The sequence below is a fragment of the Streptomyces humi genome (assembly GCF_001005085.2).
Lineage (GTDB): Bacteria > Actinomycetota > Actinomycetes > Streptomycetales > Streptomycetaceae > Streptomyces > Streptomyces humi.
The window spans coordinates 1-56,196 of record NZ_LBMU02000082.1; the positions used below are offsets into that span (position 1 = coordinate 1).

Annotated in this window: 54 protein-coding genes and 1 pseudogene (1 of these 55 only partly in view); 35 read left to right on the forward strand and 20 right to left on the reverse strand. The window is 72.0% G+C overall.

What is annotated here, in order from left to right; all coding sequences use genetic code 11:
• Positions 1-191: 191 nt before the first annotated feature.
• The 8 genes from AAW13_RS32405 to AAW13_RS32445 all read left to right on the forward strand — a co-directional run bounded on the left by AAW13_RS32405 (position 192) and on the right by AAW13_RS32445 (position 12,204).
• Positions 192-977, forward strand: coding sequence for an adenosylcobinamide-GDP ribazoletransferase (locus AAW13_RS32405; protein ID WP_046734798.1), 786 nt, complete (start codon positions 192-194; stop codon positions 975-977).
• Between the two features lie 260 nt (positions 978-1,237).
• Complete coding sequence (locus AAW13_RS32410; RefSeq protein WP_046734799.1) at positions 1,238-2,776, forward strand: leucyl aminopeptidase; 1,539 nt, start codon at positions 1,238-1,240, stop codon at positions 2,774-2,776.
• 331 nt (positions 2,777-3,107) lie between these two features.
• Positions 3,108-4,496 carry a dihydrolipoyl dehydrogenase gene (gene lpdA, locus AAW13_RS32415; RefSeq protein ID WP_046734800.1) on the forward strand — a complete coding sequence of 463 codons (1,389 nt, stop codon included), beginning with the start codon at positions 3,108-3,110 and terminating at the stop codon, positions 4,494-4,496.
• A gap of 68 nt (positions 4,497-4,564) precedes the next feature.
• Complete coding sequence (sucB, locus tag AAW13_RS32420; RefSeq protein ID WP_071659752.1) at positions 4,565-6,376, forward strand: 2-oxoglutarate dehydrogenase, E2 component, dihydrolipoamide succinyltransferase; 1,812 nt, start codon at positions 4,565-4,567, stop codon at positions 6,374-6,376.
• Positions 6,377-6,535: 159 nt separating this feature from the next.
• The gene (locus AAW13_RS32425) at positions 6,536-7,159 is read left to right on the forward strand and encodes a GntR family transcriptional regulator (RefSeq protein ID WP_046728230.1); all 624 of its coding nucleotides are present in this window, start codon (positions 6,536-6,538) and stop codon (positions 7,157-7,159) included.
• A 305-nt stretch (positions 7,160-7,464) separates the two neighbouring features.
• On the forward strand, positions 7,465-10,176 hold the full coding sequence (gene aceE, locus AAW13_RS32430; protein WP_046728231.1) for a pyruvate dehydrogenase (acetyl-transferring), homodimeric type: 2,712 nt from the start codon (positions 7,465-7,467) through the stop codon (positions 10,174-10,176).
• A 463-nt stretch (positions 10,177-10,639) separates the two neighbouring features.
• On the forward strand, positions 10,640-11,629 hold the full coding sequence (locus AAW13_RS32440) for a helix-turn-helix transcriptional regulator (protein ID WP_046728232.1): 990 nt from the start codon (positions 10,640-10,642) through the stop codon (positions 11,627-11,629).
• A 56-nt stretch (positions 11,630-11,685) separates the two neighbouring features.
• Positions 11,686-12,204 carry a DUF4240 domain-containing protein gene (locus tag AAW13_RS32445; protein ID WP_046728233.1) on the forward strand — a complete coding sequence of 173 codons (519 nt, stop codon included), beginning with the start codon at positions 11,686-11,688 and terminating at the stop codon, positions 12,202-12,204.
• A gap of 3 nt (positions 12,205-12,207) precedes the next feature.
• On the opposite strand, the gene AAW13_RS32450 is transcribed toward AAW13_RS32445, so the two are convergent.
• Together AAW13_RS32450 and AAW13_RS32455 are read right to left on the reverse strand one after the other, a co-directional pair.
• Positions 12,208-12,456, reverse strand: coding sequence for a hypothetical protein (locus AAW13_RS32450; RefSeq protein ID WP_046728234.1), 249 nt, complete (start codon positions 12,454-12,456; stop codon positions 12,208-12,210).
• A gap of 72 nt (positions 12,457-12,528) precedes the next feature.
• Positions 12,529-13,491: a peptidoglycan recognition protein family protein gene (locus AAW13_RS32455; protein ID WP_079179051.1), complete on the reverse strand. Its 963-nt coding sequence runs from the start codon at positions 13,489-13,491 to the stop codon at positions 12,529-12,531.
• A 190-nt stretch (positions 13,492-13,681) separates the two neighbouring features.
• Between AAW13_RS32455 and AAW13_RS32460 the strand changes: the two genes are divergently transcribed.
• On the forward strand, positions 13,682-14,866 hold the full coding sequence (locus tag AAW13_RS32460; RefSeq protein ID WP_046728235.1) for a MarP family serine protease: 1,185 nt from the start codon (positions 13,682-13,684) through the stop codon (positions 14,864-14,866).
• A gap of 3 nt (positions 14,867-14,869) precedes the next feature.
• Here AAW13_RS32460 and AAW13_RS32465 read toward each other — a convergent pair whose 3' ends face one another.
• Positions 14,870-15,358, reverse strand: a complete 489-nt coding sequence (locus AAW13_RS32465; RefSeq protein ID WP_046728236.1) for a GNAT family N-acetyltransferase — start codon at positions 15,356-15,358, stop codon at positions 14,870-14,872.
• Positions 15,359-15,430: 72 nt separating this feature from the next.
• Here AAW13_RS32465 and AAW13_RS32470 point away from each other — a divergent pair, with 72 nt between their 5' ends.
• Together AAW13_RS32470 and AAW13_RS32475 are read left to right on the forward strand one after the other, a co-directional pair.
• Positions 15,431-16,324: a TIGR01777 family oxidoreductase gene (locus AAW13_RS32470; protein ID WP_046728237.1), complete on the forward strand. Its 894-nt coding sequence runs from the start codon at positions 15,431-15,433 to the stop codon at positions 16,322-16,324.
• Positions 16,325-16,484: 160 nt separating this feature from the next.
• The gene (locus AAW13_RS32475) at positions 16,485-17,840 is read left to right on the forward strand and encodes an NAD(P)/FAD-dependent oxidoreductase (protein WP_046728238.1); all 1,356 of its coding nucleotides are present in this window, start codon (positions 16,485-16,487) and stop codon (positions 17,838-17,840) included.
• 156 nt (positions 17,841-17,996) lie between these two features.
• Here the strand turns inward: AAW13_RS32475 and AAW13_RS32480 are convergent, their stop codons facing one another.
• Positions 17,997-19,469 carry an NsdA family TPR-like regulatory protein gene (locus tag AAW13_RS32480; protein WP_046728239.1) on the reverse strand — a complete coding sequence of 491 codons (1,473 nt, stop codon included), beginning with the start codon at positions 19,467-19,469 and terminating at the stop codon, positions 17,997-17,999.
• A gap of 247 nt (positions 19,470-19,716) precedes the next feature.
• Between AAW13_RS32480 and lipB the strand changes: the two genes are divergently transcribed.
• From lipB to AAW13_RS32510, 6 genes are all read left to right on the forward strand, one after another.
• Positions 19,717-20,517, forward strand: coding sequence for a lipoyl(octanoyl) transferase LipB (gene lipB / locus AAW13_RS32485; RefSeq protein WP_046728240.1), 801 nt, complete (start codon positions 19,717-19,719; stop codon positions 20,515-20,517).
• A gap of 75 nt (positions 20,518-20,592) precedes the next feature.
• A complete protein-coding gene (lipA, locus tag AAW13_RS32490) occupies positions 20,593-21,558 on the forward strand; it encodes a lipoyl synthase (protein WP_046728241.1) in 966 nt (321 codons plus the stop codon).
• Between the two features lie 239 nt (positions 21,559-21,797).
• On the forward strand, positions 21,798-21,995 hold the full coding sequence (locus tag AAW13_RS32495) for an SCO2195 family GlnR-regulated protein (protein ID WP_046728242.1): 198 nt from the start codon (positions 21,798-21,800) through the stop codon (positions 21,993-21,995).
• A gap of 70 nt (positions 21,996-22,065) precedes the next feature.
• The gene (locus AAW13_RS32500) at positions 22,066-22,767 is read left to right on the forward strand and encodes a DUF4191 domain-containing protein (protein ID WP_046728243.1); all 702 of its coding nucleotides are present in this window, start codon (positions 22,066-22,068) and stop codon (positions 22,765-22,767) included.
• Between the two features lie 196 nt (positions 22,768-22,963).
• On the forward strand, positions 22,964-24,067 hold the full coding sequence (locus AAW13_RS32505) for a right-handed parallel beta-helix repeat-containing protein (RefSeq protein ID WP_046728244.1): 1,104 nt from the start codon (positions 22,964-22,966) through the stop codon (positions 24,065-24,067).
• Positions 24,068-24,110: 43 nt separating this feature from the next.
• Complete coding sequence (locus AAW13_RS32510; RefSeq protein ID WP_420855505.1) at positions 24,111-25,187, forward strand: methyltransferase; 1,077 nt, start codon at positions 24,111-24,113, stop codon at positions 25,185-25,187.
• A gap of 69 nt (positions 25,188-25,256) precedes the next feature.
• On the opposite strand, the gene AAW13_RS32515 is transcribed toward AAW13_RS32510, so the two are convergent.
• The 7 genes from AAW13_RS32515 to AAW13_RS32545 all read right to left on the reverse strand — a co-directional run bounded on the left by AAW13_RS32515 (position 25,257) and on the right by AAW13_RS32545 (position 30,562).
• Positions 25,257-25,589, reverse strand: coding sequence for a TcmI family type II polyketide cyclase (locus tag AAW13_RS32515; RefSeq protein ID WP_046728245.1), 333 nt, complete (start codon positions 25,587-25,589; stop codon positions 25,257-25,259).
• A gap of 84 nt (positions 25,590-25,673) precedes the next feature.
• On the reverse strand, positions 25,674-26,153 hold the full coding sequence (locus tag AAW13_RS32520) for an SRPBCC family protein (RefSeq protein ID WP_046728246.1): 480 nt from the start codon (positions 26,151-26,153) through the stop codon (positions 25,674-25,676).
• A gap of 1 nt (position 26,154) precedes the next feature.
• Positions 26,155-26,406: an acyl carrier protein gene (locus tag AAW13_RS32525; RefSeq protein ID WP_046728247.1), complete on the reverse strand. Its 252-nt coding sequence runs from the start codon at positions 26,404-26,406 to the stop codon at positions 26,155-26,157.
• A gap of 46 nt (positions 26,407-26,452) precedes the next feature.
• Entirely contained in the window at positions 26,453-27,697 is a 1,245-nt protein-coding gene (locus tag AAW13_RS32530; protein ID WP_046728248.1) for a ketosynthase chain-length factor, read from the reverse strand.
• Entirely contained in the window at positions 27,694-28,962 is a 1,269-nt protein-coding gene (locus tag AAW13_RS32535; RefSeq protein WP_046728249.1) for a beta-ketoacyl-[acyl-carrier-protein] synthase family protein, read from the reverse strand. The genes AAW13_RS32530 and AAW13_RS32535 overlap by 4 nt, the downstream gene beginning before the upstream one ends.
• Entirely contained in the window at positions 28,959-29,372 is a 414-nt protein-coding gene (locus AAW13_RS32540) for a cupin domain-containing protein (protein WP_107483461.1), read from the reverse strand. Before AAW13_RS32540 ends, AAW13_RS32535 begins: the two co-directional genes overlap by 4 nt.
• Positions 29,373-29,491: 119 nt before the next feature.
• A complete protein-coding gene (locus tag AAW13_RS32545) occupies positions 29,492-30,562 on the reverse strand; it encodes a SchA/CurD-like domain-containing protein (RefSeq protein WP_046728251.1) in 1,071 nt (356 codons plus the stop codon).
• Between the two features lie 202 nt (positions 30,563-30,764).
• Here AAW13_RS32545 and AAW13_RS32550 point away from each other — a divergent pair, with 202 nt between their 5' ends.
• On the forward strand, positions 30,765-32,402 hold the full coding sequence (locus AAW13_RS32550; protein WP_046728252.1) for an FAD-dependent oxidoreductase: 1,638 nt from the start codon (positions 30,765-30,767) through the stop codon (positions 32,400-32,402).
• A gap of 59 nt (positions 32,403-32,461) precedes the next feature.
• On the opposite strand, the gene AAW13_RS32555 is transcribed toward AAW13_RS32550, so the two are convergent.
• Positions 32,462-32,929, reverse strand: coding sequence for an RDD family protein (locus AAW13_RS32555; protein ID WP_046728253.1), 468 nt, complete (start codon positions 32,927-32,929; stop codon positions 32,462-32,464).
• A gap of 211 nt (positions 32,930-33,140) precedes the next feature.
• On the opposite strand from AAW13_RS32555, the gene glnA reads away from it, so the two are divergent.
• Positions 33,141-34,550, forward strand: a complete 1,410-nt coding sequence (gene glnA, locus AAW13_RS32560; protein ID WP_046728254.1) for a type I glutamate--ammonia ligase — start codon at positions 33,141-33,143, stop codon at positions 34,548-34,550.
• A 352-nt stretch (positions 34,551-34,902) separates the two neighbouring features.
• On the opposite strand, the gene AAW13_RS32565 is transcribed toward glnA, so the two are convergent.
• Together AAW13_RS32565 and AAW13_RS32570 are read right to left on the reverse strand one after the other, a co-directional pair.
• Complete coding sequence (locus AAW13_RS32565; protein WP_046728255.1) at positions 34,903-35,367, reverse strand: RICIN domain-containing protein; 465 nt, start codon at positions 35,365-35,367, stop codon at positions 34,903-34,905.
• Positions 35,368-35,761: 394 nt separating this feature from the next.
• Positions 35,762-36,061, reverse strand: a pseudogene (locus AAW13_RS32570) (tyrosine-type recombinase/integrase); the annotation flags it as partial.
• 119 nt (positions 36,062-36,180) lie between these two features.
• Here AAW13_RS32570 and AAW13_RS32575 point away from each other — a divergent pair.
• The 3 genes from AAW13_RS32575 to pspAB all read left to right on the forward strand — a co-directional run bounded on the left by AAW13_RS32575 (position 36,181) and on the right by pspAB (position 38,166).
• Positions 36,181-36,438, forward strand: a complete 258-nt coding sequence (locus tag AAW13_RS32575; RefSeq protein WP_046728256.1) for an SCO2583/SCO2584 N-terminal domain-containing protein — start codon at positions 36,181-36,183, stop codon at positions 36,436-36,438.
• Between the two features lie 220 nt (positions 36,439-36,658).
• Complete coding sequence (gene htpX / locus AAW13_RS32580) at positions 36,659-37,579, forward strand: zinc metalloprotease HtpX (protein WP_046728292.1); 921 nt, start codon at positions 36,659-36,661, stop codon at positions 37,577-37,579.
• A gap of 2 nt (positions 37,580-37,581) precedes the next feature.
• A complete protein-coding gene (gene pspAB, locus AAW13_RS32585) occupies positions 37,582-38,166 on the forward strand; it encodes a PspA-associated protein PspAB (protein ID WP_046728257.1) in 585 nt (194 codons plus the stop codon).
• An 18-nt stretch (positions 38,167-38,184) separates the two neighbouring features.
• Here the strand turns inward: pspAB and AAW13_RS32590 are convergent, their stop codons facing one another.
• The 3 genes from AAW13_RS32590 to AAW13_RS32600 all read right to left on the reverse strand — a co-directional run bounded on the left by AAW13_RS32590 (position 38,185) and on the right by AAW13_RS32600 (position 40,719).
• The gene (locus AAW13_RS32590; protein ID WP_046728258.1) at positions 38,185-38,487 is read right to left on the reverse strand and encodes a hypothetical protein; all 303 of its coding nucleotides are present in this window, start codon (positions 38,485-38,487) and stop codon (positions 38,185-38,187) included.
• Positions 38,488-38,721: 234 nt separating this feature from the next.
• Positions 38,722-40,062: a DUF2252 domain-containing protein gene (locus tag AAW13_RS32595; RefSeq protein WP_046728259.1), complete on the reverse strand. Its 1,341-nt coding sequence runs from the start codon at positions 40,060-40,062 to the stop codon at positions 38,722-38,724.
• A 342-nt stretch (positions 40,063-40,404) separates the two neighbouring features.
• Positions 40,405-40,719, reverse strand: a complete 315-nt coding sequence (locus tag AAW13_RS32600; protein WP_046728293.1) for a hypothetical protein — start codon at positions 40,717-40,719, stop codon at positions 40,405-40,407.
• Between the two features lie 233 nt (positions 40,720-40,952).
• On the opposite strand from AAW13_RS32600, the gene AAW13_RS32605 reads away from it, so the two are divergent.
• The 9 genes from AAW13_RS32605 to AAW13_RS32650 all read left to right on the forward strand — a co-directional run bounded on the left by AAW13_RS32605 (position 40,953) and on the right by AAW13_RS32650 (position 49,938).
• On the forward strand, positions 40,953-41,321 hold the full coding sequence (locus AAW13_RS32605) for an arsenate reductase family protein (RefSeq protein ID WP_046728261.1): 369 nt from the start codon (positions 40,953-40,955) through the stop codon (positions 41,319-41,321).
• Positions 41,322-41,443: 122 nt separating this feature from the next.
• The gene (locus AAW13_RS32610; protein WP_046728262.1) at positions 41,444-42,184 is read left to right on the forward strand and encodes an RlpA-like double-psi beta-barrel domain-containing protein; all 741 of its coding nucleotides are present in this window, start codon (positions 41,444-41,446) and stop codon (positions 42,182-42,184) included.
• A 284-nt stretch (positions 42,185-42,468) separates the two neighbouring features.
• Positions 42,469-43,500: a glutamine synthetase gene (glnII, locus tag AAW13_RS32615; RefSeq protein WP_046728263.1), complete on the forward strand. Its 1,032-nt coding sequence runs from the start codon at positions 42,469-42,471 to the stop codon at positions 43,498-43,500.
• Positions 43,501-43,635: 135 nt separating this feature from the next.
• Positions 43,636-44,100 (forward strand): DUF6891 domain-containing protein, encoded by a 465-nt coding sequence (locus tag AAW13_RS32620; RefSeq protein ID WP_052768494.1) that lies wholly within the window; start codon positions 43,636-43,638, stop codon positions 44,098-44,100.
• Between the two features lie 329 nt (positions 44,101-44,429).
• Entirely contained in the window at positions 44,430-45,017 is a 588-nt protein-coding gene (locus tag AAW13_RS32630; protein WP_046728265.1) for a winged helix-turn-helix domain-containing protein, read from the forward strand.
• A 77-nt stretch (positions 45,018-45,094) separates the two neighbouring features.
• Positions 45,095-46,105, forward strand: a complete 1,011-nt coding sequence (locus tag AAW13_RS32635; RefSeq protein WP_107483462.1) for an NAD-dependent epimerase/dehydratase family protein — start codon at positions 45,095-45,097, stop codon at positions 46,103-46,105.
• Positions 46,106-46,267: 162 nt separating this feature from the next.
• A complete protein-coding gene (locus AAW13_RS32640; protein ID WP_046728267.1) occupies positions 46,268-47,548 on the forward strand; it encodes a sensor histidine kinase in 1,281 nt (426 codons plus the stop codon).
• Positions 47,533-48,183, forward strand: coding sequence for a response regulator transcription factor (locus tag AAW13_RS32645; RefSeq protein WP_046728268.1), 651 nt, complete (start codon positions 47,533-47,535; stop codon positions 48,181-48,183). The genes AAW13_RS32640 and AAW13_RS32645 overlap by 16 nt, the downstream gene beginning before the upstream one ends.
• 174 nt (positions 48,184-48,357) lie before the next feature.
• Positions 48,358-49,938, forward strand: coding sequence for a DUF1996 domain-containing protein (locus tag AAW13_RS32650; protein ID WP_046728269.1), 1,581 nt, complete (start codon positions 48,358-48,360; stop codon positions 49,936-49,938).
• Between the two features lie 92 nt (positions 49,939-50,030).
• Here AAW13_RS32650 and AAW13_RS32655 read toward each other — a convergent pair whose 3' ends face one another.
• On the reverse strand, positions 50,031-50,438 hold the full coding sequence (locus tag AAW13_RS32655) for a hypothetical protein (RefSeq protein ID WP_071659755.1): 408 nt from the start codon (positions 50,436-50,438) through the stop codon (positions 50,031-50,033).
• A 159-nt stretch (positions 50,439-50,597) separates the two neighbouring features.
• Between AAW13_RS32655 and AAW13_RS32660 the strand changes: the two genes are divergently transcribed.
• The 4 genes from AAW13_RS32660 (at position 50,598) to AAW13_RS32675 (ending at position 55,303) form a co-directional block, all read left to right on the forward strand.
• The gene (locus AAW13_RS32660) at positions 50,598-52,541 is read left to right on the forward strand and encodes a hypothetical protein (RefSeq protein ID WP_046728271.1); all 1,944 of its coding nucleotides are present in this window, start codon (positions 50,598-50,600) and stop codon (positions 52,539-52,541) included.
• 88 nt (positions 52,542-52,629) lie between these two features.
• The gene (locus AAW13_RS32665) at positions 52,630-53,526 is read left to right on the forward strand and encodes a metal-dependent hydrolase (protein WP_046728272.1); all 897 of its coding nucleotides are present in this window, start codon (positions 52,630-52,632) and stop codon (positions 53,524-53,526) included.
• Entirely contained in the window at positions 53,523-54,557 is a 1,035-nt protein-coding gene (locus AAW13_RS32670) for a PDR/VanB family oxidoreductase (RefSeq protein ID WP_046728273.1), read from the forward strand. The genes AAW13_RS32665 and AAW13_RS32670 overlap by 4 nt, the downstream gene beginning before the upstream one ends.
• Before the next feature lie 56 nt (positions 54,558-54,613).
• A complete protein-coding gene (locus tag AAW13_RS32675; protein WP_107483463.1) occupies positions 54,614-55,303 on the forward strand; it encodes a TetR/AcrR family transcriptional regulator in 690 nt (229 codons plus the stop codon).
• Between the two features lie 219 nt (positions 55,304-55,522).
• Here AAW13_RS32675 and AAW13_RS32680 read toward each other — a convergent pair whose 3' ends face one another.
• Complete coding sequence (locus tag AAW13_RS32680) at positions 55,523-55,879, reverse strand: 5-carboxymethyl-2-hydroxymuconate Delta-isomerase (protein ID WP_046728274.1); 357 nt, start codon at positions 55,877-55,879, stop codon at positions 55,523-55,525.
• A 68-nt stretch (positions 55,880-55,947) separates the two neighbouring features.
• On the reverse strand, positions 55,948-56,196 hold the 3' portion of the coding sequence (locus tag AAW13_RS32685) for an ABC transporter permease (RefSeq protein ID WP_079179053.1). It continues 651 nt past the right edge of the window; only the last 249 of its 900 coding nucleotides appear in the window; its start codon lies off the right edge, out of view; it ends in the stop codon at positions 55,948-55,950.

Here is a 56,196-nt window from a genome sequence, read left to right on the forward strand (position 1 = left end):
GGCTGGCCTGGGTCCGTGCCGGGGCAGGCCGGGTCCGTGCCGGGGCGGCCGGGAGGGTGCCCGAGGGGTGGTCGGGACGGTGCAGGGGGGCGGATGGGAGGGTGCCGGGGGGATGGTCGGGTGGGTGCCGGGGGGATGGTCGGGAGGGTGCCGGGGGGTGGCGGTTTCTGACCTCCGGGTAACCTGCGCCGGTGGTCAAGACCCCCTGGCCGGACGGCCTTCGCTTCGCCTTCGGCACGCTCACCGTGTTCCCCGTGAAGGTCACCCGCTGGGACCGCGAGGCGGCCCGCGGCGGCATGCTGCTCGCCCCGCTGGCGGGCCTCGCCGTGGGGGTCTGCGCGGCCGCGGTCGGCGCGCTGCTGGTGGTCGCCGGGGCGAGTGCGCTGCTGGCCGCGGTGGCCGCGGTCGCGGTGCCCGCCGTGCTGACCCGTGGGCTGCACCTGGACGGCCTCGCCGACACGGCCGACGGGCTGGGCAGCGGCAAGCCCGCCGAGGAGGCGCTGCGCATCATGAAGCAGTCGGACATCGGGCCGTTCGGCGTGATCACCCTGGTCTTCCTGCTGCTCGGTCAGGTCGCCGCGCTGGCACAGGCGTTCGGTGACGGCTGGGCGCGCGGGGCACTCGCCGCGGTGGTGTCGGCGACGGTGGCCCGGCTGGCGCTCACCCTCGCCGCGGTGGAGGGGGTGCCGGCGGCCCGGCCGGAGGGGCTGGGAGCGGCGGTGGCGGGGGTGGCGCCGAAGGTGGCGGCCGCCGTGGTGACGTTCGCGGTGATGGTGGCGGCGGCCGGCGCGGGGGCGCTGATCGGGGCGGGCGAGAGTCTGCGGGCGCTGCTCGCGGTGGTGGTGGCGGAGGGCGCCACCGACGGGCTGCTGCGGCACTGCCGGCGGCGGTTCGGAGGGGTGACGGGGGACGTGTTCGGGGCGCTGGCCGAAGTCGCCGCCACCGCCGCGCTGGTGGTGTTCTCCTTGGGGGGCTGACGGGCCGTGCGCCGTCCGCGGACCGGTGGGGGCTTGCCGCGCGGTTCCCGCGCGACCAACGGGACGCCACCCCAGGGTGAACACCCGCAGGAATGAGCGAACGCATACACACGCGTAGTCTCGTCCCGGGTGTTCGCCGACAGGGTGAAGGCCCCGGTCGCAACGCACCCCGGGTCAGCTCCCGGGGCTGCTTCCCGGGCCCGGTCGACCCACACCGCTCGGCCACTGCAACTCAACATCGGAAGCGAGATTTCACCACCGTGACTGCTCTCACTCTCAGCACCTCAGCGGCGCCCGGCCTCCGGGCCGACGCGATCGTGATCGGTGTCGCCAAGGGCACTGGCTCCAAGTCCGCGGGCCTGGTCGTAGCACCGGGCGCGGAGGCCGTGGACAAGGCCTACGACGGCAAGCTCGCCGCCGTCCTGGAGACCCTCGGTGCCTCGGGTGCCGAGGGCGAACTGACCAAGCTGCCCGCCCCGGCCGGCTTCAAGGCCCCGCTCGTCATCGCCGTGGGGCTGGGTGCCGTGCCCGCCGAGGACGCGGACTACGACGCCGAGGTGCTGCGCAAGGCGGCCGGTGTCGCCGGCCGTGCGCTCACCGGGGCGAAGAAGGCGGCCTTCGCGCTGCCCGTCCAGGACGCGGCCGCCGTCGGCGCGCTCGGCGAGGGCGTGCTGCTCGGCGCGTACTCCTTCGACACCTACAAGGACAACGGCAAGGACGCGAAGGCGCGCAACGGCAAGGCGCCGCTCGCCGAGGCCGTGCTGCTCGGCGGCAAGCCGCGGGACGCGGCCCACAAGGCGGCCGTGGCCCGCGCCACGGCCGTCTCCGAGGAGCTCAACCGCGCCCGCGACCTGGTCAACACCCCGCCGAACGACCTCACGCCGGCCATCTTCGCGGGCATCGCGCAGAACGCGGCCAAGGAGCACGGCCTCAAGATCCAGGTGCTCGACGACAAGGCGCTCACCAAGGGCGGCTACGGCGGCATCCTGGGCGTCGGCGGCGGCTCGGCGGCGACGCCGCGGCTGGTCAAGCTGTCGTACACGCACTCCAAGGCGGACAAGCACCTCGCCTTCGTCGGCAAGGGCATCACCTACGACTCGGGCGGCATCTCCCTCAAGCCGGCCGGCCACAACGAGACCATGAAGTGCGACATGAGCGGCGCGGCGGCGGTCCTCGCCGCCGTGGTCTCGGCGGCGCGCCTCGGTCTCGAGGTCAACGTGACCGGATGGCTGGCACTGGCCGAGAACATGCCGTCCGGGTCCGCGGTGCGCCCCGGCGACGTGCTGCGCATGTACAGCGGCAAGACGGTCGAGGTGCTCAACACGGACGCCGAGGGCCGGCTGGTGCTGGCCGACGCGCTGTGGGCGGCGTCGGCGGAGAAGCCGGACGCGATCGTGGACGTGGCGACGCTGACCGGCGCGATGATGCTGGCGCTGGGCAGCCGGACGTTCGGCGTCATGGGCAACGACGACGCGTTCCGCACGGCGGTGCACGAGGCCGCGGAGGAGGTCGGCGAGCCCGCCTGGCCGATGCCGCTGCCCGAGCACCTGCGCAAGGGGATGGACTCCGCCACCGCCGACATCGCGAACATGGGCGAGCGGATGGGCGGCGGGCTGGTCGCCGGGCTGTTCCTGCGGGAGTTCGTCGGTGAGGGGATCACCTGGGCGCACCTCGACATCGCCGGGCCGGCGTTCAACGAGGGTGGCCCCTTCGGGTACACGCCGAAGGGCGGCACGGGGTCCGCGGTGCGGACGCTGGTGCGGCTCGCGGAGCTGACCGCCGCCGGCGACCTGGGCTGACGTCGGATGATGTGGGCGGGGCCTCGCGCGCGGGTAGGGCGGGGCCCCGTCGCCCACTGACCGGGTCCGTACCGTCGTACGGCGGCCGCGGGTCGTGGGGGTTTCTCGCGCGGTTCCCCGCGCCCGCGGGTGGGACCGCGTGCCCCCTTCTCACAAGTGAGCGTGTGGTGTCTCACACTCCAGCCCGGCGTCTCGTTCACCTCCGACAAGTGCGAAGATGGGCTCGGCAGGACAGGGCCCCCACCACAGGGCCGAAGAAGAGCGGCCGGACACCAGCCGCCGCGCGGTCACTGGAGACCGGCGTACGGCGCACATGCATGGAGGACGTGACGTGGCGAACGACGCCAGCACCGTTTTCGACCTAGTGATCCTCGGCGGTGGTAGCGGTGGTTACGCCGCGGCCCTGCGCGGGGCTCAGCTGGGCCTGGACGTCGCCCTGATCGAGAAGGACAAGGTCGGCGGTACCTGCCTGCACCGGGGTTGCATCCCCACCAAGGCCCTGCTGCACGCGGGCGAGATCGCCGACCAGGCCCGCGAGAGCGAGCAGTTCGGTGTCAAGGCCACTTTCGAGGGCATCGACGTGCCGGCCGTCCACAAGTACAAGGACGGTGTCATCGCCGGCCTGTACAAGGGCTTGCAGGGTCTCATCGCCTCCCGCAAGGTGACGTACATCGAGGGCGAGGGCCGGCTGTCCTCCCCCACCTCCGTCGACGTGAACGGCCAGCGTGTCCAGGGCCGCCACGTGCTCCTCGCGACCGGCTCCGTGCCGAAGTCGCTGCCGGGCCTGGAGATCGACGGCAACCGGATCATCTCCTCCGACCACGCCCTCGTCCTGGACCGCGTGCCCAAGTCCGCGATCATCCTGGGCGGCGGTGTCATCGGCGTCGAGTTCGCCTCCGCCTGGAAGTCCTTCGGTGCCGACGTCACCGTCATCGAGGGCCTCAAGCACCTCGTCCCGGTCGAGGACGAGAACTCCTCCAAGCTTCTTGAGCGCGCCTTCCGCAAGCGCGGCATCAAGTTCAACCTGGGCACCTTCTTCTCGAAGGCCGAGTACACCGCCGACGGCGTCAAGGTCACCCTCGCCGACGGCAAGGAGTTCGAGGCCGAGGTCCTGCTCGTCGCCGTCGGCCGTGGCCCGGTCTCCGCCGGTCTCGGCTACGAGGAGCAGGGCGTCGCCATGGACCGCGGCTACGTCCTGGTCGACGAGTACATGCGGACCAACGTCCCGACCATCTCCGCCGTCGGCGACCTGGTCCCGACGCTCCAGCTGGCGCACGTCGGCTTCGCCGAGGGCATCCTGGTGGCGGAGCGGCTGGCCGGTCTGAAGACCGTCCCGATCGACTACGACGGCGTACCGCGGGTGACGTACTGCCACCCGGAGGTCGCCTCCGTGGGCATCACCGAGGCCAAGGCCAAGGAGATCTACGGCGCTGACAAGGTCGTCGCCATCAAGTTCCCGCTCGGCGGCAACGGCAAGAGCCGGATCCTCAACACCACGGGCGAGATCAAGCTCGTCCAGGTCAAGGACGGCGCCGTGGTCGGCGTCCACATGGTCGGCGACCGCATGGGCGAGCAGGTCGGCGAGGCCCAGCTGATCTACAACTGGGAGGCGCTGCCCTCCGAGGTCGCCCAGCTCATCCACGCCCACCCGACGCAGAACGAGGCGCTCGGCGAGGCCCACATGGCCCTGGCCGGCAAGCCCCTGCACGCGCACGACTGACCCTCGGTCGACACAAGCGACTCCGCTTGCACCCAGACTTCCGCAATTCGTAAGGAGCAACCGAAACCATGGCGGTTTCCGTAACCCTTCCGGCGCTCGGCGAGAGCGTCACCGAGGGCACTGTCACCCGCTGGCTGAAGGCCGAGGGCGAGCGCGTCGAGGCCGACGAGCCGCTGCTCGAGGTGTCAACCGACAAGGTCGACACCGAGATCCCGGCCCCCGCCGCGGGCATCCTGGCCTCCATCAAGGTCGCCGAGGACGAGACCGTCGAGGTGGGCGCCGAGCTGGCGATCATCGACGACGGCACCGGTGCCCCGGCCGCCGCTCCGGCCCCGGCCGCCGAGCCCGCCGCCGCCCCGGCGCCGGCCCCGGCCGAGCCCGCCCAGGCCGCCCCCTCCACCGAGCAGGCCGCCCCCGCCCCGGCGCCGACCGCCGAGGCCGCCGCCGGCGCCTCCGGCGCGCAGGGCACGGACGTGGTCCTGCCTGCGCTCGGCGAGTCCGTCACCGAGGGCACCGTCACCCGCTGGCTGAAGCAGGTCGGCGAAGAGGTCGCCGAGGACGAGCCGCTGCTCGAGGTCTCCACCGACAAGGTCGACACCGAGATCCCGGCGCCGGTCGCCGGCGTCCTGCTGGAGATCGTGGTCGGCGAGGACGAGACCGCCGAGGTCGGCGCCAAGCTCGCCGTCATCGGTGCCCCGGGTGCCGCTCCCGCGGCCGCCCCGGCCCCGGCCGCCCCGGCTCCGGCGCCCGCCGCCGCTGCCCCGGCTCCAGCCCCCGCGCCCGCCGCCCCGGCCCCCGCGCCCGCCGCTCCGGCCCCGGCTCCCGCCCCGGCCCCGGCTGCTCCGGCGCCCGCCCCGGCCGCCGCCGCGCCGGCCGCCCCGGCCCCGGCCCCGGTCACCCCGGCCGCCGCGCCCACCGCGCCGACCGCCACCCAGGCGACCGACGAGGGCGCCTACGTCACCCCCCTGGTGCGCAAGCTCGCCGCCGAGAACGGCGTCGACCTGGCCGCCGTCAAGGGCACCGGTGTCGGCGGCCGTATCCGCAAGCAGGACGTCATCGCCGCCGCCGAGGCCGCGAAGGCCGCCGCCGCCGCTCCGGCCCCGGCCGCCGCCGCTCCGGCCGCCGCCGCCAAGAAGGCCCCGGCGCTGGAGGCCTCCCCGCTGCGTGGCCAGACCGTGAAGATGCCCCGCATCCGCAAGGTCATCGGCGACAACATGGTCAAGGCGCTGCACGAGCAGGCGCAGCTGTCCTCGGTCGTCGAGGTCGACGTCACCCGCCTGATGCGGCTGCGCGCGCAGGCCAAGGACTCCTTCGCCGCGCGCGAGGGCGTCAAGCTCTCCCCGATGCCGTTCTTCGTGAAGGCGGCGGCCCAGGCGCTGAAGGCCCACCCGGCCATCAACGCCCGGATCAACGTCGAAGAGGGCACGATCACCTACTTCGACACCGAGAACGTCGGTATCGCGGTGGACTCGGAGAAGGGCCTGATGACCCCGGTCATCAAGCACGCCGGTGACCTCAACATCGCCGGTATCGCCAAGGCCACGGCCGACCTGGCCGGCAAGGTCCGCGCCAACAAGATCACCCCGGACGAGCTGTCCGGCGCGACCTTCACCATCTCCAACACCGGCTCGCGCGGCGCGCTGTTCGACACGATCATCGTGCCGCCGAACCAGGTCGCGATCCTCGGCATCGGTGCCACGGTCAAGCGTCCGGCCGTCATCGAGACGGAGGAGGGCACGGTCATCGGCGTCCGCGACATGACGTACCTGACCCTGTCCTACGACCACCGCCTGGTGGACGGCGCCGACGCGGCCCGCTACCTGACGGCCGTCAAGGCGATCCTGGAGGCCGGCGAGTTCGAGGTCGAGCTCGGCCTGTAGGTCTCAGCAGGTCCTGCACGGTGCCCCGTCCGGAGTTCCTCCGGGCGGGGCACCGTCGTGTAAGTCTCGTCTCACCTGCGCGAAAGCGCCGCCGCGCGCCCCTCCCGAAAGCCGGTCCGGCCTTATTGTCTAAACGTCAAACGCCCTTAAGGAGCTCTCATGACCGCGCCCGTCGTCCACTCGCTGCGCGAACAGATCCGCGAGCACATCGTGGAGGGAATCGTCAGCGGGCGCTGGAAGCCGGGCGAGCGGATCGTGGAGCGGCGGATCGCGACCGAGCTGGAGGTCAGCCAGACGCCGGTCAGGGAGGCGCTGCGGGAGCTGGAGTCCCTCCGCCTCATCGAGTCGGCGCCCAACAAGGGCGTGCGGGTGCGGAACCTGACAGCGGCCGACCTGGAGGAGAGCTACCCGGTGCGGGCCGGTCTGGAGGCGATCGCGGCGGAGCTGGCGGCGGAGCGGCTGGCCGGGGACTGCTCGGCGCTGGAACCGCATGTGGCGGCCCTCTACGACGCCGACCGGGACGCCGACGGCACGGCCCAGGTCCGGCACACCGTCGGCTTCCACCGCGAGCTGGTGCGGGCGGCCGGCAACTCGGTGCTGCTGCACACCTGGGAGGGGCTGGGCATCGAGGTGTTCACGGCCCTGTCGATCCGCTGGCTGGGGACGGTCCAGCAGTCGTACGCGGAGGAGCACCAGGAACTGGTCGCCGCCTTCCAGCGCCGGGACCCGAGGATCGCCGAGATCGTGAAGGCCCACGTCCTGGGATGCGCGCCGAGGGCGTGAGGCAGGCCCTGGGCCGCGTCCGCACGGGCCGCGTCCACACACGAGCGCACCCGCGCTCAAACACCGTCTCACCTGCGAAAACCCCGCCCTGAGAGCGTCACCCGGTGCCACTGCCGGAGGCACCCCGTGCCGACTTTCTCGGAATCGAGAAGTTTTGCCCCTCAACCCTTTGATCGATCATCGATCAGGGAGTTAAAGTCGCCGACGGACCCGCACCCGGGTCCATTGCCCTGTCCTGCCAAAGACCAAGGGCACCCGAACCCTTACCGATGAGGGAACCCCCTTCGACTGAGGAAGGCGGCGACATGACCGACCCCCAGGCCATCCAGCCGAGCGCGCTCGACCAGCTCCCCGACCGGGACCCGGAGGAGACCGCCGAATGGCAGGCCTCACTGGACGCCGTGGCCAGGGAGGCCGGGCCGCACCGCGCCGCATACCTGATGCGCCGCACGCTGGAACGCGCCGAGGCGGACGGCATCGCGCTGCCGAAGCTGCTGGAGACGGACTACGTCAACACCATCCCCACCACCGCCGAGACGGCCGTCCCCGGCGACGAGGAGATGGAGCGGCGGATCACCGCGTGGAACCGCTGGAACGCGGCCGCGATGGTCACCCGGGGCGCGAAGCACGGGGTGGGCGGGCACATCGCCACCTTCGCCTCCGCGGCCTGGCTCTACGAGACCGGCTTCAACCACTTCTTCAGGGGCAAGGACGCCCAGGACTCGCCCGGCTCCGGTGACCAGCTCTACATCCAGGGCCACGCCTCCCCCGGCATCTACGCCCGCGCCTTCCTCGACGGCCGGCTGACCGAGGCGCACCTCGACAACTTCCGCCAGGAGGCCGGCGGCAACGGCCTCCCGTCGTACCCGCACCCGCGCCGCCTGCCCTGGCTGTGGGAGTTCCCGACGGTGAGCATGGGCCTCGGCCCGCTCTCGGCGATCTACCAGGCCCGCTTCAACCGCTACCTGACCGCGCGCGGCATCAAGGACGTCTCGCAGTCCCACGTCTGGGCGTTCCTCGGCGACGGCGAGATGGACGAGCCGGAGTCGACGGCCGCGCTCGCACTCGCCTCCCGCGAGGGCCTGGACAACCTCACCTTCGTCATCAACTGCAACCTCCAGCGCCTCGACGGCCCGGTGCGCGCCAACTTCAAGATCGTGCAGGAGCTGGAGGCCCAGTTCCGCGGCGCCGGCTGGAACGTCGTCAAGACGCTGTGGGGCACCGCCTGGGACGAGCTGTTCCAGCTCGACACCACCGGTGCGCTGGTACGACGGCTGCGCGAGGTACCGGACGCGCAGGTGCAGACGTACCAGACCCGGGACGCCGCCTACATCCGCGCCGACTTCTTCGGCAAGGACCCGGCGCTCGCCGAGATGGCGAAGCTGCTGAGCGACGACAAGATCCTGGAGTGCTTCCACCTCTCCCGCGGTGGTCACGAGGCGCGCAAGGTGTACGCCGCGTACAAGGCCGCCGTCGAGTTCAAGGGCGCACCGACCGTGATCCTTGCCCAGACGGTCAAGGGCCACACCCTCGGCGAGGGCTTCGCGTCGAAGAACGCCAACCACCAGATGAAGAAGCTGACGGTGGACGAGTTCAAGGCGATGCGGGAGCTGCTGGAGCTGCCCATCCCGGACAGCGCCTTCACCGACGGGGTCGTGCCCTACGGCCACCCCGGCGCCGACTCCCCCGAGGTCCGTTACCTCCAGGAGCGCCGCGCGGCCCTCGGCGGTCCCGCCCCGGCCCGCCGCACCCACGCCCTGGCGCCCCTGCCGGCCCCCGCGGACAAGGCCTTCGCCTCCTTCGACAAGGGCTCCGGTTCGCAGAACGTGGCGACCACCATGGCCTTCGTCCGCCTCGTCAAGGACCTGGTCCGGGACAAGGAGACCGGGAAGCGCTGGGTGCCGATCGTGCCCGACGAGGCCCGTACCTTCGGCATGGAGAGCCTCTTCCCGTCCCTGGGGATCTACTCCCCCAAGGGCCAGACGTACGAGCCGGTCGACCGTGACCAGCTGATGTACTACAAGGAGGCCAAGAACGGCCAGATCCTCAACGAGGGGATCACCGAGGCCGGTTCGATGGCCGACTTCATCGCCGCGTCCACCGCGTACGCGACGCACGGCGAGGCGATGATCCCGTTCTACATCTTCTACTCGATGTTCGGCTGGCAGCGGACCGCCGACCAGATGTGGCAGCTCGGCGACCAGCTCGGCCGCGGCTTCCTCGTCGGCGCGACCGCCGGCCGTACCACCCTGACCGGTGAGGGCCTCCAGCACGCCGACGGCCACTCGCCGGTGATCGCCGCGACCAACCCGGCCGCGCTCTCGTACGACCCGGCGTTCGCCTACGAGATCGCGGCGATCGTCAAGGACGGTCTGCGCCGGATGTACGGCGAGGCGCTGCCCGGCGAGGACCCGAACGTCTTCTACTACCTGACGGTCTACAACGAGCCGCTCCCGCAGCCCGCGAAGCCGGCCGGGCTCGGTGTCGACGAGGGCATCGTCAAGGGCCTGTACCGCTTCAACACGGCGGAGTCGGCGGGGCTGTCGCTGCCGGCGAACGCGCCGCGCCTCCAGCTGCTCGGTTCCGGTACGGCGATCCACTGGGCGCTGAAGGCGCAGCGGCTGCTGGCCGAGGAGTGGGGCGTGGCGACGGACGTGTGGTCCGCGACGTCCTGGACCGAGCTGCGCCGCGACGCGATGGAGGCGGACGCGGCCCTGCTGCGCGGCGAGGAGCGGGTGCCGTACGTGCGCCAGGTCCTGCACGGCGCGGAGGGCCCGGTGCTCGCGGTCTCCGACTACATGCGTCAGGTCCCGGACCAGATCGCGCAGTGGGTCGAGCAGGACTACTCCTCGCTCGGTGCCGACGGTTTCGGCCTCTCCGACACCCGCGACGCGGCCCGCCGCCACTTCGGCGTCGACGCGGAGTCGATCGTCGTCGCGTCCCTGGCCCAGCTGGCCAAGCGCGGCGAGGTGAAGGCAACAGCGGTGAAGGAAGCCCGCGAGAAGTACGGCCTGTAGCAAGCCCGAAACCCCCTAGGCCCCAACCCTGAGCGCCGTCGCAGCGAACCTTCCCCGCCGCGACGGCGCTCAGCCACGACGGCGGCCTCCGGCGGTGCCGGGCCGGCCGCGGCGGCGGGTCCGGCACCGCCGGACCGGTTCGTCCCGGCTGAGCATCGTCGCGGCGGGGCCAGGTGGCCGACGGCGCCAGACCCGCAGACGCCGGTCAGTCTCTCCCCGCCGCGACGGCGCTCAGCCACGACGGCGGCCTCCGGCGGTGCCGGGCCGGCCGGGGTGGTGGGTCCGGTACCGCCGGACCGGTTCGTCCCGGCTGAGCATCGTCGCGGCGGAGCCAGGGTGGCCGACGGCGCCAGACCCGCAGACGCCGGTCAGTCTCTCCCCGCCGCGACGGCGCTCGGCCACGACGGCGGTTTCCGGCGGTGCCGGGCCGGCCGGGGTGGTGGGGCCCGGCATCATGGGGCGTATGCGTGCCGCTCGGCTCATCAAGATGGTGCTTCTGCTTCAGGCTCGGGCCGGTATGACGGCCGGGGAGCTGGCCGCCGAGCTGGAGGTGTCCGAGCGGACCGTGATGCGGGACGCACAGGCGCTGTCGGAGGCGGGCGTGCCGGTGTACGCGGACCGCGGGCGCGCCGGCGGGTACCGGCTGGTCGGCGGGTACCGGACGCGGCTGACGGGACTGGCCCGGAGCGAGGCCGAGGCGTTGTTCCTGAGCGGTGTCCCGGGCGCGCTGCGCGAGATGGGTCTCGAGGACGCCGCGAGTGCCGCCCGGCTGAAGGTGTCCGCCGCGCTGCTGCCGTCCCTGCGCGACGCGTCCCGTACCGTCGCGCAGCGGTTCCACCTGGACGCGCCGAACTGGTTCGCCGACCCCAAGACCCCCGCACTGCTGCCCGCCGTCGCCGACGCGGTGTGGGACGACCGTCGGGTGGTCGCGCACTACCGGCGCGGGGAGTCGGAGGTGCGGCGGGAGCTGGAGCCGTACGGGCTCGTGCTGAAGGCCGGGGTCTGGTACCTGTGCGCCCGGGTCGCCGACAGCGACTCCTACCGGGTCTACCGTATCGACCGGTTCACCTCCGTCGAGCCCGGTGCGGAACGGTTCGCGCGCGACGCGGAGTTCGACCTGCCGGGGTTCTGGGAGCAGCGGGCCGAGCAGTTCGCGCGGTCGGTGCTGCGCGCCGAGGTGGTGGTGCGGCTGTCGGCCACCGGCGTGCGGCGGCTGCCGTACGCCGTCGATCCGGTCACCGCCCGGCAGGCGGTCACGAACGCCGGCGGTCCGGACGCGCGGGGGTGGGTGAAGGTGACGCTGCCGGTGGAGAGCGAGGAGGTCGCGCACGGCCAGCTGACCGCGCTGGGACCGGAGGTGGAGGTGCTCGCGCCGGAGGGACTGCGGGCCCGGTTCGCGGCGGACGCGGTACGGCTCGCGGCGCTCTACGCGCGGCCGGGTGACGCCGGATAACAATCCGCACCACTCCGCGTGCGCCCCCGGCGCCCAGGCACGATGCTGGACCCGTGATGGACGAGACGGAGTTCTGGGAGCTGGTCGACGCGACCCGCGAGGCCGCCGAGGGCGACCCCGAGGACCAGGCGGACCTGCTCGTGGAACGGCTGCTCCAGCTGGAGCCGGACCTGGTACTGGACTTCGCCCGTCACTTCGAGGCCCGCTACAACCGCGCCTACCGCTGGGACCTGTGGGGTGCCGCCTGGGTGCTGCTCGACGGGGCCAGCGACGACGCGTTCGACTTCTTCCGGTGCTGGCTGATCGCCCAGGGCCGGGAGGTCTTCGAGGGCGCCCTGCACGACCCGGACGCGCTGGCGGAGCTGCTGGACGACTTCGACGAGGAGGTCGACGGCGACGGCGAGGAGCTGGGGTACGCGGCGGACGAGGCGTACGAGCAGCTCACCGGGACCGTGGCCCCGGACCTGGGCATCGCCCCCGCGCCCTCCGAACCGGAGGGCACCCCGGTGGACCTGGAGAGCGAGCGGGCGCTCGCCGAGCGGTTCCCGAGACTGTGGGACCGCTTCAAGGAGTGAGGTTCACGCGGCGGTACGGCGCCGGGTCACGTCCGACGGGAGGTACGCCTGCGTCTGCTCGGCCTTGACCGCGTGGTGCATCGGCGCCGCGTTGGCCTGGTCGAGGGCGGACGCGGTGACCGCGGCCGGTCCGAGGACGACGGTCGCGACGGCGCAGACCACGGCCCAGGGCCCCCGGGACGACCTGACCCAACCGGCCTTCTCGGCCTGCTCCGTGGTGTCGGCACGGGCTTCGGTACGGCTGCTGTTCATGATCCCCGCCTCCGGTCGGCTGCTGATGTCCTCGACGGTAGGGCGCGGGGATCTGAGCGGCCTGCGTGCCGCCTATGGCGTTCCTGTGGACGTCCGCGCGGAGGTCGGGCCGGGTGGGTCCGACCGGGCCGGCGTGGGCGCGGGCGTCGCCACGGGCGGGCGCACCGGCGTCGGCGCACGCACCGCCGTCGGTGACGGGGTCGATGTCGGCGTCGATGTCGGCGTCGGGGCGGCCGGGGGCGGGCTCGCCGGGATTCTGCCCTGGAGGCGGGCGGCGGCGGTCCTGATCTCGGGCAGGCGGGCGGCGAGGGCGGCGCCGGGGCAGGTGGTGCGGTAGCCGTCCTGGTGGCCGGCCACGGCGGGCAGTGTGACGGCGGTGCCCTCCCGGTAGCGGCTGAGCCCGTTGCTGGAGACCAGGTGGGCCCCGGCGCGCGGGTCGACGTCGGCCAGGCCGAGCTTCCAGGCGGCGAGGGCGGCGATCGCGTCGGTCATGGCACGGGGCACCGGCACCCCGGCGGTGAAGGTGCCGAGGGCGGCGATGCCGGCGGTGCGGTGGTTGAAGCCCTGGGTGTGGGCGCCGGTGACGGCCCGCTCGACACCGCCCGCCCGGCCCTCGTAGATGGTGCCGCAGCGGTCGACGAGGAAGTTGTAGCCGATGTCGTCCCAGTCTCGGTCGCCGGTCTGGCCGGTGTAGAGACGGCGGATGATCTCGGGTGCCTGGGCGCAGGAGTAGCCGTTGGGCGAGTCGGTGTGGTGCACGAAGACGGCGACGACCCGGTCGTCGTAGCGCGGCGGCGGCTGGGTGCGGCGGACGCCGGTGTCCAGCCAGGCCGTGCGCGGCACGATCCGGGGCCGGGGCGCCAGGTGGGCGGCGGGGCTCGCGGGCGCGGGCGCGGACAGGTGGATCGCCACGGGGCGGTCGGCGCCCTGGGCGGACAGCACCAGCGCGAGGACGGCGACGAGGCCCGGCAGACAGCCGAGCAGCGTCAGGGCGGTGACCCGGGTGCGCCGCCCTGCTCGGGGGAAGACACGCATGGCCCCCACTCTCGGGTCGATCGGCTCCGCCCGCGATGTGTGCTGTGCCACCTGGTGGAACCATCGTCCTGGTCCGAGGCGTTTCAGTGGGTACACGCACGCGTGGCCGGTTCCCGGGGTTCTCGCGGGCGTGAGCTGATCACTGGACCTGTCCCGAGCGTATTAAGGGCACCGAGAGAAAGGCGGCTCCGTGGACCTGCTCGACCTGGTGCTCGTACTGGTGGTGCTCCTGTACGCGGCGGCCGGTTACCGGCGCGGGCTGGTGGCCGGCTGCGTGTCGCTGGCCGGGTTCGTGGGCGGCGCGGTGGTCGGCGTGTGGGTGCTGCCCTGGGTGATGGAACTGGTCACCCGCGGCACGGCGACGGCGACGGTGGCCGCGGTGCTGACGGTGCTGGTGCCGGCGGTGGTGGTGCACGAGCTGGCGGGCCGGCTGGCGCTGCGGCTGCGCCGGGAACTGGACGAGGGGCCGCTGCGGGTGGCGGACGGGGTCGGCGGGGCGGCCGCGAACGCGGTGGCGGTGCTGATCGTGGCCTGGGTGGCGGCGAGCGTGCTGGGCGCGTCCTCGTCGCCCGCGGTGACGACGGCGATCCGGGACTCCAGGCTGCTCGGCGCGGTGCAGGACACCATGCCGGACACCACACCGGCGTGGTTCTCGCGGGCCACCTCGGCGCTCACCGAGGCGGGTTTCCCCCAGGTCTTCAACCCCTTCGAGAACGAGTCGACGGCCCAGGTCGCCAAGCCTTCCGGCGACAACGTGACGGCGGCGGCCACGGACGCGGCCAGGCGCAGCACGGTCAAGATCGAGGGTTCCGCCGGCACCCAGGGCCGCGAGGGCAGCGGGTTCGTGTTCGCGCCCGAGCACGTGATGACCAACGCGCACGTGGTGGCGGGCATCGACGACCCGAGCGTGCGGATAGGCGGGGTCGGGGCGTCGTACGACGCGCAGGTCGTGCTCTTCGACCCGGACCGGGACGTGGCGGTGCTGTACGTGCCGCAGCTGCGGGCGCCGGTGCTGAGGTTCGACACCACGGCGGCGCGCGGGAACTCCGCGGTGGTCGCCGGCTATCCGCAGGACGGCGACCTGAATTTGCAGGCGGCCACGGTGGCCAACAAGGTGCAGGCCACCGGGCAGAACATCTACAGCGACGCCACGGTGACCCGGGAGATCTACTCGATCCGCTCCACGGTCCGCCCCGGCAACTCCGGCGGCCCGCTGCTGACCACCGGGGGCAGGGTGTTCGGGGTGGTGTTCGCCCGTTCCACCTCCGACAGCGAGACGGGGTACGTGCTGACGGCCGACGAGGTGGCCGCGGACGCCGCGCGCGGGGCGCGGGCCACCTCGGCGGTGGACACCGGCGAGCTGATCACCCCCTGACCGTCACAGCGGCCGGCCCATGATCACGTCGTCGACGTACTCGCCGTCCAGGAGGAACTCCCCCGGCAGCACGCCCTCGACGGCGAAGCCCTCGGACGCGTAGAGCCGGCGTGCCGGGGCGTTGTGCCCGAGGACGGCGAGCCTGATCCGGCGGGCGCCGCGGCGGCGGGCCTCGTCCATGGCCGCCCGCAGCAGCGCCCGGGCGACGCCCTGTCCGCGGGCCTCCTCGGCGACCGCGAGGCCCTGGATCTGCCGGACGTGCGCGTTGGCCGCGAGCTTGTAGGCGAGGCCGAGGCGGATGTAGCCGACGATGCGCCGGTCGAGTTCGGCGACCAGGGTGTCCTCGGGGGCGTGGCGCTCACCGAAGAAGGGCTCGTACGGCGGTTCCGGCCGGGGCAGCACGGCGTGCAGGTGCGACCAGGTGGCGCGGTCGAGGACGGCGAGCTCCTCGTCGTCGTCGGGCAGGGCGGTGCGTATGTACGGCTCTGGCATGCGGTCACCCTAAAGTCGGCCGGAGTCGGGGCCCCACGGGTTTTCCGGCCCGGGTCCCGGCATGCTGGGGCCATGAAACGCTCTCGTATCGCGGTGGCCGGCGCGTCCGGCCTCATCGGCAGCGCCCTGGTGCGGTCCCTGCGGGCCGACGGGCACGAGGTGGTGCGGCTCGTGCGGCGCGGGGCGCACGGCACCGACGAGGTCTGCTGGGACCCCGGCGGGCAGTACGTGGACACGGCCGGGCTGGCCGGCTGCGACGCCGTGGTGAACCTCGCCGGGGCCGGGATCGGCGACCACCGCTGGACGCCCGCCTACAAGCGGGAGATCCGGGACAGCCGGGTCCTCGGCACGGCGGCGCTCGCGGAGGCGGTGGCCGCCCTGGAGGAGCCGCCGCGGGTGTTCGTCAGCGGCAGCGCGATGGGCTTCTACGGCGACACCGGTGACCGGGCCGTCGACGAGGACGCCCCGCCCGGGGACGGTTTCCTGCCGTCGGTGTGCGTGGCGTGGGAGGCGGCGGCGGCACCGGCGCGGGAGGCGGGGATCCGGACCGTGTTCGCCCGGACCGGCCTGGTGGTCGCCCGCGGCGGCGGGGCGTGGGGGCGGCTGTTCCCGCTGTTCAAGGCGGGCCTGGGTGGCCGGCTGGGCGACGGGCGCCAATACTGGTCGTACATCGCGCTGCACGACGAGGTGGCCGCGATCCGCTTCCTGATGGACACCGAGGGCCTTTCCGGCCCGTTCAACCTCACCGCGCCCGTCCCGCTGACGAACCGTGAGATCACCGAGGCGATGGCCCGGGTGCTGCGTCGCCCGGCGCTCTTCCCGGTGCCCGCGGCGGCCCTGCGGGCGGCGCTCGGTGAGATGGCCGGGGACGTGCTGGGGAGTCAACGGGTGGTGCCCAAGCGGCTGCTGGAGTCGGGGTTCACGTTCGCGTTCCCGGGCATCGAGGACGCGATCCGTGCGGCCTGACGGCCCGTGTGACCGAATGCGACCGCCGTGCGACCGTGCCCTGCTCATGCGCGACTGCCCTTGACCGATCACCGCCTTAACCTCGACCCGAACTCGGGTATCCCCGGAGCGGGTTGGGGGCATCACGTCTCCACCGGACGCGCAATCGAGGAGGGGCCTCGTGCATGAGCCCGCGTACCAGGCGGACGTCGTCATCGTGGGAGCCGGTATCGCCGGACTCTCCGCGGCTCATCGGCTGAACAGCGCAGGAGTAACGACCGCGGTCCTGGAGGCCGCCCCTTACGTCGGGGGACGCATGTCGACCGAGAAGGTCGACGGCTTCCGCCTCGACCGGATCGGCCAGCTCCTGTCCACGTCCTATCCGGAGCTACGGCTCACCCCGGGACTGGACGCCCTGGTACTGCGCCGGTTCGCGCCCGGCGTACTGCTGCATCGCGACGGGCGCAGGCACCGGGCGGGCGCTCCGGCGGGCGGCGGAAGCGCGAGGGGCGCACTGTATGCGGTGCGCGCCCTGGCAAGCGCCCCCAGGGGCGGCTCGGCCGCGTCCCCGGTGCGGGCCACCGCGCCGATGGGCGGGGCGGTCGACCAGGCCCGGCTCGGCGCCGCGCTGGGCCGGCTCGCCGGCACGCCCGTCGAGCGGATCCTGGCCCGGCCCGAACTCCCGGCCGCCCGCGCCCTCACCGAGCGCGGGGTGTCCACCCGCACGATCGACGGCTTCCTGCGCCCGCTGCTGGCGGCCCTGCTGTGCGACCCCGAGCTGACCACGTCCAGCCGCTGCGCCGACCTCGCCCTGCGCTCCTTCGCGAGCGGGCGGCTGTGCGTGCCGGAGGGCGGCGCGGACGTCCTCCCGGAACTCCTCGCCCGGGCCCTGCCGCCCGGCACCGTGCACACCGGGGTACGGGCCACCTCGGTCTCGACGACCTCGGTGCGCACGGCGGAGCACGGCGAGGTCCGCTGCCGGGCGGTGCTGCTGGCGACCGACGCGCGCGCGGCCGCCGAGCTGCTGCCGGGCCTGCGGGTACCGGACTTCCACGAGGTGACGGTGGTCCACCACACGACCGACGAACCGGCGACCCTGACCACCGGGGCGTCGCTCCTCCTCGACGCCGACCGGAGCGGCCCGGTCTCGCACACCTGCGTGGTCAGCAACGTCGACCCGAGCCGGGCGCCCCAGGGCCGCGCCCTGGTCTCCTCCACGGTCCTCGGCACCCCGCCCGCCGACATCGACACGGCGGTCCGCATGCACCTGGCGCGGCTGTACGGCACGTCGACGCGCCGCTGGGAGACGCTCGCGGTCCACCACACCCCCGAGGCGCTCCCGGCCATGCGTCCCCCGCACGACCTGCGCCGCCCGGTGCGCCTCCTGGCGGGCCTGTACGCCTGTGGCGACCACCGGGACACCAGCACGGTCCAGGGAGCCCTGCACTCGGCCCACAGGGCAACGGCAGCGATCCTGGCGGACCTGGGCGCAGGCTCCATGCACAGCGCCGAAACCATGCAACCCCGAGCAGCGTAGAGACGTAGGGGCGCGAGGACCGCGCGACCAGCCACGACGGCCCGGCACCGAGCCGACAACCGCCACCCGCCACGGCGAGTGGCAGGGCCCGGCCCGGCACCGCCGAAGAAGCCGTCGTGGCTGATCACCGCCGCGGCGGAGAAAACGATCAGCACGTCAGTTCAGCGCCGCCACCTTCTCGCGGTAGCCCTTCACCGGTGCCGCGTCCTTGTACGGCTCCAGCCGGCGTTCGAAGTCCCGGACGTACTCGGTCGCCCGTACCGAGCGCATCTCCACCGCCGCACCCGCCGCCTCCACGCCGAGCGCGCACGCCTGGTCCAGCTCGCCGAGACCCAGGCGGGCCGTGGCGAGGACGACCCGGCAGAACAGCCGGCTGCGCGCGTAGGAGGGCGCACGCAGTTGCAGCGAGCGCTCCGCGTGCTGCGCGGCCGCGCGGAACTGCTGGAGGTCCCGGTGGCAGTGACCGAACTCGTCGGCGAGCTGGGCCTCGTCGAAGAAGCGCGCCCAGTAGGGGACCTCGTCGCCGGGGCGGGCCGCCTCCAGGGCGCGTTCCGCGCGGACCAGCGCGCCGGTGCACGCTCGTACCTCACCGAGCACGCCGTGCGCGCGGGCCTCGGCCGCGTGCAGCAGGGCCTGGACCACCGGCGGGGCGTTCGTTCCGACCCCCTGCTGGGCGACCCGGGCCAGCTGGACCGCCTCCCGGCCGTGGCCCAGGTAGACCGCCTGGCGGCTCATGGTGACGAGGACGTAGGAGCCGTACGCGCGGTCCCCCGCCGCCTGGGCGAGCCGCAGGGACTGCACGAAGTAGCGCTGGGCGAGCCCGTGCGCCGCGATGTCGTACGACGTCCAGCCGGCGAGCCGGGTCAGGTCGGCCGCCGCGCCGAACAGCCGGCGACCGGTCTGCTCGCCGTAGGTGCCGCGCAGCATCGGCTCGCACTCGTGCTCCAGATACCGCACCAGTGCCTGCCGGGCGTGCCCGCCGCCGTACGCGTCGTCGAGCGTGCGGAACAGTTCGCCGACCGAGCGGAGCGCGGCGATGTCGCCGCCGGTGACCTTCTGGCCGGGTCCGCGCTCGGCCGTCCCGCGGGGCCGCGCCGGCACCGCCGGCGGCTGCTTGGGCGCCGTGAGGCGGGTCTGCGCCGGTACCCGGGCCGCGGTGGCCGGGCCCGGCTCACCGCGGGCCACCCGGTCGTCGGCGCGGCCGATCAGCCAGTCCCGGCTGGGGACCACGAGTCCGGCCGGGGTGAAGGCGATCTTGCGGAGCTCGGCATGGCTGCCGGAGTCCTTGCGCCACAGCCCGCCGACGATGTCGACGGCCTCCTCGGGGGTGGCCGCGAACTCCAGTCCGGCGTAGACCGGGGCGCAGGCGTCCAGGCCGAGGTCCTGGGCGGTGAGCCGGCGGCCGAGGCGCCGGGTGAAGACCTCGGCGATCAGGGCGGGGGTGGTGCCCCGGGGCTGCTGGCCGCGCAGCCACCGGGTGACGGATGTCTTGTCGTATCTGAGATCCAGTCCGTGTTCGAGGCCGAGCTGATCGACGCGACGGGCCAGACCCGCGTTGGAGAACCCCGCTTCTGCGATGAGCGCGGCGAGCTGGCGGTTGGGGGTGCGCTGCGCGGGTCGGTCCGTCATCTGGAGTGCGGTCTCCTGCCTTCTGGCTCAGCTCGGTGGCTTGTGCCCGGATTGCCGGTGAGCAGCCCTTTTGGCGCTCATGGACGGCGCGAATGTAGCGGAGAGTGAGCAGTCGATCGCACATTTCGACCTTCATTCATCCGATCGTGTGAGGATTGCCCTCGGGGCTGACGCGCGACGGGCGGACGTACAGTTGCTTGGGCGCGTTATGTGCCTGACACACCCGTCGCCAAGGGAGGCGCTTGCCGTGAGTGAGTTGCGGTTCGTCCGTATGGGGTTCGGCGCGGACGCGGTCGAGTACCAGGAGGCGTGGGACGAGCAGCGCCGGGTGCACGCGGCACGGTTCGCCGACGAGGTCCCCGACACGGTGCTGCTGCTCGAACACCCGCCGGTGTACACGGCCGGCCGGCGCACCGCGGACAGCGAGCGCCCCCTGGACGGCACCCCGGTCGTCGACGTGGACCGCGGCGGCAAGATCACCTGGCACGGTCCGGGCCAGCTGGTGGGCTACCCGATCCAGAAGCTGCCGCGCCCCGTGGACGTGGTCGCCCACGTCCGGCGGCTGGAGGAGGCGCTGATCCGCGTCTGCGCCGAGTACGGCCTGGAGACCACCCGGGTGGAGGGGCGCAGCGGGGTGTGGGTGCTCGGGGACCCGGTGGAGCAGCGGCCGGCGTTCGGAGGCCTCTCCCTGGACTTCGATCCGCGCCTCCAGGACGAGGAGTTCGACCCGCGACTCAACGGCCCGGAGTACGCGCCCTCCAACGCGGGGCAGCGCCGCGAGGACCGCAAGATCGCCCAGATCGGCATCCGGGTCGCCAAGGGCGTGACCATGCACGGCTTCTCGTTCAACGTGAACCCGGACATGAAGTGGTTCGACCGGATCATCCCGTGCGGCATCCGGGACGCCGGCGTCGCCTCCCTCGCGGCCGAACTGGGCCGGGACGTGACGGTCGAGGAGGTGCTGCCCGTGGTGGAGCGGCACCTCAAGGACATCCTGGAGAACGCCGAACTCGCGCCGAGGGTGATCGAGAAGACACCGGCGGCCTGACTCCGGCCAGCAGGCTTTCGAATCCACGGGCGTACGCTGGAGCACGCCGAAGAATCAATCGCTAGGGAGCCGGTCGTGTCCGCAGTCGCACCCGACGGACGCAAGATGCTGCGCCTGGAGGTCCGTAACAGTCAGACCCCCATCGAGCGCAAGCCCGAGTGGATCAAGACCCGGGCGAAAATGGGCCCCGAGTACACGAAGATGCAGAACCTCGTGAAGAGCGAGGGGCTGCACACGGTCTGCCAGGAAGCCGGCTGCCCGAACATCTACGAGTGCTGGGAGGACCGCGAGGCGACCTTCCTCATCGGCGGCGACCAGTGCACCCGGCGCTGCGACTTCTGCCAGATCGACACCGGCAAGCCCGAGGCGCTGGACCGCGACGAACCGCGCCGCGTGGGCGAGTCGGTGGTCACCATGGACCTGAACTACGCCACCATCACCGGCGTCGCCCGCGACGACCTCGCGGACGGCGGCGCCTGGCTGTACGCGGAGACGGTCCGGCAGATCCACCAGCAGACGGCGGAGCGCGCGGCCGGCCGCACCAAGGTCGAGCTCCTCGCCCCCGACTTCAACGCGGTCCCCGAGCAGCTCGCCGAGGTCTTCTCGTCCCGCCCCGAGGTCTTCGCGCACAACGTCGAGACGGTGCCCCGGATCTTCAAGCGGATCCGCCCCGGCTTCCGCTACGAGCGCTCGCTCAAGGTCATCACCGAGGCCCGCGACTTCGGCCTGGTGACCAAGTCCAACCTCATCCTCGGCATGGGCGAGACCCGCGAGGAGGTCAGCGACGCGCTGCGCCAGCTGCACGAGGCTGGCTGCGAGCTGGTCACCATCACGCAGTACCTGCGGCCGAGCGTCCGGCACCACCCCGTGGAGCGCTGGGTCAAGCCGCACGAGTTCGTGGAGCTGAAGGAGGAGGCCGAGCAGATCGGCTTCTCCGGGGTGATGTCCGGACCACTCGTGCGGTCCTCCTACCGCGCCGGGCGGCTGTACCAGATGGCCGTCGAGAAGCGGGGCGCGTTCGTCGCCACCCAGGCGGTCTGACGGCCCTTCCGCTTGCGGGCGTGTGAATTCACGCACAAGATACTACCGGTTGGTAATGACCGAATGGCTGCGGTCCTGACCGTCCTCGCAGATGAGGGCGTACGTCAGGGCCGCGGCAGCGTTTCGGGCCCGCGCATCAAGGCTTCATTGGTGTTTGACCGGTCGGTCACGCCCTGGTAACACCAAACAGTGACCCTGGTATCACAGCACGTACACCCACTTCAGGGAGGACCTCCGCCATGCAGGCCGCGCCCGTCCGCGCCACCCCCATCCCGTCCTTCACCGACGCGCTGCGCGCCGTCGAGTCGCTGCTGATGAGCGGCGGCCAGCGCACCGCGCGCCGCAACGCGTGGACCTCCGTACTGGAGGACCGCCGTCGCGCGAAGGACCGGGTCGAGGCGCAGCACTTCCTGGAGCAGGCCGCCGGCCGCTCCTGACGCCCTCCGCAAGGACCTTCCAGGGACACTGCCGTCGTAGCCACTCCCAGGGCCACGTAGACTTCGGGACATGGCGAGGAAGGAACCCGCAGCGGACGCTGCGAACGCAGGGCGGCTGAAGCAGATCGCCCTCACGTACAAGATGACCCGAAAGGCCGACAAGACGATCGGTCTGGTACTCGCGGGTGTCGGTCTGGGCACGCTCGCGATCTTCCTCGTGATCGGCTTCCTGATCGGCCATCCGGTCTATCTGGGCATTCTGGGCCTGTTGCTCGGCTTCCTCGCGACGGCCATCGTCTTCGGCCGACGGGCCGAGCGGGCGGCCTTCGGCCAGATGGAGGGCCAGCCGGGCGCCGCGGCCGCGGTGCTGGACAACATCGGCCGGGGCTGGACGACGACGCCGGCGGTGGCGATGAACCGCAGCCAGGACGTGGTGCACCGGGCGGTCGGCAAGGCCGGCATCGTGCTGGTCGCCGAGGGCAACCCGAACCGGGTGAAGACCCTGCTGGCCGCCGAGAAGAAGAAGATGGCACGCATCGTCGCGGACGTGCCGGTGCATGACGTGATCGTCGGTACGGGTGACGGCCAGGTCGAGCTGAAGAAGCTGCGGACGACCATGCTGAAGTTCCCGCGGGTGCTGACCGGTCCCCAGGTGACGACGACGAACGACCGGTTGCGGGCGATGGGGGACCTGATGTCCAACATGCCGTTGCCGAAGGGGCCGATGCCCAAGGGGATGCGGATGCCCAAGGGTGGACCTCGGGGGCGGTAGTTCGCCCAGGAGCTCGGGGCGCGGTGGTCGCTTTGCGACTGCCGCGCCTTTGTGGTTTCTCGCGCAGGTCCTCCCCCAGCCTTCGGCCGGGGGTCCCCCAGCGCCCCTACGGGGCGCGCTCACGGGGCCTGGGTGACACGCCGCCGAACGGAGCATCGGGCCTTTTATCGGGTGATTCGCCCCTAATCTTCCCGGTGTGACAAAACGCCATATCACATACCTCGCGTGCGGTACCGCCCTCTGCGGTGCCCTCCTCGGCGCCGCTCCGGCGTCCGCCGCCCACCACGTGCACTGGGTGCACCCGGGCGAGTCGATCCAGAAGGCGGTCGACGCCGCCCAGCCCGGCGACACGGTCCTCGTCATGCCCGGCACCTACCGCGAGAGCGTCAAGGTGACCACGCCCGGCCTGACGCTGCGCGGCATGGGCCCCGGGACGGTGCTCCAGCCCGCCAAGAAGGCCAAGGTCACCAAGAAGGCCAAGGTCACCAAGAAGTCGGCCGCCGCCCAGAAGTCCTGTGCGGAGATGGGCAACGGCATCTGCGTGGTCGGCACCAAGAGCAAGCCGGTCGAGGACGTGACGATCGCCCGGATGACGGTGACCGGGTTCTCCCGGATCGGCGTCATGGCCGTCGGCACGGCCAACCTGAACGTGCACGGCGTGGCCGCCGTGAAGAACGGTCAGTGGGGCATCGCCGAGGAGCGCTCGGTGCACAGCACCTACCGCGACAACGTCGCCCGGAACAACGGCGACGCGGGGTTGTTCCTCGCCAACTCCGTCACCGCGGAGAAGGGTGCCACCGACACCGCCGGCACGGTCGTCGAGCACAACCTCCTGGAGGGCAACCGGATCGGCGTGACCGTGCGCCGGCTGCGCAACCTCGCCGTCGCGGACAACTCGATCACCGGGAACTGCGCGGGCGTGTTCGTCGTCGGTGACGAGAACAAGCCGAAGGCCGGCAACATCACCGTCACCGGGAACCAGGTCGTCAAGAACAACAAGTACTGCCCGAAGACCGCCCGGCTGGCCTTCCTCCAGGGGTCCGGCATCGTGCTCACCGGCGCCGAGAACACCCTGGTCAGCCGGAACCTGGTCACCGGCAACTCCGGCAAGTCCCCGCTGTCGGGCGGTGTCGTGATCTTCAAGAGCTTCGTGGGCGTCACCAGCGACAAGAACAACGTCACCGACAACAGCCTGTCGGGCAACGCCCCCGCCGACCTGGTCAACCAGGAGGCCGCAAAGCACGGCAACGCCTTCAAGGGCAACACCTGCAAGAAGTCCAAGCCCGCGGGTCTGTGCTGACCGGTCGGCCGTACGACACCCCCACAAGGAAGGAAGGCGGCACATGACCGCACCAGCACGCGACCTCTCGGCGTCCGCGAAGGAGTCCGGGGCGCCGACGCAGGAGGGCGCCCCGCCGCCGTCGATGCGGCTGCGCGAGCTCGTGTTCGGGGCGGCGTGTGCCGCCGCCGTCCGCGCGGCCGCCCGACTGCGGGTCGCCGACGCGCTCGGAGACGCCCCCATGACCGTGGAGAGCCTGGCGTCCGCGGTGCGCACCGACCCGAAGCCGCTGCGGCGGCTGCTGCGCGCGCTGTCCTGCTACGGCGTCTTCGCCGAGCGCCCCGACGGCACGTTCGCGCACACCGACACCTCCCGGCTGCTGCGCGAGGACGACCCGCACAGCCTGCGTTACATCGCCCTGTGGTGCACCGAACCGTGGACCTGGGACGCCTGGCCGAAGCTGGACGAGGCCGTGCAGAGCGGCCGCAACGTCATCGAGGACCTGTACGGCAAGGAGTTCTTCGTCTACCTGAACGAGGACGCCCCGGAGTCCGCGGACGTCTTCAACCGGGCGATGACCACCTCCAGCGAGCAGTCGGCCCGCGAGGTCGCCGCGCTGCTCGACCTGTCCGGCAGCCGGTCGGTCGCGGACCTCGGCGGCGGGCAGGGGCACGTGGTGGCCAGCCTGCTGGACAAGTACCCGACGATGAAGGGCTACCTGCTGGATCTGCCGAAGGTGGTGGAGAAGGCGCTGCCCCGGCTGCGCGAGGGCGGTGACCTCGCGGACCGGGCGAGGATCGTGCCCGGCGACATCCGCGAGGCCGTACCGGTCGACGCGGACGTCTACGTCATCAAGAACATCCTGGAGTGGGACGACGAGTCCACCGCGCGGCTGCTCGCCAACGTCGTCGCGGCGGGCGGTCCGGGTGCCCGGGTCGTGGTCATCGAGAACCTGGTCGACGACAGCCCGTCGATGCGGTTCAGCACCGCGATGGACCTGCTGCTGCTCCTGAACGTCGGCGGGGCCAAGCACACCACCGACAGCATGGTGCGGCGGCTGACGGACGCGGGTCTCACCGTCCAGGACATCAGTCCGGTCAACCCGTACCTGCACGCCTTCGACTGTGTCGTGCCCGCCTGAGCGGCGCCGGACACGCCGGTGCCGGGCCCGCGTCGTGCGCGGGTCCGGCACCGTTGGCCGTACGGCGGTTCAGGAACCGCCGTCACGCTCCCAGAGGTAGAAGCGCTGCGCCATCGCGTCCTTCGGGGAGCGCCAGGTCTCCGGGTCGTACGCGCTGACGTACGCCTGGAGACGGTCGCTGACGTCCCTGAACTCGGGGTGCGAGGTGACCTTGGCGATGGCCGGTCCCGGCTCGCGCTCGGACTCGATGAGGTGCATGTACACGTCGCCGAACTGGAAGAGGCTGCGCCGGGTGACGCCGACGAGGCGCGGCAGCTCTCCCCGGTCGGACTCCGCGAACACCTTCGCGATGTCGGGTGCGGAGCCCGGGGCCATACGGGCGACGATCAGGGCCTGGTGCACGGTGTCTCTCCTGTCGTACGGCTCGTGCGGTCGTTCGGTTCGTTCGGTTCAGGCGGTTCGGTCGGTTCGGTCGGTTCGGGCGGCTCAGTCGGCCAGGGCCGCGTCGGGGCGGCGGCCGGTGGCCGCCTTCTCGATCCTGTCCCGGATGAGGGCCATCTGGACCTTGGAGTTCCGGTTGATGTTGTCGGTCATCCACTCGTCGTCGACCGGGGCCTCCGGCTTCATCGCGAAGTCCTGGGTCCACACCATCCGGGTGCCGGCCGGTACCTCCTCGTACCGCCAGTGGATGTTCATGTGGGCGAAGGGGCCGGTCTCGACGCGGCGGGCCCGGACGCTGAGGCCCGCGCGGTCCGTCTCGCGCTCGGAGACCCAGCTCCACACCTTGCCGTTCTCGTCGGGGTGCATGGTCAGCCGGAAGGTGACCTTGTTCCCCTCCTCCTCGAGGATCTCGGCGCTGGCGTACTCGCTGAACAGCTGGGGCCAGTTGGCCACGTCGTTGGTCATGTCCCAGACCAGGTCGACGGGGGCCGCGATGGTGATCTCGTTCTGGGTGTGTCCGGTCATGTCAGGCTCCCGCGGGCATGGCGCTGTTGACGAGGTCGAGGAACTGGCGGGGCGTCTTGCACCGCTCGGCGTCCACCGGCATGGGCACGCCGTGCCGGTTCTCCAGCTCGCCGACGATGCCGAGCAGGCCGAGCGAGTCGACCCCGAAGGCGTCGAAGCCGGTGTCGGCGCGGTCCTGAAGGTCGGCCGGGGAGACGGTGACGCCGGCGGCCTTCTTCATGAGTTCGGACAGTTCGTCCACGGTGATGCTCATAGCGACTCCTCCTTCTTCGCTGCCGGTCAGCAGCTGGTTGTGCACGTCACCCGGCTGCGCCGTGGCGCAGCACGAGTGCCGAGTTCGACCCCATGAGTCCCCGGCTGAGGACCAGCGCCGTGCGCGGGGCCGCGGCGCGGGCGCTGCCGGTCACGAGGTCGAGGTCGTGGCAGATGTCGAGGACACCCGGGGTCGGCGGGATCAGCCCGTGTTCCATGGCGAGCACAGCGGCCGCCGTGTCGAGGACGGGGGCCGCGCAGTAGCCGCGGCCGATCCCGGCCTTGGGCGCGGTGACCGGCACCCGTCGGCCGTGCGCGCCGAGGGCGTCGGTGATGGCCAGCGCCTCCGCCCGGTCGGCCGCCGGGACGCCGAGGGCGTCGGCGAAGACCACGTCGACCTCCTCGGGGGCGCAGCCGGCCTCGGCGAGGGCGCCGCGGATCGCCTGGGCGAGCCCGGCCCTGGACTCGGCCCAGCGGGAGGCGCCGGTGAAGGTGGACGCGTGCCCGTCGAGGGTGGCCCGCACCGGCAGCCCGCGCCGGCGGGCGGAGCCGGTGTCCTCGACGACGAGCATGGCGCCGCCCTCGGCCGGCACGAACCCGCAGGCCTGTTCGGTGAACGGGCGGTAGGCGCGGGCCGGGTCGGCCTCCCGGCTGAGCTCCTCGTAGCCGAGCTGGCAGACCACCGAGTACGGAGCTATGGGTGCCTCGGTGGAGCCGGCCACGATGACGTCCGTGCCGCGCCGTACCGCGCGGGCGGCGTGCGCGAGGGCGTCCAGACCGCCGGCCTCGTCGGCGGCGACCACCGAGCAGGGTCCCTTGAAGCCGCGCCGGATGGAGATCTGGCCGGTGCTGGCCGCGTAGAACCAGGCGATGGACTGGTAGGGGCCGACGAACCGGCTGCCCTTGCCCCACAGCTGCTGGAGCTCGCGCTGGCCGAACTCGCCGCCGCCGGAGCCGGCCGCGGTGACCACGCCGACGTCGAACGGCGAGCCGTCGGTGTCGGCGCGGCCGAGCCGGGCGTCCTCCAGGGCGAGGTCGGCCGCGGCCATCGCGAAGTGGGTGAAGCGGTCGGTCTGGACGATGAGACGTTCCTCGACGGCGGCCGCCGGGTCGAAGTCGCGGACCTCTCCGGCGACCTTCATGGGCAGGTGCTCGCAGCCGTCGCGGGTCACCTTGTCGAGGACGTTGCGTCCCTCCTGGACGGACTTCCAGAAGGTCTCGGTGCTGGATCCGTTGGGCGCGACGACACCGATGCCGGTGACGGCCGCCCGCCGGGCAGGCGGTTCGCTCATCGTGTCCGTCCTCTCTGCCGGGTCAGGATCACCGCGGACTGGAAGCCGCCGAACCCGCTGCCCACGGACAGGACGCCGCCGAGCTTCCGTTCACGGGCGACCCGCGGCACGTAGTCGAGGTCGCACTCGGGGTCGGGGGTCTCGTAGTTCGCGGTGGGCGGGACGACCTGGTGGGCCAGGGCGAGCACACAGGCCACGACCTCGATCGCGCCGATGGCGCCGAGCGAGTGGCCCACCATGGACTTGATGGAGCTCATGGGCGTGCTGTAGGCGTGCTGTCCGAGTGCCTTCTTCACGGCGGCGGTCTCGTGGCGGTCGTTCTGCCGGGTGCCGGAGCCGTGCGCGTTGACGTAGTCGATGGCGGTGGGGTCGAGTCGGGCGTGGTCCAGGGCGGTCTCGATGGCGCGGGCCATCTCCAGGCCCTCACTGGTGAGACCGGTCATGTGGTAGGCGTTGCCGAAGGTGGCGTAGCCGTCGAGCCGGCAGTAGATGTGCGCGCCGCGGGCCTTGGCGTGCTCCTCCTCCTCCAGGACGAGCACCGCGCCGCCCTCGCCCATGACGAATCCGTCACGGCGGTTGTCGAAGGGGCGGGAGGCGTGCTCGGGGTCGTCGTTGTTCGGGGAGGTGGCCTTGATCGCGTCGAAGCAGGCCATGGTGATCGGTGAGATCGGGGAGTCCGAGGCACCGGCGATGCAGATGTCGGCGCGGCCCTCCTGGACGGTGTGGAAGGCGTAGCCGACGGCGTCCAGGCCCGAGGTGCAGCCGGTGGAGACGGTCTGTACCGGACCCTGGGCGCCGAATCGTTCCGCCACGGCGGAGGCCAGGGTGCTCGGGGAGAACGCCCGGTGCAGCTGGGGCTGCGCCTGCCGGTGGTCCACGTCCCAGTGCCGGCCGCCTTCGCTCACCAGGACGTAGTCGTGCTCCAGACGGGTGGTGCCGCCGACCGCCGTGCCCAGGGAGACCCCGACCCGCCAGGGGTCCTCCCGGGCCAGGTCGAGACCGGAGTCGCGGACCGCCTCGTCACCGGCCACCAGGGCGAACTGTATGTAGCGGTCCGCCCGCTCGACGTCCTCGACGGCCAGGCCGTGGGCCACCGGGTCGAAGTCGCATTCGGCGGCGATCCGCGACCTGAGGCCGGACGGGTCGAAGAAGGTGATGCCGCGCGTCGCGGTCCGGCCGGCGGCGAGCAGGTCCCAGAACGCCGGTACGCCCACACCCCCCGGAGCCACGATGCCTATGCCCGTAACCGCCACGCGCCGGGTCACGACCGGACCTGCCCCACGGCGACGGCTTCCGTCTCCTCCGTGTCGACGTGGCCCAGGGCCGGGCGCGGGGCCAGCGGACCGAGGTGGAAGACGAGCCGCGCCTCGATGTTGCCGACGTTGCGGAAGCGGTGCTTCATGTTGATCGGGATCATCAGACCCTGCTCGGGGCGCAGCGGGTGCGGCTCGCCGTCCAGGTCGACCTCCAGGTCGCCGCAGACGACGTACACGAACTCCTCGGAGTACGGGTGGTAGTGCTCACCGATGCGGTCGCCCGGCTGCACGATGGCCACACCCATGAAACCGCTGGTGGAGCCGCAGGTGGCGGGGGTGAGCATGGCGCGCAGGTCGCCACCGCGCTTGGTGTTGGGCTCGACCTCGCTGAGGTCCACGATCTTCGGAATGGGCTTCATCACGTACTCCTCCGTGAATGCGATGCCGTGAATGCGATGCCGTGTGGGCGATGCCGTGTGGGCGATGCCGTGTGTGTGATGCGGGCGATGCCGTGGTCCGACGCGGCGGGGGCGGGGGGTCAGGCGTCCGGCGAGCGGCGGTCGGTGATCAGCCGCATCCGCACCGCCTCGCCGTCCAGCAGGGCGGCCAGCTCGGGGGCCGGGGTGACGTCCAGGGCGGCGCCGGGCCGGTGCTCGACCAGTCGTACGACGACGTCGTCGCGCTGGAAGATCGTGCTGTGCACCACCGGACCCGCCGGGTCCTCGGACGCGGCCTCGTCCTGCTGCGCGAGCAGCTCCGCGAGCCGCATCCCGCGGCCCGGCCCGGCCGGGTAGTACAGCGCGTGCCGCTCGCCCTCGGTCAGCTCCTCGGCGCTGACGTGGTGGACGGCCGGCAGCGCCGCCCGGGTGAAGAACACCCGTGCGGACTCCTGGTCGTCGAGGTCGCGGTCCTGCTCCAGGTAGGGGTTGATGGCCTCCTCGACGGCCCGTACCTCGGGCTGCCGGGCGACGTGGCGCAGGGCGGCCATCAGGTCGCCGCGCACCTCGATGGCCCGCACGACCCGGTTGCCGTGCATGAAGAGGGAGGTGCGGCAGAGCCGGGTGGAGTCGTCCACCCTGGCCTCGGGCGAGGCGTAGTCGGCGAGGATCCTCGCGACCTCGGCCTCGCTGCCCGGCCGGACCGTGAAGGTGAGCGCGTGGCGGATCACGCCGTCGCCCATCCGGGGGTTGGCCTGGAGGACGCGTACGGCGTCCGCCGACGGGCCGCCCGTCTCCCGTACGACGTGGAAGCGGAGGGAGCGGGTGTCCCGGACGCAGTTGTGCAGCGGCTTCACCATCTCCACGTGCTCCTCGCTGTTCACCCAGGCGAGGAACGGCGGGGCGCTCTCCCACTCGCTGGTGATCAGCCACTGCGAGGGGTTCTCGATGGACTGGCAGAGCTGGTCGCTGACGTGGCCGGGCACCTTGGCGACCTGGCTGCACAGCTGCTCGTAGGCCTCCAGGAACTGCTGCTGCGCGCCGTCGTGGACGTCCACCAGCAGCACGACCCGGAGCCGGGAGCCGTCGAAGACGGACTGGGAGACCCGGGTCGACACCGGGCGGGTGGTTCGGGTCGGCTTCTCCGAGACCTTTTCCGAGATCGTCGTCATGCTTCGCACATCTCCTTCGCGGGGGCAGCGGCCTGCGCCTTCGCCGATGACGCGGCGTCAGCGCTTCTTGATCCTGTGCCGGTCCTCCGACGCGCGCGACTCGCGTGAACCAGGTGGGTGATTGAGCACGCGGAACCCCTCCGGAAGGGGCATGGAAGTTGCATCGCACCTGACGCACCAACACCCGCCCCTGGAGTGCCCGATGCACCAGAAAACCGATCACCAGGTCCCCGTCCTCGTGGTGGGCGGCTCCCTCGTGGGCCTGTCCATGTCCCTGTTCCTGGGCCGTCTAGGCGTACGCCACATGCTCGTCGAACGGCACTCCGGGACCTCGATCCACCCACGCGGCCGGGGCAACAACGTGCGGACGATGGAGCTGTTCCGGAAGGCCGGCATCGAGTCCGACATCAAGGCGGCGGCCTCCCTGCTCGCCGAGAACCACGGCATCCTGCAAGCCCCGACGCTGGTCGGCGACGCCGGTGAATGGCTGTTCAAGGAGATCGACCCGGGCGGCGGGCTCGCCCGGTTCAGTCCGACGGGCTGGTGCCTGTGCAGCCAGAACGACCTGGAGCCGGTGCTCCGCCGGGCGGCCGAGTCGCTCACCGGCGAGCTGCGCTACTTCCATGAGCTGGAGTCCTTCGAACAGGACCCCGAAGGAGTGACGGCGTACGTCCGCGACCGTGACTCCGACCGGATGTACACCGTCCGCGCGGACTACCTGGTCGCCGCCGACGGGCCGCGCAGCCCGGTCCGGGGGCGGCTCGGCATCGGCCAGACGGGTCCCGGCGACCTGTTCGCGAACGTCAGCATCACCTTCCGCTCCAAGCTGCTCGCCGACACCGTCGGGGACCGCCGCTTCATCTGCTGCTACCTCACCGACCCCGAGGCGGACGGCGCGCTGCTGCCCGTCGACAACAAGGAGCGCTGGGTCTTCCACGCCCCGTGGCACCCCGAACGCGGCGAAACCCTCGACGAGTTCACCGAGGAGCGGCTCACCCGGCACATCCGCCGCGCCGTCGGCGTCCCCGACCTCGACGTGGAGATCACCGGCCGCGCGTCCTGGCGTGCCGCCGAACGCGTGGCCGAACGGTACGCGGAAGGGCGTGTCTTCCTCGCCGGCGACTCCGCGCACGAGATGTCACCGACCGGCGCGTTCGGCTCCAACACCGGCATCCAGGACGCCCACAACCTGGCGTGGAAGCTGGCGGCGGTGCTGGACGGCTGGGCCGGACCGGAGCTGCTGCATTCGTACGACACCGAGCGCCGCCCGGTCGCCCTCGCCACCAGCGCCCGCGCCTCGGCCCGCTCGGTGGAGCACAGCCACCCCGGCTTCGCGCCGGCCCCGGGCGTCGGCGCGGACCGGCGCGGCGGGATCCTCAACATCGTCCTGGGCTACCGGTACCCGAAGGGGGCGGTTCTCGGGGCCGACCCGGAGCAGCCGCTCGTACCCGACGGGATGAACCTGACGGGCCAGCCGGGCAGCCGGGCCCCGCACCTGTGGCTGCGCCGCGCGGGCGACCGCGTCTCCACCCTCGACCTGTACGAGCGGTCGCTGGTCGTGCTCAGCGCCCCGGATTCGCCCTGGCACCTGGCGGCTCGCCGGATCGCGGACACGGAGCGGGTACGGCTGGACGCGTACGGCATCGGAACGGCGGGTTCGGGGGCCGATCTCGTGTACGACACGGAGGACGGCGACTGGGCCGCGGCTCACGGGACGACGGCGGGCGGGGCGGTACTGGTCCGTCCGGACGGATTCGTGGCGTGGCGCTCGGCAGGGGCTGTGTCCGACCCGGAGGGAGAGCTGCGGGACGTTCTGGCGCGGGTACTGCGGAGAAGGTGAGCCGCGGGCGTCCCGTAAGGGGCGCGGGGAACTGCGCGAACAGCCCCCCGGCGCCGCAGCTACATCCGGACCTCCACGGTCCTCGCCAGCCGGTCGTGCAGGCCCCGGCCGTCCCGGTCCCAGACCAGTGCCGGGATCGCGAGGCACAACAGGACCGTGCGGGCCAGCGCGCGCAGCGGCTGCACCCGCCCGGTCTCCACCCCGACCACCCGCAGCCCGAAGAGCCGCTTACCCGGTGTGAAACCGACCGTGCCCACGGTGAGGACACCCAGGACGAGGAAGACGAGCAGGGCCCAGTTGCTGGTGGCCGGGGTGTAGCCCTTGGTGATCAGGCCGTATGCGATCAGGACGCACAGCCCCCAGTCCACGACCAGCGCGCCGAGCCGCCGTCCCGGGCGGGCGATGGAGCCCGGTCCCTGCTCCGGCAGACCCAGCTGCTCGCCCCGGTACCCGAACTCCGCGCCCGCCTCTTCCAGGGCCGCGCGGGGTCCGGAGAGCCACGATCCGACTGCTTGCCTGTTGTCCACCCGACAACGGTACTGCTCGGGCGTCCACCGGGGTCCCGGCGGGGTACCACGGGCTACGGTGGAAGCGAGCCCGGTTAACTTCAGCGAAACAAATGGGTCACGCCCGAGAAATCACCCGTCCCTAGGGTCGAGAACAGCGTGTGCCACCGCACTGGCCGCACGAACGAACTACCACCCCGGCACGGGAACGGCCGGGAGTAGGAGGAGCTGGATGTTCCAGAACGCCGACGAGGCCAAGAAGTTCATCGCGGACGAGGACGTCAAGTTCGTCGACGTCCGTTTCTGCGACCTGCCGGGCGTCATGCAGCACTTCACGGTGCCCGTCGAGGCGTTCGACCCGGACGAGGAGCTCGCCTTCGACGGATCGTCGATCCGTGGTTTCCAGGCGATCCACGAGTCCGACATGGCGCTGCGCGCGGACCTGTCGACCGCCCGGGTCGACCCCTTCCGCCGCGACAAGACGCTCAACATCAACTTCTTCATCCACGACCCGATCACGGGCGAGCAGTACTCCCGTGACCCGCGCAACGTGGCGAAGAAGGCGGAGGCCTACCTCGCGTCGACCGGTATCGCGGACACCGCGTACTTCGGCCCCGAGGCCGAGTTCTACGTCTTCGACAGCGTCCGTTTCGCCACCTCGGCGAACGAGAGCTTCTACCACATCGACTCCGAGGCGGGTGCCTGGAACACGGGCGCGCTGGAGGACAACCGTGGTTACAAGGTCCGCTACAAGGGCGGTTACTTCCCGGTCCCGCCGGTCGACCACTTCGCCGACCTGCGCGCCGAGATCTCCCTGGAGCTGGAGAAGAACGGCCTGAAGGTCGAGCGCCAGCACCACGAGGTGGGCACCGCCGGCCAGGCGGAGATCAACTACAAGTTCAACACGCTGCTCGCCGCCGCCGACGACCTCCAGCTCTTCAAGTACATCGTGAAGAACGTGGCCTGGCGCAACGGCAAGACCGCGACCTTCATGCCGAAGCCGATCTTCGGCGACAACGGCTCGGGCATGCACGTGCACCAGTCGCTGTGGGCCAACGGCGACCCGCTGTTCTACGACGAGGCCGGCTACGCGGGCCTGTCGGACACCGCCCGCTACTACATCGGCGGCATCCTGAAGCACGCCCCGTCGCTGCTCGCCTTCACCAACCCGACGGTGAACTCGTACCACCGCCTGGTCCCGGGCTTCGAGGCCCCGATCAACCTGGTGTACTCGCAGCGCAACCGCTCGGCCGCGATGCGTATCCCGATCACGGGTTCGAACCCGAAGGCCAAGCGCGTCGAGTTCCGCGCGCCCGACTCCTCCGGCAACCCGTACCTCGCCTTCTCGGCCCTGCTGCTCGCGGGCCTGGACGGCATCAAGAACAAGATCGAGCCGGCCGAGCCGATCGACAAGGACCTCTACGAGCTGGCTCCCGAGGAGCACGCGAACGTGGCCCAGGTCCCGACCTCCCTCCCGGCCGTCCTCGACCGCCTGGAGCGCGACCACGAGTTCCTGCTCGCCGGTGACGTCTTCACGCCCGACCTGATCGAGACGTGGATCGACTTCAAGCGCACCAACGAGATCGCCCCGCTCCAGCTCCGTCCGCACCCGCACGAGTTCGAGCTGTACTTCGACGTGTGATATCGCCCCAGGTCAGAGCGGGTATCCGCTCCCCTGGGCCGTCTGTGGGCCGTCGGCCGTGCTCTTCCTCCACTGGAAGGGCACGGCCGACGGCCTGTTTCGGGCCGGCACCGCGGGCACGTGTCGAGAGCCCCCTGCGCGTCGGCGCTCAGAGCCTGTTCCTGAACCTCGAATCGGCAAGTCAAGAACCATCGGTTGATTGCCGACGCGTACGGCATCCCCGGCAGGCTGATCAACATCCGGTCGTCGGCCGCTGCCTGACGGCAGCGGTCAGCACGGGGCGGGCACCAGCTCCTGCGGAATCCGCATCGGAGTCCACAGGAGCTTGGAGCCGGGCGCGTGCTGGGCCCGGTCAGTACTCCAGCGTGAATCGTCCCAAGCCGGAATTGAGTGGGTGCTGCACAATCGGGGCGGGGATGCCGCGACCCGCAATCGTCCACCACAGGAGCGTCCCGGCGTTCTCAATGCCGACCTCGCCGTTACCGAGGTCCACGATCGCGAACTCCTGGTCGACGCGCCAGTCGTGGCAGGGGCCCTGCACGATCGGAGCACCGTCCAGCAAAGACCCGTCCTGGGCCTCCAGACACTTGCCGGCGAAGGTCTTGATCCTGACGGTGCCGTTGCCGACATCCTCGAACGTGAAGCGCTGACTGTCCCAGTCGTAGCAGCGGTACAGCTGGATCGGGGCATCGTCCTGACGACTGCCGTCCTTGACCTCCACGCAACGGCCGAAGGCCTTGATCTTGAAGGAGTCCTGCGCAGCGGCCGGACTCGCGGTCACCGTGGGGAACACGGCTGCGGCAACGACAGCGGCCACGCACGCCCCCAGACGTCGTCCAGCACGGCGAGTACGAGCAGAGCCCATGTTCAGTCCCTTCTTTCACCGACAGATGACTACCGATTGTATCGAGTCGTAAGCGTAGAGTGAGCAAAGGTCAGCAGTTTATGGGCCAATTCGCTATATAGCGTGCCTATTGGGCCGTACTCCGGGGCGCCTGTAACTGAGGTGCTTGCACTATCGAAGCCGAGCGCCTGTTCAGACCACCGACGCCACGGCGTTCGTAGCCCCTGCCCCTCGCGCCATACCAACCACAGCAGTTGCGTCCGGGGAACGGTCCCCGTGACCGTTTCCCGAATGCTTACCTAAAGCTCTCATTCTGGGCTGACGGCTCTTGACCTGCCGATTCGACGTTCAGGAACAGGCTCTCAGGTCAGTGCAGCTGCTTCCCCGGCGCCGTCTCCGCACCCGATACGCCGAATGCGGCATCGATGGCCTTACGGGCGCGGTCCTGGCTGTTCGGCATGAGGTGCGTGTACGTCCGGAGCGTGAATCCCGGGTCGGAGTGACCGAGGTACTCGGCCAGGGCCTTGATGTTCTCCCCCGAGTCCAGCAAGACCGACGCGTAGTAGTGCCTCAACGCGTGCATGCCATGCTCACGCGACTGTTTGAACCGCTCCCCCGGGGCCCGTTCCGGAATGACGCCGGCGGCGATCAGGGCGGGCTTCCACAGGTACATCTTCGACGTGTGATCGACGCCTCCCCGGCGGCCGGCGCCCCCGTTCCTGTTTCTCAGGGCGGGGGCGCCGTCGTATCGTGCCGGGGTACTGATGTTCGAGACGGGGGTGCGGGGTGTCGCAACGGGACGACGAGGAGCAGGAGTTCGACTTCAGGTGGGCCGCCGACGCGGAACACAAGGAGCCGTCCGCGCGGGCGCGCATGCTGGCCGCCCGGTGGCGGGAGAACCCCCCGGACCCGGCGCCGTTCCGGGCGGACCCGGGGCCGGTGGCACCGCGGCGGTCGTCGTGGGTGTCGACGGCGATCGTGCTGGGGTGCGTGGCGGCGGTGATCGTCCTGCTGGGGTACATGCAGACGCGTTCGCCGTACTAGGGCCACCCGCCATGACAGGTTCCGTCCGCCGCCGGGTGCGGGTACGTCGCGGCTGTTCGCGCGGTTCCTCCCCCAGCCTTCGGCCGGGGGTGCCCCCCCACCGCCTCTTCGGGGCACGGGCCCCTTTTTGCCGCTACTAGGGACGTTCGGAACCTGTCCTTGGCCACGGGCAGGTGCACACTGGACAGCGGGACGAGTGCCTGACTGCGGGGTGGTGCAGATGCAGAGCCGCTTCCGGAGCGACCGGCGGCTGACCGTGCGGATGACGGTCACGCTGTTCCTGCTCGGGTTGTTGTACGTGGGGTTCGTCGCCGCGCTGATCGTGCTGCTGAAGTCGTGGCTGCTGGTCGTCGTGCTGGTGGGCGCGATGTTCGTGGCGCAGTTCTGGTTCTCCGACCGGATCGCGATGTTCGCCATGCGCGGGCGGGTCGTGGAGCGCGAGGAGTATCCCGAGCTGCACGCCGTCGTGGACCGGCTGTGCGCGATCGCGGACATGCCGAAGCCGGTGGTCGCCGTATCCGATATGGACATGCCGAACGCGTTCGCGACCGGGCGCAATCCCGATCACGCCGTGGTCTGCGTGACCACCGGGCTGCTGCGGCGGCTGGAGCCCGCCGAGCTGGAGGGTGTGCTCGCGCACGAGCTGTCCCACGTGGCGCACAAGGACGTCGCCGTGATCACGATCGCGTCGTTCCTCGGTGTGATCGCCGGCCTGATCGTGCGGTTCGCCTTCTACTCACAGCTCTTCGGGGGCGGGCGCCGGGACCAGAACACCGCCGCCGTGTTCGCCGCCGTCATCGGGGTCTCCGCGGCCGTGTACGCGATCAGCTTCCTGCTGATCCGGGCGCTGTCCCGGTACCGAGAGCTGGCCGCCGACCGGGCCGCCGCCCACCTCACCGGCCGTCCCTCCGCCCTCGCCTCCGCGCTCACCAAGGTCTCCGGCGACATCGCCCGGATCCCGACCAAGGACCTGCGGACGGCCCAGGCCTTCAACGCGTTCTACTTCACCCCGGCCGCCGGCAAGGAGCCCGGCATCGAGCGCTTCTTCTCCACCCACCCGCCCCTGGAGCAGCGTCTCGAGCAGCTGGGGCGGATCTCGGCGGAGCTGGGTGAGGCGGCGACGCCCGGAAAGGCCGGGTGAGCATGGGGCTCCTGGACATCCTGCTCGGCCGTACGAAGCCCGTCGCGCCCGACCTCGACCAGTTGTTCGCGCTGCCGTCCGCGGCGGTGACGCTGGAGGCGGCGGCCGGGTTCACGCCCACCGGCGGGGGCGCGGTGTGCTTCGCCACCGTGGAGGGCGCGGCCTTCGAGCAGACCCACCGTGAGGTGCAGGCGCTGCTCGACGCGGACGCGGAGCGCGGCGGCGTGCCCGTGGAGCTGCACCAGGACGACTACGGGTACTCCTGGCTGGTCTCGCGGCGCTCCCCCGACCAGCTCGTCCAGCTCGTCAACGACCTGCACGCGGTGAACAGTTCGATGGAGGTCAACGGCTTCGGACCGCAGCTGCTCTGCTCCCTGGTGTCCTTCGGGGACGAGCGCGGGCGCCGGCTCGCGCTCGTCTACCTCTACAAGCGGGGCACCTTCTACCCGTTCGCTCCGCTGCCCGGCACCGCGCAACGGCGGGACAGCGCACTGGAGTTGCAGGTGAAGGCGGCGCTCGTGAACGACCTAAGGACCGAGCAGGACCTCAGCCGCTGGTTCCCGGTGTGGGGTGCTCCCGGCCTCTGAGCGGCCGGGAGCACCCGCCTACTTGGCCTTGTCCCGCTGCTGGCGCCGGACCTCCAGGGGGCGCTCGCGACGGTAGCGGCGCTCCCACTTGGCCTGCCGGTCACGGCGGTCACGGTAGGACTTGTAGTCGTCGGCCGTGCCCCCGCCGGACGAACCGCCCGACGCGCCGCCCGACGCGCCGCCCGAGGTGGGGGCCGAGACCGAGTCCCGGCCGTAACGGATGTACAGGAAGAGCAGGGCGACGGCGGCGAGCCACCAGTTGTGGTTGCCGAAGCCGAGGACGACGAGGACGACAGTTCCGGATAGGACGATGGTGCCCATGACGGGCCTCCGTGGCGTGGGTGTGTGAGCGTTTCGACGGACCCGACGACACGCGGGGGACGGGCGGCCGTCCGTCGGTGCGTAGCAGAGTAGCCCCGAGTCCCCGGGCCGCGGTGCCTCCTGCGGAAAGCGGTGGTGACCGCCTCCGCAACGCGTGTCCAGCGTAGGCAGCCGCTCACTGGGCGTGCATCCCGTTTTCCCGGCGGCCGCCCGCGGCGGCGTCACGCGGCCGGCTCAGACCCCGCGCACCGCCGCCAGCACCCCGGCCGTGGCGGCGGCGTCGAGGACCGCGTGGTCGGCGGTGGTCCGGTCGGCGTAGGCGAGGGCGAAGTCGGTGACCGCCCGGTCGAAGGTGTCGGCGCCGCCCAGGTAGGAGGCGATGGCGATGCGGTCGCCCGAGCGGGCGTGGGCGCGGGCCAGCGTCGTACCGCACAGGGCGGCGTAGACGCGCAGCCCCGTCGGGTCCATGGCGGCGACCTCGATGGAGCCCTTCATGTCGCGCAGCTGGCGCCAGTAGAAGGCGCGGCCCTGGGGCCCGGTCATCCAGCCGAGGAAGATGTCCCCGGTGGCCTGGAGCAGCCGCTGTCCGGCGACGACCCGGTGGCCCTGGTGGACGTACGGGCCGCCCGGCAGGTGCTCCTCCAGCACGGACGCCCGGGCCTCCTTGATCTGGAGGAACAGCGGGTCGTCGGCGTCCCGGCCGGCGAGGAGCACGATGAAGCAGCGGGTGCCGACACTGCCGACGCCGACGACCTTGCGGGCCGCGTCCACGAACCGGTAGCGGTCGAGGAGCAGCCGGCGCTCCTCGGCGACGGTGGAGCGGTAGTCGCTGAAGGCCTTGCGGAGGAGGGCCATGTCCGAGGCGCCGGCGGGTTCCAGGAGCGGCGGGTCCTGGATGATGCGGCGCCGCCCGCCGGTCACCTCGGTGAGCTTGCCGAGCGCGTGCAGGCTGGTGCGGCGCCGGGCCCGGCTCAGACTGTCCTCGATCCTGCGCCGCCTGCGCGCCGACCGGACCAGGGAGATCAGGCTGTCGGCGTCGACCCGCTCGTACCAGACGTCGAGTTCACCGAGGCCCGCCAGCCGCCGCACGGCGGTCCGGTAGGCGGCCACGCCCGCCCGGGTCGCGGACCGGGCCTCCGGATCGCTGTGCCCGTTCTCGCGGGCGGCGACGGCGACGGAGGCGGCGAGCCGTTTGACGTCCCACTCGAAGGGTCCGGGGTACGTCTCGTCGAAGTCGTTCAGGTCGAAGAGCAGGGTGCGCTCGGGTGAGGCGTAGAGCCCGAAGTTCAGCAGGTGCGCGTCGCCGCACAGTTGCACGGTGAGCCCGGTGTGCGGCTGGGCGGCGAGGTCGGCGGCCATCACGGCGGCGGCACCGCGCAGGAACGAGAAGGGCGAGGCCGCCATCCTCCCGTACCGGATGGGCAACAGGTCGGGCAGCCGGTCGCGGCCCTGCCGCTCCAGTACGGCGACGGGGTCGGGGCGGTCCACGGAGGGCAGCCAGAGGGCGTGCGCGGACCGGGGAGCACGCTTGCGCGCGGCCTTGCCGCGGGCGGCGCGGTCGGCGGGTGTGGACATACGGCGCTCCCCTCGGTCGGCTGCCCCTCCGTCACCTGCTGATCGCAGTGAAGAGGCTCCGACGCGACCTGCGCATGCCGAACCCGGCGAACGGGTGACACGGAGGGAGAAGGCCGTACGGGGCACGGGGGGGCGCCGGGCGCGAAAGTACCGGGCACAGGGACGGTGCGCCTGGCGCGAAAGTACCGGGCACAGGGACGGGGAGCCGGGCGCGAGAGTGCCGGGCACAGGGACGCGGGGCACCGGGCGCGGCGGGATTTCGCGGCGCCGGGCGCGAGGGTGGGGCGTCCGGCGCGAGGGTGCCGGGCGCGGCGGAGGGCCGCGGCGCCCGGGACCCGGCGTTCACCTTGCGTATCGCATCAGTGCCCGCACCATGTGGCACGTCGTGTCCGACGGCGGGTGGACTCCGATGCTCTCCGCCGTGCTCCGTATCGTCTCGTTCCGGGCCTGGACCGGCGTGTACACGCCGGAGTCGAGCAGGGCGATGGCGAGGCGCATGGCCTTGAGGCGGCGGTTGTGCGTGACGTACCAGTCGCGGGGCCGCCCGGCCGGCAGCGGGCGCTTCTCCACCGGCGCGTAGGGCGAGTCGAGCACGACGGCACGCTTCGCGGTGGACTGGGTCGGCAACGGCTTCGGCTTCAGTGCGGCAGCGGGCACGGGCATCCTCCTGTCGCGGTCGGAGCGCCGCCGGACGCCCCGGCGACCCTCTCGAACACTGCTCCCAGTGTACCGGCCCCCACTGACAACGAGACAGGCCGCAAGGGCAGCGAACTCCCCTGATGGGAGCGGGTATTTCGGTTGTGACGGGATGGGTGGACGAGGCCTGCGCGACAGTCCCAAAAAATCGAACAGATCGCGCTCGGGACGACGGCTCGCGTACCGTTCCCCGAATGGAGATCTGGATCAACCCCGCCTGCTCGAAGTGCCGTAGCGCGATCACCCTGCTCGACGCCGAGGGAGCCGACTACACGGTCCGGCGCTACCTGGACGACGTGCCGGGCGAGGACGAGATCAGGTCCGTGCTCGACCGGCTCGGGCTCGAACCGTGGGACATCACCCGCACCCAGGAGCCGGCCGCCAAGGAGCTGGGCGTGAAGGAGTGGGCCCGGGACGCGGCGGCGCGCGAGCGGTGGATCCGCGCCCTCGCCGAGCACCCGAAGCTCATCCAGCGGCCGATCATCACCGCCGACGACGGCACGGCGCTCGTCGCCCGCACCGACGAGGCGGTACAGGAGGCCCTGGCCAGGGGCAAGAAGTGAACACCCCTCAACTCCGGTGTGACGCAGGTTACTTCAGCCGACTCCGGTAACCGCTGAGTAACGACGTTCGACATCTCGTACCTAGCGACGTACGCACTCCCACTTCCCCTCAGGAGGCGCGCATGTCGCGCAGGAGAAACCTCAGCGCAAAGAAGAAGGTCGCGCTGCTCGTCACTGCCGCGGCGGTCGCGGGCGGCGGGGCCTTCGCCCTGGCGTCCACCTCGAACGCCGCGCAGACACCGCAGAACGCCAGGACGCTGTCGTCGGCCGCGGACTCGACCGTCTGCTCGGGCCTGGCCACGGCCCTCGGCAACAACCAGAAGTTCATCGCCGGGCAGCAGGCGAACCCGGACGCGCAGTCGGCGGCCAGGATCGCCAACCGGCAGGCGGTCATCGAACAGATCAAGGTCCAGCAGAAGGCGTCCGGTTGCGTCGTTGGGGAGTCGGCTCAGGGCTCCCAGGCGGCGGGCGGCACGCAGACGGGCCAGACCGGTCAGACGGGCCAGACGGGTCAGACGGGCCAGACGGGTCAGACGGGTCAGACGGGCCAGCAGACCGCGGCGCCCTCGCAGAGCGCGGCCACCGGCAACACCGGCGGCGGCGCGGCGGCGTCCGGGCAGCAGGTCTGCAAGGGCTCGACCGTCACCCTGTCCGGCGAGGCGGGCGCACCGGCCGCCTCCAGCAACCAGTTCCCGGCGGGGACCACGCTGAAGGTCACCAACCTGGACAACAACAAGTCCACGACGGTGAAGGTCACCTCGGTCTCCGGCAGCTGCGTGCTGCTCAACAACGCGGCCTTCGAACAGGTCCGGGAGCCCGGCAAGTTCCTGATCCGCCGCGCGGTGATCGAGAAGGTCGGCTGACCGGGACCACGTGCTGAGATCCGGCCGCCGGCTTTGACGGAGGGAAAGCCGGCGGCCGCCGCACGAGGTTCGGTACGGTGCCCGAATTGGGCCCCCTACCCCGTCTCACCGGGGCTCACGACGTGAGTCCCACCACAGAACCACCAGGTAACACGGGGTTCACATCCGAGCAATGATCGGGAAATCGCCTGTTGACAGGCTGCCGGGCAGAAAGGCGGCGCTCCGGTGCCGTAGCGCCGCTGCACCCGCAAGTGCGCCCGACCCACCCCCGAAGGATGTGGCCCGTGACCTTCAAGGCTGAGTACATCTGGATCGACGGCACCGAGCCGACGGCCAAGCTGCGTTCCAAGACGAAGATCATCGCGGGCGCCCCCGCCGGTCTGGACGCGCTGCCGATCTGGGGCTTCGACGGGTCCTCCACGAACCAGGCCGAGGGGCACTCCTCGGACCGTGTACTGAAGCCGGTCTTCACCTGCCCGGACCCGATCCGCGGCGGCGACGACATACTCGTCCTGTGCGAGGTCCTGGACATCGACTTCACCCCGCACTCCTCCAACACGCGTGCCGCGCTGGCCGAGGTCGCGGCGAAGTACGCCGCGCAGGAGCCGATCTTCGGCATCGAGCAGGAGTACACCTTCTTCGACGGCGCCCGCCCGCTGGGCTTCCCCGAGGGCGGCTTCCCGGCCCCCCAGGGCGGCTACTACTGCGGTGTCGGCGCCGACGAGATCTTCGGCCGCGAGATCGTCGAGGCCCACCTGGACAACTGCCTGAAGGCGGGTCTGGCGATCTCCGGCATCAACGCCGAGGTCATGCCCGGCCAGTGGGAGTTCCAGGTCGGCCCGGTCTCCCCGCTGGAGGTCTCCGACCACCTGTGGGTGGCCCGCTGGCTGCTCTACCGCACCGCCGAGGACTTCGGCATCTCCGCCACCCTCGACCCCAAGCCGGTCAAGGGCGACTGGAACGGCGCCGGCGCGCACACCAACTTCTCCACCAAGGCGATGCGCGAGGGCTACGACGCCATCATCACCGCCTGCGAGTCGCTCGGTGAGGGCTCCAAGCCGCTCGACCACGTCAAGAACTACGGCGCCGGCATCGACGACCGCCTGACCGGTCTGCACGAGACCGCCCCGTGGAACGAGTACTCCTACGGCGTCTCCAACCGCGGTGCCTCGGTGCGCATCCCGTGGCAGGTCGAGAAGGACGGCAAGGGCTACATCGAGGACCGCCGTCCGAACGCCAACGTCGACCCGTACCTGGTGACCCGGCTGATCGTCGACACCTGCTGCTCCGCCCTGGAGAAGGCCGGCCAGGTCTGATCCGCGTCCGGTTCCTCCCGAAGGGGCGTCCGCCGTTCACCGGCGGGCGCCCCTTCCGGCTGCCGGGGCCGCGTCGTCAGTCCCGTGCCGGCCGCCGGGGCCGCGTCGTCAGTCCCGCGTGCCGTCGTCGGCGGCATGGAGATCGACGAGGTGCTCGCCGTCAACGCCTGGACGGAGAGCGGGCAGACGTACGTGTGGAGTGCCCCCGAGGAGCTGCGGGAGGCCGTGCGCGGGCTCGGCGACCCGGACCGGCTGACCCGGGCGTTCGCGGCCCTGGAGCGCCAAGGCATCGTGGCCCGCGAGGACTTCGCCCGCTGCCGCTCCTGCGGGACGACCGACACAGGTGCCGAGGCCGAGGAGTCGGGCCGGACGCGGGGGTTCGTCTTCTTCCATCGCCACGGCACCCGTGGTGCCGCCGAGGGCCATGGACTCAGCCTCTACCACGGCGGCTTCGACGGCTCCGCCGGCACCACCACGGCCGTCGGCCGCAGGGTGGTCGCCGCGCCGGCGGAGGCCGGGTTGTCCGCAGTGTGGGACGGCAATCCGGACAAGGCGATCGAGCTCACCCCCCTGACCTGGCGCAAACGCCTGGTGGGGTGAGGTGGGCGAGGTCGTCGTCCCGTCCGGGAAGCGTCCAAGCAGTGAGAGGAGGGTCCTGTTTCGGGGCTGTGTCTGCTTCAATGGGCGCATGGTCAGCTACCAGAACTACACCGCGACGGGTCGCCATGACCTCGAGCCGTTCTGGCCTTCCCGTCAGCACCACGACTTCGACCGGGTGTGTTGCCGCGCGACGAACGCGCGGGCCCTCTAAAGCCGTACACCCCGGCCTTCGGCCAGCGCGGAACGCAGTACGTCCCCGGCGCGCCCGACCACGAATCGCGGCCGTCGACCCGACCGACGAACTCCTCGCGCGAAAGAGCTGACGTCTCATGGCGACCACTCATTCCCTCTCCCCCGCTCCCGCCCTCGCCGCCTCCTCCGCTCCCCGGCACCGGCTGCGTGCCGTCGACCGGGACGAGGTCGTGGACATGGCGGACCTGCTGCCCCCGGGCGCCACGTGGCTGCCCGCTCCGCAGCACGCCCTGCCCACCCTGCCGGGCCAGCCGCCGATGATCGGCTACCTGGTGCTGGTCCCGGCGGACCAGCAGCCGCCGTTCCTGCCGGTCGCGGTCCCGGACCGGCCGGATGCCGCCGACGAGCAGCCGGCCCCGGCCGCCGCCGGCGAGCCGCTCGTCACCGTCGACACCGCGCAGCGCACCGCCCAGGTCGACGGCCGTGAACTCGACCTCACCTACCTGGAGTTCGAGCTGCTCGCCCATCTGGTCGCGCACCCCAACCGGGTGCACACCCGCGACCAGCTGGTCACCACGGTCTGGGGCTACGGCCACGTCGGCGACGGCCGCACGGTCGACGTCCATGTCGCCCGCCTGCGCCGCAAGCTGGGCGCGGAGCACCGCCGCACGATCCAGACGGTCCGCCGGGTCGGCTACAAGTACACCCCGCCGACGGGCCGCTGAGCCGGCCGGGACCGGGACGCTCTGCCCTCGGCAGATTCCCGTTCCGTGCGGAGCCGTCACCGGGCACGATCACCGGCATGAGACTTCTCGTGCTGGGTGGAACGGAGTTCGTGGGGCGGACCGTCGTCGAGGCGGCGCTCGGACGCGGCTGGGAGGTGACCGTCTTCAACCGGGGGCGGCACCGGCCCGTCCCCGGGGTGCGGTCGCTGCACGGTGACCGCACCGCGCCCGACGGTCTCGCCGCCCTCGACGGGGGCGGCGAGTGGGACGCGGTCGTCGACACCTGGTCGGCCGCGCCCCGGGCGGTCCGCGAGACGGCGCGGCTGCTGCGGGGCCGCGCCGGGCGGTACGTGTACGTGTCGAGCTGCTCGGTGTACGAGTGGCCGCGCCCGGCCGGTCACACCGAGGAGACGGCCGTGGTGGCGGGGGCCCGGCCGGACGCGGGGCAGACCGAGTACGCGCAGGACAAGCTGGGCGGTGAGCTGGCCGCCGTCGAGTCCTTCGGCCCGGACGGCTCGGTCCTCGTACGCGCCGGGCAGATCCTCGGACCGTACGAGAACGTGGGCCGGCTGCCGTGGTGGCTGAACCGGATCGCGCGGGGCGGCCCCGTCCTCGCACCGGGCCCGCGTGACCTCGCCCTCCAGTTCGTGGACGCCCGGGACCTCGCCGAGTGGACCCTCGGCGCGGTCGAGCGGGGCCTTTCCGGACCGTACAACCTGGTCGGTCCGACGGGGCACGCCACGATCGGCGAACTCCTGGAGGCCTGCCGCCGGGTGACCGGCTCGGACGCGGAACTGCGGTGGACGGCACCGGAGTCGATCCTGGCGGCCGGGATCGAGCCGTGGGTGCAGCTGCCGGTGTGGCTGCCGCCGGACAGCGAGTCGTACGACTGCATGTACGGCATGGACGTCTCCCGGGCCCTGGCGACGGGTCTGGTCTGCCGGCCGGCGGCGGAGACGGTGGCCGACACCTGGAGTTGGCTGCGGGCCGTCGGAGGCGTCGCGCCGGCGCGCGAGGGCCGGCCGGCCGTGGGGCTGGACCCCGATGTCGAGGCGCGGGTGCTCGGGGTCACGGGGGACCGGTCGTGATCAGGGTGCGGGTCCGTGGGGGCTGGTCGCGCAGTTCGCCGCGCCCCTTCGGAGCGCCTTCCCTCGGGGACGATCCGAGTCCCGGGGTGTAGCTGGCACCACCCCCTGACAAGGGGCTTCGGGCCAGTGACCGGGGTCCGCGGGGTCGGACAGACTGGCGCCATGACGACGAACACGAACAGTGGCGGCTTCCGGAGCCGGGCCCGGGAGGTGCTGCTCGCCGCCGTGCGGGGGCTGGCGCTGGCCCTGGTGATCCTGCCGGTCTCGGTCCTCTGCTTCGCCCTCACCGCGGTCTCGGTGGCGCTGATCCCGATCGGCGCCGGGATCGTCACGACCCCCTGGATCCTGGGCGGGGTCCGGGACGTGGCGGACGTACGGCGGCGACTGGCGTACGAGTGGTGCGGGGTACGGATCCGGTCGGCGTACCGGCCGCTCCCGGCGGACGCCAACCCGTGGGCGAAGACCTTCGGGATGCTGCGGGACCCGCAGGTCGGACGGGACGCGCTGTGGCTGTTCGTGGACATGACGGCCGGGTTCGTGACCGCGCTGCTGCCGGCGGTGCTGCTGCTCTATCCGCTGGAGGGGTTCGCGGTGGCCGCCGGGCTGTGGCGGGTGCTCTCCGGCGGCGGCACCTACTGGTACGCGTTCGTGCCGGTCTCCGGCCCGCCGACCGCGCTCGGGGCCGCCGCCACCGCCGTCGTGCTGCTGGTCGGTGCCTGGTACCTGTGCCCGCGCCTGCTCACCGCGCACTTCCGGCTGACCCGTGCCGTCCTCGACCCCGGTGAGGGCGAACTCGTGGAACGGGTGAGGGTGCTGACCGAGACGCGGAAGGACGCGGTGGACACCTCGGCCGCCGAGCTGCGGCGGATCGAGCGGGATCTGCACGACGGGGCGCAGGCCCGGCTGGTGGCCATGGGCATGGACCTCGGGACCGTCGAGATGCTGATGGACAAGGACCCGGCGAAGGCGCGGGAGCTCCTCGCGCAGACCCGGCGGGCCTCCGTGGAGGCCCTGGGCGAGCTGCGGGACCTGGTCCGGGGCATCCATCCGCCGGTGCTGGCCGAGCGTGGCCTCGGGGACGCCGTAAGGGCGCTGGCGCTGCGGCTGCCGGTGCCGACGGAGGTGACCGTGGAGCTGCCGGGACGGGCGGACGCGCCGGTGGAGTCGGCCGCGTACTTCGCGGTGAGCGAGGTACTGACCAACGCGGTCAAGCACTCCGGCGCGGACCGGATCTGGGTGGACCTGCACCACGTGGGAGAAGGCGGCGGGATGCTGCGGATCTCGGTCACCGACCACGGCCGGGGCGGAGCGGTGGTCGGCGCCGGCTCCGGGCTCGCCGGGGTGGAGCGGCGGCTCGGTACATTCGACGGCGTCCTGGCCGTCAGCAGTCCCGCGGGCGGTCCCACCATGGTCACCATGGAGATTCCGTGCGCGTTGTCCTAGCCGAAGACCTGTTCCTGCTGCGCGACGGACTGGTCCGGCTCCTGGAGGCCTACGGCTTCGAGATCGTCGCCGCCGTCGAGTCCGGCCCCGAACTCGCCCGTGCGCTGGCCGAGTCGGAGCCGGACGTGGCCGTGGTGGACGTACGGCTGCCGCCCACGCACACCGACGAGGGGCTGCAATGCGCGCTCACGGCGCGGCGGGACCGGCCGGGGCTGCCGGTGCTGGTGCTCTCCCAGCACGTCGAGCAGCTCTACGCCCGGGAGTTGCTGGCGGACGGCAGCGGCGGGGTCGGGTACCTGCTGAAGGACCGGGTGTTCGACGCGGAGCAGTTCGTGGACGCCGTACGACGGGTCGCGGCGGGCGGTACGGCCATGGATCCGCAGGTGATCCAGCAGTTGCTGGCCCGCCGGGCGGACGACCGGCCGCTGGGCGGCCTGACACCGCGCGAGCTGGAGGTGCTGGAGCTGATGGCGCAGGGCCGGTCGAACGCGGCGATCGCCGGGCAGCTCGTCGTCACGGAACGGGCCATCGCCAAGCACACCTCCAACATCTTCACCAAACTGGGACTCGAGGTGTCGGACGACGACAATCGGCGCGTCCTCGCGGTGCTGGCCTATCTCGACCGCGACCGCTGATTTTCCCGGAACTTCCGCAGCTCAAACGGCAGTTGTGCCCCAAGTGCGTAACAAATCTCTGATGAATTTGTGAGGCGGCTGAACACCACTGAGATGAGGTGCGTATGAGAAGGCGCCGCTTCACTCCTGTCGGGCGCCTCGATGCCGCCCCGCAAGGAAGGTCTGAGGAGTTCCATGGGACGCAACATACGCAAACGCCGCTCGCCGCTGGCTGTCAAGGTCACCGCCGCAACGGCGGCCGTCGCGCTCGGCGGGGGCGGGCTGCTCTGGGCACAGATGAACGCTTCGGCGCACGAGTCGAACAACTCCGCCCAGAACTACACGAAGGCCGCTGCCGCCACGGTGGCGACCATCTCCTGCCCGGACGTCGGCCAGAAGCTGACGAGCGTGCCGGCCAAGGCGAAGATGGGGGTGGCGAAGGAGCTGGCGAACCTCGACAAGCAGATCACCGAGGCCTACTCCCGGCTCGCTTCCACGCGCCAGGCGCAGACGAACGACGCCAACTTCGTGCAGAACGCGATCGTCGGCCCCCTGAAGGACAAGCGGGCGGCCACGATCGACCGGATCCGGATCGACATCACCCGGGTCGGCGGGCAGTTCAACAGCTCGCTGTCGCAGCTCGCGGCCTGCACCACGCAGACCGCGAACCAGACCACCGCGGGCCGTGGTGGTGGCCGTGGCAACGGTGGCCAGGGCCAGAACAACGGCGGCCAGAACAACGGCGGCCAGAACAACAACAACGGCGGCCAGAACAACGGCGGCAACGGGCAGGCCACGGCCGCTCCGAGCGCCAGCGCCAGCACCCCGGTCGACGTGGGCATCGGCGGCCAGGCCGGCAACGGCCCGACGGCCGCGGACTTCGTGGACATCACGAAGGCCGCCGCGAACGTCCAGGGCAAGCCGCAGAACGGCCAGCAGGCCTCGACCGGTTCCTTCACCACCAAGTGCGGTGTGAACGCGAACAAGAACCACAACACCGACAACGTGATCGTGGCGCCCGGCGTGACCAACGGCGCCCACCACCTGCACGACTACGTGGGCAACCAGAAGGTCGACGCGTTCGCCACCAACGACACGCTGATCGCCGACCAGACCAGCTGCCAGAACCAGAGCGACCTGTCGGCGTACTACTGGCCGGTCGTCCGTGAGCAGGACGGCTCGCAGGACTTCGACCAGAACGCGGCCGGCGGTGGCACCGAGGGCAACGTCGGCAAGATCCTGACCCCCGTCCAGGCGCAGATCAAGTACGTCGGCTCCCCGGCCAGCAAGGTCACCGCGATGCCGCAGTTCCTGCGCATCATCACCGGTGACGCCAAGACCACGACCAACGGTCTGGCCAACGCCAACGCGCACTGGAGCTGCACCGGCTTCGAGAACAAGGTTCAGCTGACCGAGCAGTACCCGATCTGCCCGCAGGGCAGCCAGGTGGTCCGCACCTTCGCCTTCCAGAGCTGCTGGGACGGCACGAACATCGACAGCGCCAACCACCGCACGCACGTCGCGTTCGCGGACCCGGCGAGCGGTGTCTGCGGGAACGGCTTCAAGGCGATCCCGCAGCTGACGATGCGTCTGGTCTACAACGTCACGCCTCCCAGCATCGTCAACGGCCAGGTGAAGAACGCCTACGCGGTCGACGGCTTCCCGGAGCAGCTGCACAAGGCGGCGACCGACCACGACGACTTCATCGCGGTCTTCAAGAACAACCTGGCGAACACCATCGCCAACTGCATCAACTCCGGCAAGAAGTGCCAGTAGGCACTGACTAGCGGATAGCACGGAAGCGGGCGGTGGGATTCTCCCACCGCCCGCTTCCGTGTGCGCGTGCCGTCCGGTCCGGCCGGTACGGCTCAGCTGGTGTGCTTGCTGTGGTCGGTACCGGTCTCCTCCCAGCCGCCCAGGGTGTTCTGAAGCGTCTTGACCAGCTTGTCGGTGCCCACCACGACCCACTTGCGGCCGACGAGGTAGAAACCGCCGTAGTCCTTCGCGTCGTTGATCCACTCGCGCTGGCCGCGGTCGGTGGCGAAGGTGGCGAAGACGAACTTGCCGGCGGGAACCTTGCAGATGGCCTGGCGGACCTCGTCGGAGTCGATCTGGATGTCCGGGGTGCACTTCACCTTGGCGGCCAGGCTCTCCAGGCTGCCGGTCGCGGTGACCGGGATCTTCGTCTCCGCGCTGCCGTCGCCGGATCCGCAGCCCGCCAGCGCCAGTACGGCCACGGCGCCGGCCGCCGCGAGCATCGGTCGGGTCAACCTCATCTGTTCCTCCGGTCGCGTTGCTGGGCCTGGGATGCCTCCGGGGGCCCTCCCCATCGATACGGCTGTGGGCCACGGGGCGCTCAAATCGAACGCGGGTCCAGGATGCCGTGCTCACCCGGGTGGCGGTGACCCACCGACGACTGGCTCGTTCACCAGGACGTGCAGTCACAGGACGTAGCGTCACAGGATGTAGCCCAGCCACACACAGCCGCCTCCGCCGGAGCCCCGGGTCCGGCCGTCGACGTCGAGCAGGCCGAGGCCGCGCTCGTCGAGCACTACCCACGGCTGGTCCGGCTCGCCTATCTCGTGCTGCCACCGGGCCCGGGCCGCGGCCGCCGCGTCCTGACCGCGCACGCCCTCGTCCAGCGGGCGCTGCCCCGCGGCCGCACGCAGGCCCCCGCCGTGCCCGCCCAGTCGGCCGGCCGGGACACCGACCCCGGGTACGCGCTCGTCCGGCTCGAAGTGGTACGTACGGCACTGGAGGCGGGCCGCCCGCTCAGGCTCACCGCGTGGCCCAGGCGCGCCCAGCTGCCGCCGCTGTTCCCCCAGGTGTGGGGCCTGCGGCTCTTTCCGCGCTCCGGCGGCGCCGACGAACTCGCCCTGGACCAGCGGCTGGCCACCCTCTCCGGCCCGGCCCGGGCCGCGTACGCGCTGCGCGGGCTCGAACGGCTCCCCGACGGCGAGGTCCGCAGGATCCTCAGGACGGCCGGGGTCGACCAGCCGGAGGCCGCGCTCGCGGAGGCGAACGGCGTGCCGGCGGAGTACCCGCTGCTCGACTCCCCCGAGTTCGACCCGTGTTCGCTGCACGCCCGGCCCACCGACCTGAGGCGCCGCCGCCAGCACACCAGGGCGGCGCTCGCCGCGGCGGCCGCGCTCGCGGTCTGCGGGGCGCTGGTCGCGCTGCCCGGCGGCGGCTGGGGCGCCGACGGCGCGGCCGCTCCGGTGTACGCGCGGAACCCGGCCGCCCAGGCCGCCCTGGACCCCGCCCGGCTGACGAAGGTCCCGGCCACCGCCTGGAAGACGGCCGCCCGTACCGACTTCTCCGTGTGGCCCGCGCGTGGCGCCCTCACCGGCGACACCGCGCTGCTGCGCCGCGCCCTCGCGGTCTGGGCCCGTCCGGGCCCCACGGTCCGGGTCTCGGCGACCCCCGGCACCCCGACCGGCGGCCCGTCCGGACCGCCCCAACTGCTGTACGCGGGCATCGTCGACAGCGCGCGCGTGGCGGTCTTCTACGACGGTCTGCGCATCGCCCGCTACGCCGAGCCGAAGGACGGCACCGCGGGCGCGGCGCTGGACTTCGCCCGTGTCGACGGCGCGACCGGCACGGAGGCGAGCGCGCTGGTGCTCGGCCGGGCCGACGGCAACGTCCGCTATCTGACGGCGCCCTGGGTGACCGGTGCGGCCGAGCGAGACCTGATGAAGCCGGCCGCGCCGGCGACGGACGTGGGGCTGACCGACGGGGTGACCGGGCCGCTGGCCAGCGCCGCGCTGCGACAGGGGGCGTGCACGTCCTGGGAGGTGCTCCAGCTGACCGACGCGCAGGGGGTGCGGCTCTCGACCGACCTGGGCGAGCTGGTGCCGGCCCATCTCACCGCCGGGCAGCCCGGACGGGCCGGGGAGGTCGACGGGGCGGCGGCACTGCGGGACTGGGCGCCGTTCGCCTGCTCGCTGGCCGCCGAGCGTTCCGCCGGGGTGCGCAGTGTCAACGCGTGGGCGTTCGCCGCGCAGCCGCTGCCGGAGGCCGGCGGCACCGGGTCGTGGGTGTGCACCCGGGCGGAGACCTGGCGGGGCGACGGGACGGTGTCCCTGGCGCAGTTCCGCACGCCGGGCAGCCGGTACGGGGCGGTCGCGGCCAAGGGGGCCGATGTGACCGCCTGCGGCCCGCGCGATCCGCAGGTGCTGGCCGGGGTGTTGTGGAAGTCCGGGGGCGGGCAGTGGTACCTGCTGGCCGCGGGCGGCCGCGACACCACGTCGGTCCGGGCGACCGGAGGGGTCACCGCGTCGGCGCCGGGCGCGCTGCTGGCGGCCAAGGCGAGGCAGGGGGCCCAGGCCTCCCTGAAGGGCACGCTGGCGGGCGGGCGCGAGATCGGCGGACTGCGCTGAGCCAGGCGCCTCCCCCTTGCTGACACTCTTGTAAACAAGGTCCGTCACAGCTCTTCTCAGCCCGGCTACCCGTCAGTACATTGACGCCATGTCCAACAAGTCGCCGCGACCGGTGGAGTGCGGGCACGTCCCGCTCCAGGCCCGCAACGTGTCCTTCGCCTGGGAGGACACCCCGCTGCACTGGGTGCCCGGCGATCCGTTCGCCACCCACACCATCAACGTGCTGCACATGCTGCTGCCCGCCGGTGAGCGGTGGTTCGTGCACGTCTACAAGCAGGTGCTGCCCCTGATCCGCGACGAGCGGCTGCGCGCGGACGTCGTGGGCTTCATCGGGCAGGAGGCGGTGCACTCCCAGGCCCACGACGAGGTGCTGCCGCACCTCAGGAAGCTGGGGCTGGACCCGACGCCGTACACCGCGCAGGTCGACTGGTTCTTCGAGAAGCTGCTCGGCGACCGCACGCTGCCGCCCGGGAGAGCCCGCCGCTGGTGGCTCCTCGAACGGGTCGCGCTGATCGCGGCCATCGAGCACTACACCGCCTTCCTCGGCGACTGGGTGCTCAACGCCGGGGAACTGGACCGGCGGGGCGCCGACCCGACGATGCTGGACCTGCTGCGCTGGCACGGCGCCGAGGAGGTCGAGCACCGCTCGGTCGCCTTCGACCTGTTCCTGCACGTCGACGGCGGCTACGCGCGCCGGGTGCGGACCTGGGCGACGGCGTTCACGGCGATCGTGTTCCTGTGGCAGCGCGGCGCCCGTTTCTTCATGGCGAACGACCCGACGCTGCACGAAGGCCGCGCCCGGCTCCGGGACTTCCACATCGCGGGCCGGCGCGGCACGCTCCCGACGACCGGCGCCATGCTGAGGTCGGTCCCGCGCTACCTCAGCCGCGGCTACCACCCCTCACAGGAGGGGTCCACCGCCCAGGCGCTCGCCTACCTGGCCTCCTCCCCCGCAGCCTCGGCCGCCGAGCGGGAGGGCCGGTGAGAACACCAGGACTGCGGACCGCCGTCGCGGTGGCGGGCGCCGCGCTGCTCGCCAGGCGGGCCCTGCGCCGTCGTATCGAGGACTCCCCGCTGTGGCCGCTGCCGGCCCTGGACCCGCCGACCTCCGGGCGGCCGCGTTCCCGGGCGCTCAGGCTGCTGGTCACCGCGCACCGGACGGTCGCCGACGGAGTCGTGCAACTGCGCCTGGCAGGCGAGCGGTTGCCCACCTGGGAGCCCGGCGCCCATCTCGACGTCGTGCTGCCATCGGGGCTGGTCCGGCAGTACTCGCTGTGCGGGGACCCGGCGGACACCTCGTCGTACACGATCGCCGCCCGGCTGGTCGCGGGCGGGCGGGGCGGTTCGCGGGAGCTCCACGAGCAGGTCGTCGAGGGCATGGAACTGGAGGTGCGCGGACCGCGCAACCGCTTCCCGCTGGTGGCCGCCGACTCCTACGTCTTCGTCGCCGGAGGCATCGGCATCACCCCGATCCTGCCGATGCTGCGGGCGGTGCCGGACGGGGTGGAGTGGCGGCTGCTGTACTGCGGGCGGACCCGTGCCTCCATGCCGTTCCTGACGGAGCTGGCCGGGGACGAGCGGGTCACGGTGGTCGCGGAGGACACGGACGGGCGCCCGGACCTCGGCGCGTTGCCGGTGCCGGCGGGGGCGGCGGTGTACTGCTGCGGCCCCGAGGGCTTGACGGCGGCGGTGGAGGAGCGGTTCCCGGCCGTCCGCCTGGAGCGGTTCGCGCCGCTCGCCGACACCGGCGAGGACCGGCCCTTCGAACTCGAACTCCGGCGCAGCGGGAGGACGTTGACGGTGGCGGCCGACACGTCGGTGCTGGCCGCGGTGCGGGCGGAACTGCCCGACACGCCCTACTCGTGCGCACAGGGCTTCTGCGGGACCTGCCAACAACGGGTCCTGGAAGGGGAGGTGGCGCACCGGGACGAGCTGCTCACGGACACGGAGCGTGCCGACTCGATGCTGATCTGTGTGTCGCGGGCGCGAAGTGGGAGACTTGTGCTGGATATGTGAACCCGGGTGCCGGGTCGGGGCCGTGGGAGGCCGAATCCGATCGGTAAGGTGTTCGCATGAGTACCGGGGTACGCCGCAGACTGGGAGTCGAAGAGCGGCGGCAGCAGTTGATCGGCGTAGCCCTCGAACTGTTCAGCCGCCGCTCGCCCGACGAGGTCTCCATCGACGAGATAGCCTCGGCCGCGGGTATCTCGCGGCCGCTGGTCTACCACTACTTCCCGGGCAAACTCAGCCTGTACGAGGCCGCGCTGAAGCGTGCCTCGGAGGATCTCGCGGGCCGCTTCACCGAACCGCACGAGGGTCCGCTCGGCGCCCGGCTGCTGCGTGTGATGCGCCGCTTCTTCGACTTCGTCGACGAACACGGGCCCGGTTTCGCCGCGTTGATGCGCGGCGGGCCCGCGGTCGGGTCCTCCGCCACCAACGCGCTCATCGACTCCGTGCGGCAGGCCGCGTACGAGCAGATCCTCTCCCACCTCGGCGTCACCGAGGCCCCGGCCCGCCTCGAACTCGTGGTCCGCTCCTGGATCTCGCTCGCCGAGTCGACGGCGCTGATCTGGCTGGACGGCCGGCGCATCCCGCGCGGCGAGCTGGAGGTGCAGCTCGTCCATGACTTCGCGGCGCTGACAGCGGTGAGCGCCGCGTACGACGAGGAGATGAGCGCGCTGGTGAAGCGGATGGTGGCGGGAGAGCCGACGGACGGTCCGTTCGCCGACCTGGCCGCCCGGCTCATAGCCCTGGCCGGCTGAGGGCGCCCACCGGGCTGCCGCCTGTGCCGTCGAGCGGGTGCGGCGCCGCGGTGGCCGGCCGCGCAGTTCCCCGCGTCCCTTACGGGGCACTGCCGGATCCGCGCCCCGAAGGGGCTCTGGGGATACCCCCGGCCGAAGGCTGGGGGCGGAACTGCGCGAGCGACCACGACGGCGCGACAGCCGGACAACCGGACAGTCGGACAACCGACGGAAGCGGACCTAGCTCTCGTACTTCCGGTACGAGGGATCCAGGTCCCGCACCTCCGCGGACGCGTGCAGTACGAACCCCTCCGGCTTCAGGTGCTCCCGCAGCAACTCCAGAGTCGTCTCGGTGAGCTTCGCCTTCGTCTCGTCGGTGCGGCCGGCCAGCAGGCCGAAGGTCACGTGGACGATGACATGCGCCCCGTCGGCGTCGTAGCCGTAGGCCGTGTCGCCGGCGGCACGGAACAGGGTCTTGCAGGCCTCCGGCTTGGCGGCGGCGATCTCGACCACGGCGGTGTGCAGCGCCCGGGCGAAGCCCGCCTTGTCGAACGCGGCGTCCGCCGTGGCGGAGTAGTCGACGGTGATCTGCGGCATGAGCACTCCTGTTCTACGGCAACTGGCGCCCAGCCTAGAGCCCGTCGTGGCGGGCGGGCGCCGGGCCGTCACTCGGGGCGGCCGAAGCGGCGGGCGGCCCAGACCAGGGCCAGGGCCCCGCCGGCCAGCAGGAGGGCGCACTCCAGGAGCAGCGGAGGCTGCCGGCCGGCCCACTCGACGCCCATGGCGGCCGCCTGGTGCGGTACCCGGAGCGCGATGCAGCGGCGGAGCAGGTCCACCCCGTAGGCGAGCGGGTTGACGACGGTCAGCACGTGGGCCCAGCGCGGCAGGTTCTCCAGCGGGAAGAAGCCGCCGGA

Excerpts from the sequence above, each read along its gene's own strand:
- AAW13_RS32595 (WP_046728259.1), bottom strand. The coding sequence starts at position 40,062 with ATGTCCACACCCGCCGACCGCGCCGCCCGCGGCAAGGCCGCGCGCAAG.
- AAW13_RS32545 (WP_046728251.1), bottom strand. The coding sequence starts at position 30,562 with ATGACGACGATCTCGGAAAAGGTCTCGGAGAAGCCGACCCGAACCACC.
- AAW13_RS32540 (WP_107483461.1), bottom strand. The coding sequence starts at position 29,372 with ATGAAGCCCATTCCGAAGATCGTGGACCTCAGCGAGGTCGAGCCCAAC.
- glnA (WP_046728254.1), top strand. The coding sequence starts at position 33,141 with ATGTTCCAGAACGCCGACGAGGCCAAGAAGTTCATCGCGGACGAGGAC.
- AAW13_RS32450 (WP_046728234.1), bottom strand. The coding sequence starts at position 12,456 with ATGAACAGCAGCCGTACCGAAGCCCGTGCCGACACCACGGAGCAGGCC.
- AAW13_RS32665 (WP_046728272.1), top strand. The coding sequence starts at position 52,630 with ATGTCCAACAAGTCGCCGCGACCGGTGGAGTGCGGGCACGTCCCGCTC.
- AAW13_RS32495 (WP_046728242.1), top strand. The coding sequence starts at position 21,798 with ATGCAGGCCGCGCCCGTCCGCGCCACCCCCATCCCGTCCTTCACCGAC.
- htpX (WP_046728292.1), top strand. The coding sequence starts at position 36,659 with ATGCAGAGCCGCTTCCGGAGCGACCGGCGGCTGACCGTGCGGATGACG.
- AAW13_RS32650 (WP_046728269.1), top strand. The coding sequence starts at position 48,358 with ATGGGACGCAACATACGCAAACGCCGCTCGCCGCTGGCTGTCAAGGTC.
- AAW13_RS32640 (WP_046728267.1), top strand. The coding sequence starts at position 46,268 with ATGACGACGAACACGAACAGTGGCGGCTTCCGGAGCCGGGCCCGGGAG.
- sucB (WP_071659752.1), top strand. The coding sequence starts at position 4,565 with ATGGCGGTTTCCGTAACCCTTCCGGCGCTCGGCGAGAGCGTCACCGAG.
- AAW13_RS32630 (WP_046728265.1), top strand. The coding sequence starts at position 44,430 with ATGGCGACCACTCATTCCCTCTCCCCCGCTCCCGCCCTCGCCGCCTCC.
- AAW13_RS32455 (WP_079179051.1), bottom strand. The coding sequence starts at position 13,491 with ATGCGTGTCTTCCCCCGAGCAGGGCGGCGCACCCGGGTCACCGCCCTG.
- AAW13_RS32510 (WP_420855505.1), top strand. The coding sequence starts at position 24,111 with ATGACCGCACCAGCACGCGACCTCTCGGCGTCCGCGAAGGAGTCCGGG.
- AAW13_RS32655 (WP_071659755.1), bottom strand. The coding sequence starts at position 50,438 with ATGAGGTTGACCCGACCGATGCTCGCGGCGGCCGGCGCCGTGGCCGTA.
- AAW13_RS32470 (WP_046728237.1), top strand. The coding sequence starts at position 15,431 with ATGAAACGCTCTCGTATCGCGGTGGCCGGCGCGTCCGGCCTCATCGGC.
- AAW13_RS32480 (WP_046728239.1), bottom strand. The coding sequence starts at position 19,469 with ATGACGGACCGACCCGCGCAGCGCACCCCCAACCGCCAGCTCGCCGCG.
- AAW13_RS32525 (WP_046728247.1), bottom strand. The coding sequence starts at position 26,406 with ATGAGCATCACCGTGGACGAACTGTCCGAACTCATGAAGAAGGCCGCC.
- AAW13_RS32590 (WP_046728258.1), bottom strand. The coding sequence starts at position 38,487 with ATGGGCACCATCGTCCTATCCGGAACTGTCGTCCTCGTCGTCCTCGGC.
- AAW13_RS32520 (WP_046728246.1), bottom strand. The coding sequence starts at position 26,153 with ATGACCGGACACACCCAGAACGAGATCACCATCGCGGCCCCCGTCGAC.
- AAW13_RS32550 (WP_046728252.1), top strand. The coding sequence starts at position 30,765 with ATGCACCAGAAAACCGATCACCAGGTCCCCGTCCTCGTGGTGGGCGGC.
- AAW13_RS32530 (WP_046728248.1), bottom strand. The coding sequence starts at position 27,697 with ATGAGCGAACCGCCTGCCCGGCGGGCGGCCGTCACCGGCATCGGTGTC.
- AAW13_RS32500 (WP_046728243.1), top strand. The coding sequence starts at position 22,066 with ATGGCGAGGAAGGAACCCGCAGCGGACGCTGCGAACGCAGGGCGGCTG.
- AAW13_RS32675 (WP_107483463.1), top strand. The coding sequence starts at position 54,614 with ATGAGTACCGGGGTACGCCGCAGACTGGGAGTCGAAGAGCGGCGGCAG.
- AAW13_RS32445 (WP_046728233.1), top strand. The coding sequence starts at position 11,686 with ATGGACGAGACGGAGTTCTGGGAGCTGGTCGACGCGACCCGCGAGGCC.
- AAW13_RS32605 (WP_046728261.1), top strand. The coding sequence starts at position 40,953 with ATGGAGATCTGGATCAACCCCGCCTGCTCGAAGTGCCGTAGCGCGATC.
- aceE (WP_046728231.1), top strand. The coding sequence starts at position 7,465 with ATGACCGACCCCCAGGCCATCCAGCCGAGCGCGCTCGACCAGCTCCCC.
- AAW13_RS32425 (WP_046728230.1), top strand. The coding sequence starts at position 6,536 with ATGACCGCGCCCGTCGTCCACTCGCTGCGCGAACAGATCCGCGAGCAC.
- AAW13_RS32635 (WP_107483462.1), top strand. The coding sequence starts at position 45,095 with ATGAGACTTCTCGTGCTGGGTGGAACGGAGTTCGTGGGGCGGACCGTC.
- AAW13_RS32465 (WP_046728236.1), bottom strand. The coding sequence starts at position 15,358 with ATGCCAGAGCCGTACATACGCACCGCCCTGCCCGACGACGACGAGGAG.
- AAW13_RS32620 (WP_052768494.1), top strand. The coding sequence starts at position 43,636 with ATGGAGATCGACGAGGTGCTCGCCGTCAACGCCTGGACGGAGAGCGGG.
- AAW13_RS32610 (WP_046728262.1), top strand. The coding sequence starts at position 41,444 with ATGTCGCGCAGGAGAAACCTCAGCGCAAAGAAGAAGGTCGCGCTGCTC.
- AAW13_RS32680 (WP_046728274.1), bottom strand. The coding sequence starts at position 55,879 with ATGCCGCAGATCACCGTCGACTACTCCGCCACGGCGGACGCCGCGTTC.
- pspAB (WP_046728257.1), top strand. The coding sequence starts at position 37,582 with ATGGGGCTCCTGGACATCCTGCTCGGCCGTACGAAGCCCGTCGCGCCC.
- AAW13_RS32440 (WP_046728232.1), top strand. The coding sequence starts at position 10,640 with ATGCGTGCCGCTCGGCTCATCAAGATGGTGCTTCTGCTTCAGGCTCGG.